This window comes from Pseudoalteromonas sp. MB41 (genome assembly GCF_020966275.1).
Taxonomy (GTDB): Bacteria; Pseudomonadota; Gammaproteobacteria; order Enterobacterales; family Alteromonadaceae; genus Pseudoalteromonas; species Pseudoalteromonas lipolytica.
Window position 1 is genome coordinate 1 of record NZ_JAJJZF010000023.1, and the last position, 57,671, is coordinate 57,671.

At 42.5% G+C, this 57,671-nt stretch carries 49 protein-coding genes and 6 tRNA genes; 14 read left to right on the top strand and 41 right to left on the bottom strand.

Features of this window, described 5'->3' with window-relative positions; all coding sequences use genetic code 11:
* The 3 genes from LPA49_RS17530 to pbp4b form a co-directional block, all read right to left on the bottom strand.
* The coding region (locus LPA49_RS17530; RefSeq protein WP_218640583.1) for a helix-turn-helix domain-containing protein at nt 1-249 on the bottom strand (249 nt) is incomplete at its 3' end.
* A gap of 88 nt (nt 250-337) precedes the next feature.
* Nucleotides 338-1,714, bottom strand: a complete 1,377-nt coding sequence (locus LPA49_RS17535) for a Na+/H+ antiporter NhaC family protein (protein ID WP_036970533.1) — start codon at nt 1,712-1,714, stop codon at nt 338-340.
* Nucleotides 1,715-1,808: 94 nt separating this feature from the next.
* The gene (gene pbp4b, locus LPA49_RS17540; protein WP_230237365.1) at nt 1,809-4,256 is read right to left on the bottom strand and encodes a penicillin binding protein PBP4B; all 2,448 of its coding nucleotides are present in this window, start codon (nt 4,254-4,256) and stop codon (nt 1,809-1,811) included.
* Between the two features lie 340 nt (nt 4,257-4,596).
* On the opposite strand from pbp4b, the gene LPA49_RS17545 reads away from it, so the two are divergent.
* Both LPA49_RS17545 and LPA49_RS17550 read left to right on the top strand, forming a co-directional pair.
* On the top strand, nt 4,597-5,442 hold the full coding sequence (locus LPA49_RS17545) for a MurR/RpiR family transcriptional regulator (RefSeq protein ID WP_036970537.1): 846 nt from the start codon (nt 4,597-4,599) through the stop codon (nt 5,440-5,442).
* A gap of 374 nt (nt 5,443-5,816) precedes the next feature.
* A complete protein-coding gene (locus LPA49_RS17550; RefSeq protein ID WP_230237367.1) occupies nt 5,817-8,858 on the top strand; it encodes a TonB-dependent receptor in 3,042 nt (1,013 codons plus the stop codon).
* A gap of 318 nt (nt 8,859-9,176) precedes the next feature.
* Here LPA49_RS17550 and LPA49_RS17555 read toward each other — a convergent pair whose 3' ends face one another.
* The 10 genes from LPA49_RS17555 to LPA49_RS17600 all read right to left on the bottom strand — a co-directional run bounded on the left by LPA49_RS17555 (nt 9,177) and on the right by LPA49_RS17600 (nt 18,883).
* A complete protein-coding gene (locus LPA49_RS17555) occupies nt 9,177-9,449 on the bottom strand; it encodes an energy transducer TonB (protein ID WP_319633316.1) in 273 nt (90 codons plus the stop codon).
* Nucleotides 9,403-9,543 (bottom strand): hypothetical protein, encoded by a 141-nt coding sequence (locus tag LPA49_RS17560; RefSeq protein ID WP_155950841.1) that lies wholly within the window; start codon nt 9,541-9,543, stop codon nt 9,403-9,405. Before LPA49_RS17560 ends, LPA49_RS17555 begins: the two co-directional genes overlap by 47 nt.
* A gap of 99 nt (nt 9,544-9,642) precedes the next feature.
* Entirely contained in the window at nt 9,643-10,821 is a 1,179-nt protein-coding gene (locus LPA49_RS17565; protein WP_036970543.1) for an exo-beta-N-acetylmuramidase NamZ domain-containing protein, read from the bottom strand.
* Complete coding sequence (murQ, locus tag LPA49_RS17570; RefSeq protein WP_036970545.1) at nt 10,821-11,756, bottom strand: N-acetylmuramic acid 6-phosphate etherase; 936 nt, start codon at nt 11,754-11,756, stop codon at nt 10,821-10,823. Before murQ ends, LPA49_RS17565 begins: the two co-directional genes overlap by 1 nt.
* Nucleotides 11,746-12,657, bottom strand: coding sequence for a BadF/BadG/BcrA/BcrD ATPase family protein (locus LPA49_RS17575; RefSeq protein WP_051501818.1), 912 nt, complete (start codon nt 12,655-12,657; stop codon nt 11,746-11,748). Before LPA49_RS17575 ends, murQ begins: the two co-directional genes overlap by 11 nt.
* Entirely contained in the window at nt 12,658-14,232 is a 1,575-nt protein-coding gene (locus LPA49_RS17580; protein WP_065978428.1) for a sodium:solute symporter, read from the bottom strand. It abuts the gene before it with no gap.
* An 80-nt stretch (nt 14,233-14,312) separates the two neighbouring features.
* Entirely contained in the window at nt 14,313-15,062 is a 750-nt protein-coding gene (locus LPA49_RS17585) for a L,D-transpeptidase (protein WP_065978429.1), read from the bottom strand.
* On the bottom strand, nt 15,059-16,171 hold the full coding sequence (locus LPA49_RS17590; RefSeq protein WP_196857624.1) for a mandelate racemase/muconate lactonizing enzyme family protein: 1,113 nt from the start codon (nt 16,169-16,171) through the stop codon (nt 15,059-15,061). Before LPA49_RS17590 ends, LPA49_RS17585 begins: the two co-directional genes overlap by 4 nt.
* An 8-nt stretch (nt 16,172-16,179) precedes the next feature.
* Nucleotides 16,180-17,556 carry an SH3 domain-containing protein gene (locus LPA49_RS17595; RefSeq protein WP_230237368.1) on the bottom strand — a complete coding sequence of 459 codons (1,377 nt, stop codon included), beginning with the start codon at nt 17,554-17,556 and terminating at the stop codon, nt 16,180-16,182.
* A 16-nt stretch (nt 17,557-17,572) separates the two neighbouring features.
* A complete protein-coding gene (locus LPA49_RS17600) occupies nt 17,573-18,883 on the bottom strand; it encodes a hypothetical protein (protein WP_230237370.1) in 1,311 nt (436 codons plus the stop codon).
* 168 nt (nt 18,884-19,051) lie between these two features.
* On the opposite strand from LPA49_RS17600, the gene LPA49_RS17605 reads away from it, so the two are divergent.
* Nucleotides 19,052-21,067, top strand: a complete 2,016-nt coding sequence (locus LPA49_RS17605) for a TonB-dependent receptor (protein WP_230237372.1) — start codon at nt 19,052-19,054, stop codon at nt 21,065-21,067.
* Nucleotides 21,068-21,533: 466 nt separating this feature from the next.
* Here the strand turns inward: LPA49_RS17605 and LPA49_RS17610 are convergent.
* The 11 genes from LPA49_RS17610 to xerD all read right to left on the bottom strand — a co-directional run bounded on the left by LPA49_RS17610 (nt 21,534) and on the right by xerD (nt 29,041).
* A tRNA-Arg gene (locus LPA49_RS17610) sits at nt 21,534-21,610 on the bottom strand.
* Between the two features lie 111 nt (nt 21,611-21,721).
* A tRNA-Arg gene (locus tag LPA49_RS17615) sits at nt 21,722-21,798 on the bottom strand.
* Between the two features lie 46 nt (nt 21,799-21,844).
* A tRNA-Arg gene (locus LPA49_RS17620) sits at nt 21,845-21,921 on the bottom strand.
* 22 nt (nt 21,922-21,943) lie between these two features.
* A tRNA-Arg gene (locus LPA49_RS17625) sits at nt 21,944-22,020 on the bottom strand.
* Nucleotides 22,021-22,053: 33 nt separating this feature from the next.
* A tRNA-Ser gene (locus tag LPA49_RS17630) sits at nt 22,054-22,146 on the bottom strand.
* A gap of 112 nt (nt 22,147-22,258) precedes the next feature.
* Nucleotides 22,259-22,456 (bottom strand): hypothetical protein, encoded by a 198-nt coding sequence (locus tag LPA49_RS17635; RefSeq protein ID WP_118844781.1) that lies wholly within the window; start codon nt 22,454-22,456, stop codon nt 22,259-22,261.
* A gap of 257 nt (nt 22,457-22,713) precedes the next feature.
* The gene (lysS, locus tag LPA49_RS17640; RefSeq protein ID WP_036970557.1) at nt 22,714-24,249 is read right to left on the bottom strand and encodes a lysine--tRNA ligase; all 1,536 of its coding nucleotides are present in this window, start codon (nt 24,247-24,249) and stop codon (nt 22,714-22,716) included.
* A gap of 26 nt (nt 24,250-24,275) precedes the next feature.
* Nucleotides 24,276-25,374 (bottom strand): peptide chain release factor 2 gene (gene prfB / locus LPA49_RS17645; RefSeq protein ID WP_230237374.1). Its coding sequence is split into 2 segments (ribosomal slippage): nt 24,276-25,298 and nt 25,300-25,374, totalling 1,098 coding nucleotides; the frame shifts between segments, so codons are not numbered across the junction.
* A gap of 143 nt (nt 25,375-25,517) precedes the next feature.
* Nucleotides 25,518-27,239: a single-stranded-DNA-specific exonuclease RecJ gene (gene recJ / locus LPA49_RS17650; protein WP_036970559.1), complete on the bottom strand. Its 1,722-nt coding sequence runs from the start codon at nt 27,237-27,239 to the stop codon at nt 25,518-25,520.
* Nucleotides 27,240-27,311: 72 nt separating this feature from the next.
* Nucleotides 27,312-28,046, bottom strand: coding sequence for a bifunctional protein-disulfide isomerase/oxidoreductase DsbC (dsbC, locus tag LPA49_RS17655; protein ID WP_036970561.1), 735 nt, complete (start codon nt 28,044-28,046; stop codon nt 27,312-27,314).
* Nucleotides 28,047-28,105: 59 nt separating this feature from the next.
* Nucleotides 28,106-29,041, bottom strand: a complete 936-nt coding sequence (xerD, locus tag LPA49_RS17660) for a site-specific tyrosine recombinase XerD (protein WP_036970563.1) — start codon at nt 29,039-29,041, stop codon at nt 28,106-28,108.
* Nucleotides 29,042-29,161: 120 nt separating this feature from the next.
* Between xerD and fldB the strand changes: the two genes are divergently transcribed.
* Nucleotides 29,162-29,683 (top strand): flavodoxin FldB, encoded by a 522-nt coding sequence (fldB, locus tag LPA49_RS17665; RefSeq protein WP_036970565.1) that lies wholly within the window; start codon nt 29,162-29,164, stop codon nt 29,681-29,683.
* Between the two features lie 84 nt (nt 29,684-29,767).
* Here the strand turns inward: fldB and LPA49_RS17670 are convergent, their stop codons facing one another.
* Entirely contained in the window at nt 29,768-30,136 is a 369-nt protein-coding gene (locus tag LPA49_RS17670) for a DUF2147 domain-containing protein (protein ID WP_227006850.1), read from the bottom strand.
* A 164-nt stretch (nt 30,137-30,300) separates the two neighbouring features.
* Here LPA49_RS17670 and LPA49_RS17675 point away from each other — a divergent pair, with 164 nt between their 5' ends.
* Together LPA49_RS17675 and LPA49_RS17680 are read left to right on the top strand one after the other, a co-directional pair.
* A complete protein-coding gene (locus LPA49_RS17675; protein ID WP_065978437.1) occupies nt 30,301-30,735 on the top strand; it encodes a hypothetical protein in 435 nt (144 codons plus the stop codon).
* 262 nt (nt 30,736-30,997) lie between these two features.
* On the top strand, nt 30,998-31,678 hold the full coding sequence (locus LPA49_RS17680) for a hypothetical protein (protein ID WP_074989444.1): 681 nt from the start codon (nt 30,998-31,000) through the stop codon (nt 31,676-31,678).
* A gap of 54 nt (nt 31,679-31,732) precedes the next feature.
* Here the strand turns inward: LPA49_RS17680 and LPA49_RS17685 are convergent, their stop codons facing one another.
* Complete coding sequence (locus tag LPA49_RS17685) at nt 31,733-32,431, bottom strand: tRNA1(Val) (adenine(37)-N6)-methyltransferase (RefSeq protein WP_065978439.1); 699 nt, start codon at nt 32,429-32,431, stop codon at nt 31,733-31,735.
* Nucleotides 32,432-32,507: 76 nt separating this feature from the next.
* Here LPA49_RS17685 and srmB point away from each other — a divergent pair, with 76 nt between their 5' ends.
* Together srmB and LPA49_RS17695 are read left to right on the top strand one after the other, a co-directional pair.
* Nucleotides 32,508-33,734, top strand: coding sequence for an ATP-dependent RNA helicase SrmB (gene srmB, locus LPA49_RS17690; protein ID WP_036970576.1), 1,227 nt, complete (start codon nt 32,508-32,510; stop codon nt 33,732-33,734).
* A gap of 217 nt (nt 33,735-33,951) precedes the next feature.
* Nucleotides 33,952-34,281 carry a BON domain-containing protein gene (locus LPA49_RS17695; RefSeq protein ID WP_074989443.1) on the top strand — a complete coding sequence of 110 codons (330 nt, stop codon included), beginning with the start codon at nt 33,952-33,954 and terminating at the stop codon, nt 34,279-34,281.
* A gap of 45 nt (nt 34,282-34,326) precedes the next feature.
* Here the strand turns inward: LPA49_RS17695 and LPA49_RS17700 are convergent, their stop codons facing one another.
* Together LPA49_RS17700 and radA are read right to left on the bottom strand one after the other, a co-directional pair.
* Entirely contained in the window at nt 34,327-35,259 is a 933-nt protein-coding gene (locus LPA49_RS17700; RefSeq protein ID WP_074989442.1) for a hypothetical protein, read from the bottom strand.
* A gap of 45 nt (nt 35,260-35,304) precedes the next feature.
* A complete protein-coding gene (gene radA, locus LPA49_RS17705; RefSeq protein ID WP_036970582.1) occupies nt 35,305-36,690 on the bottom strand; it encodes a DNA repair protein RadA in 1,386 nt (461 codons plus the stop codon).
* A 339-nt stretch (nt 36,691-37,029) separates the two neighbouring features.
* Here radA and LPA49_RS17710 point away from each other — a divergent pair, with 339 nt between their 5' ends.
* On the top strand, nt 37,030-39,510 hold the full coding sequence (locus LPA49_RS17710) for a PilZ domain-containing protein (protein ID WP_075593820.1): 2,481 nt from the start codon (nt 37,030-37,032) through the stop codon (nt 39,508-39,510).
* Here LPA49_RS17710 and serB read toward each other — a convergent pair.
* The gene (gene serB, locus LPA49_RS17715; RefSeq protein ID WP_036970584.1) at nt 39,493-40,512 is read right to left on the bottom strand and encodes a phosphoserine phosphatase SerB; all 1,020 of its coding nucleotides are present in this window, start codon (nt 40,510-40,512) and stop codon (nt 39,493-39,495) included. The genes LPA49_RS17710 and serB overlap by 18 nt on opposite strands.
* A 134-nt stretch (nt 40,513-40,646) precedes the next feature.
* Between serB and LPA49_RS17720 the strand changes: the two genes are divergently transcribed.
* Nucleotides 40,647-41,267, top strand: a complete 621-nt coding sequence (locus LPA49_RS17720) for an AhpA/YtjB family protein (protein WP_230237376.1) — start codon at nt 40,647-40,649, stop codon at nt 41,265-41,267.
* On the opposite strand, the gene LPA49_RS17725 is transcribed toward LPA49_RS17720, so the two are convergent.
* From LPA49_RS17725 to prfC, 4 genes are all read right to left on the bottom strand, one after another.
* A complete protein-coding gene (locus LPA49_RS17725; RefSeq protein WP_230237377.1) occupies nt 41,234-42,007 on the bottom strand; it encodes a TatD family hydrolase in 774 nt (257 codons plus the stop codon). The genes LPA49_RS17720 and LPA49_RS17725 overlap by 34 nt on opposite strands.
* On the bottom strand, nt 42,008-42,646 hold the full coding sequence (gene pdxH, locus LPA49_RS17730; RefSeq protein ID WP_065978444.1) for a pyridoxamine 5'-phosphate oxidase: 639 nt from the start codon (nt 42,644-42,646) through the stop codon (nt 42,008-42,010).
* 435 nt (nt 42,647-43,081) lie between these two features.
* Nucleotides 43,082-44,824: an arginine--tRNA ligase gene (gene argS, locus LPA49_RS17735; protein WP_230237378.1), complete on the bottom strand. Its 1,743-nt coding sequence runs from the start codon at nt 44,822-44,824 to the stop codon at nt 43,082-43,084.
* Between the two features lie 59 nt (nt 44,825-44,883).
* Nucleotides 44,884-46,467, bottom strand: coding sequence for a peptide chain release factor 3 (prfC, locus tag LPA49_RS17740; protein WP_036970600.1), 1,584 nt, complete (start codon nt 46,465-46,467; stop codon nt 44,884-44,886).
* 249 nt (nt 46,468-46,716) lie between these two features.
* Between prfC and LPA49_RS17745 the strand changes: the two genes are divergently transcribed.
* Nucleotides 46,717-49,371 carry a hybrid sensor histidine kinase/response regulator gene (locus LPA49_RS17745; RefSeq protein WP_036970603.1) on the top strand — a complete coding sequence of 885 codons (2,655 nt, stop codon included), beginning with the start codon at nt 46,717-46,719 and terminating at the stop codon, nt 49,369-49,371.
* 3 nt (nt 49,372-49,374) lie between these two features.
* On the opposite strand, the gene rimI is transcribed toward LPA49_RS17745, so the two are convergent.
* From rimI to guaB, 5 genes are all read right to left on the bottom strand, one after another.
* Complete coding sequence (rimI, locus tag LPA49_RS17750; protein ID WP_065978446.1) at nt 49,375-49,821, bottom strand: ribosomal protein S18-alanine N-acetyltransferase; 447 nt, start codon at nt 49,819-49,821, stop codon at nt 49,375-49,377.
* A complete protein-coding gene (locus tag LPA49_RS17755) occupies nt 49,808-50,110 on the bottom strand; it encodes a hypothetical protein (protein WP_036970608.1) in 303 nt (100 codons plus the stop codon). Before LPA49_RS17755 ends, rimI begins: the two co-directional genes overlap by 14 nt.
* A gap of 68 nt (nt 50,111-50,178) precedes the next feature.
* Nucleotides 50,179-50,255, bottom strand: a tRNA-Trp gene (locus tag LPA49_RS17760).
* A 146-nt stretch (nt 50,256-50,401) separates the two neighbouring features.
* Nucleotides 50,402-51,979 (bottom strand): glutamine-hydrolyzing GMP synthase, encoded by a 1,578-nt coding sequence (gene guaA, locus LPA49_RS17765; protein WP_065978447.1) that lies wholly within the window; start codon nt 51,977-51,979, stop codon nt 50,402-50,404.
* A gap of 101 nt (nt 51,980-52,080) precedes the next feature.
* Entirely contained in the window at nt 52,081-53,550 is a 1,470-nt protein-coding gene (gene guaB / locus LPA49_RS17770; protein ID WP_036970614.1) for an IMP dehydrogenase, read from the bottom strand.
* A 135-nt stretch (nt 53,551-53,685) separates the two neighbouring features.
* On the opposite strand from guaB, the gene xseA reads away from it, so the two are divergent.
* Nucleotides 53,686-55,020, top strand: a complete 1,335-nt coding sequence (xseA, locus tag LPA49_RS17775; protein ID WP_036970617.1) for an exodeoxyribonuclease VII large subunit — start codon at nt 53,686-53,688, stop codon at nt 55,018-55,020.
* A gap of 11 nt (nt 55,021-55,031) precedes the next feature.
* Here the strand turns inward: xseA and LPA49_RS17780 are convergent, their stop codons facing one another.
* The 3 genes from LPA49_RS17780 to LPA49_RS17790 form a co-directional block, all read right to left on the bottom strand.
* Entirely contained in the window at nt 55,032-55,691 is a 660-nt protein-coding gene (locus LPA49_RS17780) for a hypothetical protein (protein ID WP_230237380.1), read from the bottom strand.
* Between the two features lie 34 nt (nt 55,692-55,725).
* A complete protein-coding gene (gene cysE, locus LPA49_RS17785; protein WP_036970620.1) occupies nt 55,726-56,550 on the bottom strand; it encodes a serine O-acetyltransferase in 825 nt (274 codons plus the stop codon).
* A 132-nt stretch (nt 56,551-56,682) separates the two neighbouring features.
* Nucleotides 56,683-56,856 carry a hypothetical protein gene (locus LPA49_RS17790; protein ID WP_155950843.1) on the bottom strand — a complete coding sequence of 58 codons (174 nt, stop codon included), beginning with the start codon at nt 56,854-56,856 and terminating at the stop codon, nt 56,683-56,685.
* A gap of 32 nt (nt 56,857-56,888) precedes the next feature.
* On the opposite strand from LPA49_RS17790, the gene LPA49_RS17795 reads away from it, so the two are divergent.
* Nucleotides 56,889-57,293, top strand: coding sequence for a hypothetical protein (locus tag LPA49_RS17795; RefSeq protein ID WP_036970622.1), 405 nt, complete (start codon nt 56,889-56,891; stop codon nt 57,291-57,293).
* Between the two features lie 3 nt (nt 57,294-57,296).
* Entirely contained in the window at nt 57,297-57,614 is a 318-nt protein-coding gene (locus tag LPA49_RS17800; RefSeq protein WP_036970624.1) for a helix-turn-helix transcriptional regulator, read from the top strand.
* Nucleotides 57,615-57,671 lie beyond the last annotated feature (57 nt).

Below are 57,671 nucleotides of genomic sequence, written 5' to 3' on the forward strand. Positions count from 1 at the left end.
GAAGAAAGCACTGGTATAACCGAGTGACCAACTGTTTGCTGTCATCGTTTTTAACACTTCTACCTTAAATGCTTGAGAATAAGGTTTGTGAACAGACCTGAAGCTTTCAGCGCCATGAATTCGATAAATAGCGGTCCAATATCGGACCTGCCTATCTGTAACATTAAATCTGTTACTTACTGTCGAAGAGCTTTCAGACAAAGCGAGCTCTGCTATTTTGAGCTTAAAAGCTCGATGATGTTTGGACATAAAAAGACCCCCAGTAATTGGAATGTCCAACTATTGGGGGTCACTTCATTTCTCTGTGGTTTTTTATTGTTTGCTTAAGGGCTTAAAGTTACAAAACCAAAATACTGGTTACCAAATAAGCGATAAAGGTTAATGCGCCGCCGAATAAGGCGTAAGGCATTTGAGTTTTAACGTGGGTTAATAAGTCACACCCAGAGGCAATCGCCGATACCGCACTGGTATCTGATATTGGCGAGCAGTGATCGCCAAACACACCGCCACCTAGAATGGCAGCAATAACCAGTGAAGGCGGTAAACCTAGCGCTTGAATAAGCGGCACACCAATTGGAATAAGAATGGCAAATGTGCCCCACGAGGTACCCGTAGTGAATGAAATAACCGCTCCGGTTAAAAATAGCACTGGCACAACAAGGTAAATAGGTAAGAAATCACCCACAAGCCCCGCTACAAATACACCGGTGCCTAAGTCTTTTAAGCTCGCACCAAGTGTGAGTGATAACAAGACAATTGCAACCAGCGGTAATAATTCACCCATGCCTTTAAACCCAATATCAACAAGCTTATGGTGAGTAAAATCACGAGAGCTAATCATTAAAAAGTAAGCGACTACACAGGCTAAAATGGTTGCATACAACACTGATTTTGAGCCACTGCCACTAGCAATATCGCCATCGCCAGTCCAGAACATAAAGCCAACCATGCTGCCAATTAAGGTAATAAGTGGAATAAGCATGTAACGCGCTTTTGAGCCTTTAACTTCTTCTGCTAATTCGGTTTCTTGCTGCTCAAAGTTCTCTTCGGCTTGTTTTAATGGCCCATGTACTTTGTCGAAAGTAATGGTATAAAACACGATGAGCAAGGTGATAATCGCATAAAAATTATAACCAATACTGCCCCACAGTACCGAAACAGCAGACTCTTCCATCTCGTAGTTACCAAGTAGGCCAAGCACATACGCACCCCAGCCGTTAAGTAAAATTAAAATACACACGGGTGCACTGGTACTATCAATAATATAGGCAAGACGCGCCCGGCTCATTTTAAATTTATCAAATAAACCACGCGATAAAATACCCGAAGTTAATACGCTCAAGTTCGATTCAATAAACACCGCAATGCCCGAGAACATGGTTAAATAACCCACTTGGCGCTTACTCTTAGCAACACCTTTGTTCATTAATAGGTTTACGGTTGCTGCCACACCGCCAGATTCACGAATATAGGCAAGCAGTGCACCAATCAAAATACTAAAAATAAGAATACGGCTGTTACCCGCTGAGCTCGCGACTTCGATTACCCGTTCAATGGTATTGATAAAAGTGTAAAACACACTATTGCCTTCACCATTGAGGGCTAGCAAAAACTCAGACGACGCAACGGCGACCAATAAAGCCATGATCACTTCTTTGCGCCAAAACACAATTAAGATAGCAATCAAGGGTGGTAAAATTGAATACCAAGACATAAAAACCCTTTTAAATTAAGACCAATATTTTATTTTTATTATGCAAAAACTCGCTAAGCTTAATGGCTTTGCCGCTAAACTCAACTTAAATCGACTAGTGATTTAATATACTCTCATAAATCAGTGAGATAATTGAACCATACTTACCTGTTTCAAAACGCTTTCCGACAAATTCATAATTTTTATCGTTGCCCTCAATAGGTGTGTGACGGGCATTGGTAAGTAACACGATGGCAAGGTCATACTCGGGGTCAATCACAGTAACGGTGCCGGTCCAGCCAGTATGACCATAGGCTCTTGGGCTGGCATACGGGCCAAAATGCCATGTGCGTGCTTGGTGCCCTGCTCTTCGCCAGCCTAAGCCATAGGTTTCGTCGCTGGCTTGAGGCTGAGTAAATTGCGCGAGTACTTGTGGGGTAAATAACTGTTTATTGTCGTAGCCACCGCCGTTAAGCAGCACCTGCATCAATACCATTATATCGCCAGCCGTACTAAAGAGGCCTGCATGCCCTGCTACGCCCCCTAAAGCATAAAAGGCTTTTTCGTCATGTACTTCACCTTGCAATACATCGGTACGAATATTGTCAAACTCAATACGCCCGCCACGGGTGTTGCCATTTATTTCAGTTGCAGCAATCTGCGACGCTAAAAATCCCTTTTGCAAAGGGTTGTACACTGTGTGTGTTAACCCTAGCGGCTGATAGAGTTGGCTTTCGACATAGCTGTCGAGAGGCATACCGCTAATGCGCTCAATCAATACGCCTAGCAACATGTAATCAATATCTGAATAGAGGTGCTTTACATTACGCCCCGCCACAAAAGGCACTCCTGTAAGCAGTAAATTTTTGGTACGTAAACTGTTTTGCGAGAAAAACCGTTCGCCAAATTTATTATCTTTACGGTGAAAATCAACCACTGCAGGGTAACCTGCGCTATGCGTGAGCAAATCCTTTACTAAACGCTGCTCTCGACCGCTGCCTCTAAATTCTGGCAGGTAATAAAACAATGGTTTTTCTACATCTAACTTACCTTCGCTTGCAAGTTTCATTAACGCAAAGTTAGTAGCAAACATTTTTGAATTCGAGGCAATGTCGAATAAGGTATCGTTTTTCATCGCTTCAGGCGATGCGAGCAACGTGCCATCTGCATGGTACTTTTTAGCAGCGCCATAGTGGCTTAATTTAATTAACTCACCCTCTTTAATAACGCCAAGCACAGCGCCAGGAAATCCTGCGGCGACTTCTTGATTTATCAGCTCATCAACAGCTTTAAAACGGTCTTTATGTGTGTTTTTAATCAATGTTGGGTAAGGAAACCGCAATGTTAAGCTCGCCCCCTCTGGTTGAACATTGTCAACTTTAAAGGTGTTAATACCGTTATGAGTGCGTTTCGCTAAGCTGTATTGATATACTTTTTCAGCTGTTAATGGTGATGCGATATTAATTTTTTCACCATTAATATAAATATCAGCACTGCGGGCATCGTGGTTTTCAATGATTATTTCACCACGTCCCTTATACGCTTGAAACGTGCCTCGGTTATTTACTAACTCACGGCTGCTGGGGTCGAGCGATGGAATACGTACGACAACTTGTGCATTCGCAAGCACCGTTGTCTCAGGCTCCGTTGCCAGTTGCTGTTGCTGATACTCTTTAAACAGTCTCTCGCACTTTTTAGGAAAATACTTTTCTAATAAAGCAAACAGTACAGCTGCACTTCTGGCATCGTTATTACCGCTAACATGCCAAGGTAAAAAGTGCATTTGAAAGGCGCTCAACGCATCTAATGTTTGTGAATCAAGTTGCCCCGTTGCAATCACCTCGTAACCGTAGCTGCGCATGGCTTTTTGCATTAACTCTGTCGAAGGTTTCGATGCGCTAAATAACTGCCAATACTTATCGACCGTGTCGCTGTCGTACCACGCGCCAATACCCGCTTTATATAATTGATACCAAGGAAAACGCGGGCCAGGATCATTTTTACGACTTGGCGCAATGTCTGAATGCCCTACAATTTGAGTTGGCCCAATATCTGGATTGCGTTTAAGAATATCTTTGCTTAACGTAATTAATAATTCAATTTGCTTGGCATCATAATCAGGATAAATACACAGCTTGCTTGCATCATTTTGCATTGCAGGCGAACTATGCTCAGGAATATGACATGTAGGCACATTCACTATTTCAATGCCAATGGAGTGATCGTTTAAATCTTCACGTCCTTGCCAGTAACTTCGTCCAGCATGCCATGCGCGATCGTTCTCATCAACAAGTTGAATAATTTCTAATTTATCGTGCGGATAACTTGAATCGCCCGACTCCGGTAATAAATAATGTGAGCTTAAGCCCCCTTCATCCACTAAAGCTCGCATCGACTTTTCGTAATCAATCGCGGTGTAGTGCATTACTAAAAACTTAACGCGATGACTGTAGTTAGCTGACTGGGTAAACGTATATTGATTACTGGCACAACTGACTAAAAGCGCAGCGCCACTGAGATAACACAGCTGTTTAAGTAATGTTTTTAAAGAGGAAAAACTCATAACAGTTTCATACCTGAAGTTTTAAGCATTGACGATTCACTGCAATACAGTAGCAACACCCACTTAACATGTAAAATATTTTATTTTAAGATCCAAGAATAAAAAGCATACATTATCGCTACCTCACTAAAAATGGTGCTATCTCAACAAATAATGTTGTATCTATTATGGAATAAAACTATATTATTCCATCTAAATTAAGAAAAATATTCCAAAGTTAATTCGAGTAAAACAAAAATAATTCGTCGTTTGTACTTAATTTTGCGTCTTGGCGCTTAATATTCTCGATTGAAAGGTTTGTATTACACAAAGAATAAGTTAACTAACAAAGTGAGCCCGAATGTCTACTTTTGTAAAAATTAAAGCCTTACGCCAGTCTTTGTCGAGCAGCGAAGCAAAACTAGCAGATTTCACATTAAACTCGGCCAATGCGATTCGTAATTTATCCTCTGTTGAATTAGCAAAAGTGGTTGGTGTAAGCCAATCAAGCGTGGTTAAGTTTTCACAAAAATTAGGTTACAAAGGGTTTCCTGCTTTTAAGCTAGCCGTTATCGATGCCCTAAACGATGAAAGCAGCGAGCCCAAGTTACACGGTAAAATTACCTTAAACGACTCTCTTGAACAAATTGCCGAAAAATTACTCAGCAGTAAACTGGCCGTTTTAACTGAAACCAAAAACCTTAACGAAGCGCCTGCAATCGAAAAAGCGGTTGAATTATTAAAATCAGCTAAACGTATTCTTATTTGCGGTTTAGGTGGCTCGGCGCTGGTTGCCAAAGATTTCTCTTATAAATTACAAAAGCTAGGAATGCCAGCTATCGCTGAACCAGACGGCCACGCCCAACTTGCCTACGTTGCTACGTTTTCAAAAGGTGACTTGGTTATTGCGATTAGTGAATCGGGGATGACCCGTGAAATTGCTGAGGTCGTTAAACAAGCTAAGAAAAACGACAGCGCAGTGATCTCAGTCACTAAGTTTGGTAGTAGCCCCGTCGCAGACTCAGCAGATGTAAAACTCTACTCTGTTGCTGAAGGTGAATCAGTAAGGCTGTCATCAATTTTAGCCCGAACTGCACAAGATTTTGTCATTGATATTCTGTTCATTGCACTGACTCAATCGAGTCGACAAGGCAGAAAATTACTAGAACATTCTAATGAAGTTGTAGGCGAATTTAAGAATAACTAATTTTTAAATACAGACTATAAACCTAAAAAAGCAGCGAAAGCTGCTTTTTTTATGCCTTTATTTAGCAACTAAATTTGCACCTCACCTTTCTTGTTATGTATTGATTTTTATAAGCTAATAAAAAATAAAGCGTTCATAATTTCTTACAAAAAAGACCCCTCACATTCCGTATGCTCTTAAAAGCAAATGAACACAAACAATTACCCAATAAAGGTAATATATTTTATTCCACAAATAACCGTAAGTAACAAAAAAATATTCTTGACCGATTCTTCTAACAGCTGTTTAATGTATAGGCAACATAATTTTAAAGTTCATAAGTCTCAATTGGGTAAGCAGTCCAACAAAGCATATAAATATAAGGACGGGAAACAATGAAACAACATGCATCCTCACTCGTAATAAGCTCCATAGCTAAAGCGACACATAATGCACTTCGCGCAAAGAAAACAGCTCTAACAGGTGTTGTAATGGCCGCGGCTTTAGCCAGCGCACCAGCCTTTGCTAATTTAACCGGTGGAATCAAGGGTAAAGTATCAACACCAGAGGCACAGCAGTCTCTGGCGGGGATCACGGTAACGGCAAAAAGTAACGTAATGCCGAAACCACGCACTGTTGTGACTCGTGAAGACGGAAGCTACGACTTACCCCAACTAAAACCAGGGACTTATGAACTCACTTTCACCGATAAAAACGGGGTCACTCAAACGATGACCGTTGATGTTTTGCTTGAGCAAACATCGAGCCTTAACGTTACCGTCGGTGGCGCAAATGAAAATGTTGAGGTCATCACCATTACTGGTAGTAAATTATACCGTCAGGGTAAGTCAGCTCTGACCAACTCACTAGGCGAAGAGGCAATCAACAACGTGCCAGTGGGTCAAGACTACCGAGACCTATTAAAACTTGTACCAGGTGTGGAGCTTTCGGCGAACACAGTTTTAGGTCCGTCAGCAGGTGGTTCAGGGGTTGATAACTCATACGGTTTTGATGGCGTAAATGTTTCTATGCCAATGTTTGGTAATTTAGCGTCAGAGCCTTCGACCCATGACGTGGCGTATGTCACCATGGACCGCGGTGGTGCTAAAGCGGTAGGCTTTAACCGTTCAGGTGGCTTCTCAATCAATACAGTATCAAAATCTGGTACTGATGAATTTCACGGTAACGTTGAATACAAAGCACAACCGAAGAGTTTTGTTGCGACCCCTATAGGCGAAGAAAGTTATGAGATGGATAAAAGCTGGTTAACTGCAAGCCTAGGTGGACCGCTGATTGAAGATACACTGTACTTTTATACCTCGTATTATCGCCCTGAAGAAACGAAGGCTAACAAGAATACAGCTTATGGCGAAGTAAAAGACTATGAAAGTATCCGTGACGAATACTTCGGTAAGCTTACATGGGCACCGACCGACGATATTTTAATTAATATTTCACAACGTACCTCTGATAAAGAGGTAAAAGGCGATTCAATAGGCGCTTACGAAACTGACAGTGTATCTGTTGGTAGCAAAGCCGACCAAGATATCTTTACGTTAGATGGCTCTTGGATTTTAGGCTCTGCAACCACCCTGTCATTCCAATACAGCAAGTTTGAATTAGAAACAGGTTCTAAACCAGATACTGAGTTGAGTGTCGTACCTTCGTTAAATAGTCAGCTTGATGTTAACAACCTTACTCAGATGGGCTATTTTTCGGTGCCAAAACCAAGAGAATATGTCTCTAAAGAAGGTTTCACAGAAGAGCAAATCGCTATTTATAATGCCGGAGCTACCGCATTAATTAATACTTATGGCTATCTTGAAGATGGTGTAATGAAAGGCAGCGGTGGTGTTGGCGCTTATTCACAATATGACAATATAAACTTCTATCGTGATTCATTTGAACTCAACTTAGAACATGAATTTGATTGGGGTGACACGTACCATACACTCCACTTTGGTGCCAAATGGGAAGAAAGTGAAGAACAACTTACCCGTTTATCAAATGGCTGGGGGCGCATCTCTTACCTTGGCGGTTTAGTTGATGCTGATGCAGATACGGCAGGCTTTGACCCTGCAGATGCTATATATCGTGCACATGTGCAACAAATGAGTCTGGCAACTGAAGATGGTACAACTGTTTCTGGCATAAACTCAGAAATGCGTAGTATCAATTTTGAAATAAACGATACCATAGAACATGGTGACTGGACTTATAATATCGGTTTACTCGTAAGCCAAGATACGTGGTACGGGCAAGGTTTAAAAGCGAAGTCAGGCACCGTTTCAGGTTATGAGTTGGCTCCAGGACAGAAGTACGAAATGTATAAAACAGACTGGAGTGATATGCTGCAACCTCGTTTAGGTGCAACTTGGACGTACTCAGATGAAGACTCAGTCTTTGCAAATTTCGCAATTTATAATCCTGAAGCGAGTTCACTCGCTCGTGCAGCCTCGTGGGACCGTAATACGCGCTCAGAAATTGAGCTACTTCTAGATGAGTCTGGCAACATTCTTTCTGCATCACCTCGACGTGGTTCATCAGGTAAAGCATTCCAAGAAGGCATGAAACCTCGTCGTATCAATGAATTCACGCTTGGCACAACGAAATATGTGGGCTCTGATTTAGTATTACGTGCTCACGTACGTCACCGTAAAGGTATGCATTTTTGGGAAGATATGCCTAACAATGCACGCTTAACTGATTACTCAGGCGTTGATGCCGAAGGTGTGCCACAACATATCGCAGATAAAGGCCTTTATGTTGAAAACCTTGCCGATATTATCGATGAAATCGGTGGCTCATCGTATGTAATCGCTGAGGTTGATGGCGGCGAAACGAAATACTGGGAAGCCAGTATCGAAGCTGAATACCTAGGTGAAAACAGCTATATCAATGCTTCTTATGTGTGGAGCCATTACTACGGTAATTTCGACCAAGACAATACCACGACAAGTAACGATGCAAATAACTTTATTGGCTCATCATACTATGGTGATGGCCGCGGCCGTTACTCATGGGATAACCGTTACGGCACACTTTCAGGAGATAAGCCGCATAAGGTTAAAGTCTATGGTTACTACACTGTGCCTTGGGAAGCAAACATTGGTGCGTACTTTGTATTCCAGTCTGGTCAAGCTTGGGAAAACTGGGATGGAACTATGTATGGTTATCCGACAAGCCATGTTAGTCGTTATGCAGAACCTGCTGGTTCTCGTAGAACAGCAAGCCACTGGCAACTTGACTTGAACTACACGCAAGACTTTACGTTCTCAGGTGACATGGAACTACAATTCCGTGCTGACTTATTTAATGTCTTTAACCGTCAAACTGGTTACAACAAAAACCCGTATGTACTTGATGAAAACTATGGTGAATCACGCAGTTACTATAATCCACGTAGTTTACAGCTTTCAGTTAACTTCAAGTTCTAAACCAATCAATCCTGTTGGGGGCCGCATATGCGGCCCTTTTTCATCCCTTTTAATCTAAATTGTACAAAACGTTCTTGCTTCATCTAAATGAATGGCCTGCTTCATCAAATAATCAATCTGTACCGTACGTTTAATACCATTCCGCTTAATTAAGTGGCCTATTTTGAGGCAATAAAACCGCGTTGATAACAAGGCAAAAATTTAGTTATTTAGTTGTTCTCGGCAATTGCTCCTGCATTGCTCTACCTCCTGCATCCATGCAGTCGTAAATCAGAAATTTTTAACGCAGGTAGCGACTGGTTTGATCACTCAAAATGATTAAGTATTTTTGCGGATTGGTATAATAGCGTGTTGCTGGCTGTTTTTTGATGTTGCTTGCCAGTGCCAGTCACTAAGTGCTTCACGCGATTCACTAATAAACATGCCTGCGGGGAAACTTTCTAGAAAGGTAATATCTTTGCTATTCCCGTGTTGATCAATCGTAATAATGAAGCGTGCACTGCCCGCTTTTTTGGTCATCTGTGCCACTTTAGGATAACTAGGTTTAGTTACGCGTTTTAATGCCCATAGCTCGATCTGCAGCGCTTTTATCGGCGCTTAAGTCAAGTATACGTGCAGCCTTGCTAGGGACCTGTGAGCAGCCAGAGAGTAAGGCAAATACTGCCGCACAAAAATAGACCTTCATAATACATCCTTTTAATTATTCAGGGCCTAAATTTACCACAGCCGTCAAAAAGTGATAATAAAAAAAAGAGGCAAGTGCCTCTTTTTGAAATATATTTTGTTATTGATACAGTAAATAGGGCTGTCGCTTACGTTTAAATGCCGCAAGCTCAGTTTGCCAACTCTGTTTTATTTGTTGCTCGGTTTGTCCCGCCTCAATCGCTAAACGAAGCTTATCTGTGCCCGCTAACTTATCCATAAACTCAGCACGTTCAAAAAATAACTGCTGTGAATCGGTTAGTTGTTGATAAGCAGCAATAAATAAACTTAAATCTAAGCCATGCATGTTTGAATCACGTAAATCTTGACCAAAAACCTCAACGTCTTTGAATTTAGGGTTCATTGATGCCCCTTTAATCGCACGTGGCGTAAAACTAAACTCTCCTAGTTTTACAGGTGAATAGCCGACGACTTGGAACGGAAAATCAGTTCCACGACCAATGGTTATGGGTGTCGCTTCAAAGAAGCATAATGATGGATAAAGCTGAATAGATTGAGCATTTGGCAAATTAGGGCTTGGTTTTACTGGCAAGTCGTAAGTAATGGTGCGCTTATAATTCGCCACCGGTACCACTGATAGCTGAAGTTCAGCTGCGTTATTTATCCACCCTTCGCCTTTAATCATCTGTGCAAGCTCAGCAACCGTCATACCATGTAAAACGGGAATTTCATGCATCCCCACGAACGAACGGAATTTGGGATCTAAAATTGGCCCATCGACATAAGCAATGTTCGGATTGGGTCTATCAAGAACAATAAATGCTTTACCGTTTTCAGCAGCCGCTTCCATCATATAATGCATTGAACTGATGTATGTATAAAAGCGCACACCGACATCTTGGATATCAAAAATAATAACATCCAGATCAGCCAGTGCTTCTGGGTTCGGTTTTTTATTGCTGCCGTATATAGAAACAACATCGATACCCGTTTTGGCATCTACAGTACTTTTTACATGGGCACCCGCATCATGATCGCCTCGAAAACCATGTTCCGGGGCAAATATTTTACGCACCACAACCCCTTTTTCGAGTAAAAAGTCGACTAAATGTTGACCATTAATTTCTGACGTTTGATTGACAACTAAACCAACGCGCTTGCCTTTAAGTTCTGGCACATAGGCTTGATAGTTAACAGCCCCCACTTGTAATGGTTGTGCTTTTTCTGGCACATTAACTGGCGTTTCCTTACAACCAAGTAATGCTAAACAGCTCACAATTAAAATGGCTAAAAAACGCATTATTCCTCCACCGCTTTACGTAAAAACCCATTCGCTTGGCAAAGCAGCTGTTTTGCCTCATCTGCAGGCTTACCCGTTAATACAATCAAAATAGCTAATTTGGCACTTTGCTCGGCTTGCTTTAAAGCATCGACAGCTTGCTGCTGTGAGCAACTAGTTGCCTGCATCACTATACGAATAGCACGTGCATGGAGCTTTTCGTTACTTGCATTTACATCAACCATCAGGTTTTTATACACTTTACCGGTGCGGATCATACTGGCAGTGCTTAACATATTAAGTACAAGCTTTTGTGCCGTACCCGACTTCATTCGTGTTGAGCCTGTCACAGCTTCTGCCCCTACCACAGGGCAAATACCAATTTGCGGTAAACGCATCACCGCTGAATCGGGGTTACACGTAATGCCCACCGTGACACACCCTAACGACTTAGCATACTCAATTGCAGCACACACGTATGGAGTACGTCCACTGGCAGCGATACCCACAACGATATCTTTTCCTGTAAGGTTCGCATTTTTTAAATCTTCCACACCAAGTGTGGTGCTATCTTCGGCACCCTCAACAGCTTTTTTAAACGCGGTGTCACCGCCAGCAATAATGCCTAAAACCTGCTGTTCGCTCACACTGTAGGTCGGGGCACACTCAACAGCATCAAGAATACCTAAACGGCCGCTAGTGCCTGCGCCTATATAAATAAGTCTGCCACCTTGTTGAAATGCTTCAACAATATGATCTACTGCTAAGCTTATTTGCGGGATAACCAGCTTAACGGCTGCTGCAACCTTGTGATCTTCATTATTGATTTTTGTGAGGATCTCAGTGGTGCTGAGCAGATCGATATCCAAAGTGTCAGGGTTTTGTCCTTCAGAGACAATACCGTTTAATTCTTCAAGTAACTCACTTTGATGCTTAAAGACGTGCTCAGGGCTCATTACGTTGTCCTTTTTCAATAATGTCATGGTAATGCTTTACCGCTAGTATAGCGGCACCAGTTAATGAATCCCCTTTACAAGGAGATAATTCGTTTTGCAATGTAAGTGGCAATAAGTCTTGGCTCACCTTAGCAAGCCCCCCAATTAAAATTACGGGTAACGGCGATGTACCGCGACTTTTATTAATTAACTCAACCACTGACGTCGTGTGCTCAGTTAATACCTTATTGGCTACTTTACATTCGTTTTGTAAGCTAAACACAAGCGGACTAAAACGTGCATAATCCGCGGGTTTGGCTTGTTTAAGCCAATGACTAATTGCTTGACGAGTGCATCCTAGCTGCTCACTCAAGCGAATCGTTAATCGGCTTTTTGGTAAATCGTAACAATCTATATCGTTTAATAAATACTGTACAGCCATTAGACCAATACGCGCGCCGCCACCAAAGTCATCCACAGTAAAACCCCAACCACCGACTAATTTAGCTTGGTTGTTTGATTGTAAACGCGCACCGACAGCACCTGTACCAAGGGCAACAACAACACAAGGTTCCCCCAAATTTGCACCATAAAGCGATGTAATGGCATCACTCTCTATGCGAAGACTTGCAAACTCAATCTCGTAAATTAGCTTGAGCATTACTTTAACTTGCTCAGCTAATGTGGTTGATGCACCTCCGGCGAGGCCCATTACAGCAACGATATCACTGGCCTTTGCACCACTTTGTTCGCAAACGTCTCGAACAACCTTCACAATATTCTCAACTGCTAAATCAAGATCATTCGAAATAGACGCGGGCCCGCCTTGTGAGCGAAACGTCAATTGTGAGGATTGCTCTGTCAGTTCAGCTAAAACTTTAGTACCGCCACCATCAATGGCTAGAACATAACGCACTGTCATTTATGCAAATGCCTCATTACTTGCTTTGGGTTTGCCAACACAACACACTAATGTTGATAACAAGGTGCCAATACATAACTGCCAAGTAAAACCTAAATAAAAGCGCATCGACTCAGGCAATAACCAATCAATCATATAGGGTTGCATTAATAGCGTAACAACAAAACCAACAATTAATGCAGCGAGCACAGAACCTTCACTGCCGCGTTTTGTAAATAACGTTGTGAAATAAACACCCAATAAACCGCTGTACGAAAACACCATAACGCTTAAGGCAAACTTTAATAACGGCATATCACTGTATTGCTGCCAGAAATAGCAAAGTATTGCCATCAACGCCAACGCTAAACTAACTACTGCCATCCCCACTCTACCAGCTTTAACAAAGTGGTGGTCACTCACGTGTTTATTGGCTTTTTCTAGATACGGGCGATATAAATCTTGCACTATCACTGATGACATTGAGCTCAGCCCCGAATTTAATGTTGATATCGCCGCAGCGATTATGCCCACACTAACCAAGCCTTTAATTCCTGCAGGTACTTCATTTAATACGTAATACATAAAAATAGTAATTTTTTCGCCATTAAACTCTTGTACAACCGCCTCTCCAGCCTGATTATTCATAAGTGTTGGTTGCTGATAAACAATATAAAGCAGCATGCCAATGAAGATAAAAATAGCCATAACCGGTATTACCATCAGCACCGATAGCAATAATGCCTTACTGCCTTCTTTTGGACTCTTACAGGTTAATAAACGCTGTGTCATGTCTTGATCAAGGCCAAATGCTGCAATATTTAACAATACAAACCCGGTTAATACAGAGGCCATATTGAATACCCCTGATGGCGTAAAGTCTAAATCAAACTTAAACAAAGCAAGTTTCGAGTCAGCACCAGGAGCGGGTTCATTTAAGGTGGCTATAATGGTCGAGAAATCGGCAGGAATAATATTCAGCAAACACCAAATAACCGCGATCGCTGCACTAACATAAACAACACTCTGTAAAACATCAGAATAGATAACGCTGCGGATCCCGCCTAAAAAGGTATAAAGTAACCCCGCCAGCGCCAGTACTAAGGTCGCTATCACCACACTGTCGGCATGTATATTGCCATATAAAATCATAGCCACCGCGATGGCTGCCATATAAAGACGCGCACCACTGGCAAACACACGACCAAATAAATACATTAAACCGCTACGGCGTTTAGCTTTTGGGCCTATACGCTTTTCTAACAGCTCATACACTGTGTACACTTTTTGTTGGTAAAACTTAGGAATTAAAAATGCCGACACCACAAATGCCGCAATAAACGCCCCTATATTTGTTGCGATATAAGAAAAATCACCTTGATAACCTTGATCAGGGCCACCAATAAAGGTTGCCGCAGATTGCGACGTCGCCAAAACAGAAATAGCCACCATCCAGGTCGGCATGCTATTTCCACCCAAGAAAAAATCTTGGCTTGAGTTGGCACGTTTGCGATTAAACCACCAGCCACTGAGCAATAAAATTGCGCCATAACTTGCGAATACTAACCAATCGAGTAATGCGTAATTTGCACTCATTTATTATCCTAACTCAAACCTTAATGGAATATATTATTCCACTATTACGACAAAAATAAAATACTTTTATTTTATTATTTTTAATTTTCCAGTACCGGCAATTGCCACTGACTTTGTTTTTGCTGATATTGCTGCTTAGTTAAACTCACCAATAATGGTTTTTTACGCTCATCAAGCCAAGCTAATAAGGTATCCATATCGGTTTCGGTCATCGCTGTACATCCTGCTGTTGGTTTACTGGGCGCACGCCATAAATGCATAAAAATACAACTGCCCGCCCCATCGACATTGTAAGGATTGTGCTTTACCACGATCCCCTTTTTATATAAGTCGTCTTGGCTGTAAATATCACGGCGCATCCATTCAGATGAGTTTTTTACCGCAGCGTCTCCCACTTCTGACTTATCAACGAGTTGGTTGTAAAAAGGAGACCCTTTTACATCAATGCAGTAATCGTTAGCAGTCATAGCTTGATAGCTAAGATTCGTTTGTAATGTGTCTAAGTAACCAAATGCAGTACCTAGTTCAAAGATACCCGCTGGCGCTTTGCCATCCCCCTCTTGTTTTTGCAAACCAGCTTGCGCTGGATGTAAGCCAACACCCCAAGCAAGCCCAGTACGCCCAAGCACAACAGCGTGTTGATCACCTTGTTGTTGCCATTGTCGCCCTTTTTTTTCAAAGCGATAAAGCGTCGCATCAATTGCGTCACTGTCATTGGCTACAACCACAACTAATTGTTGATGTGTATTATCAATCACAGGCGTGTACTGCTGCGAGCTTGCACAGGCGGTTAAACTCATTGCTGCAACAAAACTAAAGATTTTTTTCATTCTGGCCACACTCCATTTGTTATCAGTTCAAGACCGTTGATTAATTCAATACCAAGACCTGGGGCATCCGAAAGCGTGATCTGTGGGCCATTAAATTCAACCCCACCTTGCACCGGATCATACTGGCCAAGGGCTGGACCATCTAAATCAATTTTACTAATTTGTTGGGCTTTTGCGGATGCTAAATGTGCAGCACCCGCCACAGCAATACTGCCCTCAAGCATACAACCAATCATACACTGCGCTTGATACTGCGCAGTGATATTGGCTATTTCAATCGCACGGCTCAACCCACCGGTTTTCATCAGCTTAATATTAATAATATCAACGGCGCCAAGCTCTAAAAGCTGAATAACCTGCTGAGGAGAAAAAGCACTCTCGTCGGCCATAATCGGTGTATTAACACGATCAGTAATGTATTTTAGTCCTTGGATGTCGTTACTTTTAACAGGCTGCTCTACAAGCTCAAGCACGACTCCGGCGTGTTCTAGTTGCTGTAAGGCCTGCACTGTTTGCTTAGCACTCCAGCCTTGATTAACATCAAGACGCAAGAGTGCTTTGCTTGCAAAGCCCGCATAAATTGCTTTAACACGCTCAATGTCTTGATTCAGGTTATTGCCGATTTTAACTTTTAATACATCGAAACCTTGATCAACTGCGAGCTGGCAGTCGCTGAGCATCTTATCGATATTATCAACACTGATAGTGATATCTGTTTTAAGCTTTGATTGCCCGCCACCGAGTAATTTATACAATGGCGCTTTATAAAGCTTGCCCCATAAATCATAAACAGCAATTTCTAGCGCCGCTTTTGCGCTACTATTACCGACTACTGTCGTTTGTATAATATGGGTGAGCTGATTAATATTTTCTATTTCGAGGCCCAATAATTTCGGCGCAATAAACTGCTTAATAACGCTTATCATGCCTTGGTGAGTATCCCCTGTAATAACTGGGGTTGATGCTGCTGAACCATAACCAATCTGGCCGCAGTGAGTCTCGATGATCACCACTAAATCTTCTATAAAACTAACTTCTCTCAACGCCGTTTTGAATGGGGTCACTAATGGCACTTTGAGCTTTGCAAAACGAATTGCTTTAATTTTCATACAGGCCTCTAGCGAATACGTTTAATGTTGTACACACGGTCTAAATAGCTGGTTTCTTGCGAGAGTCTTAACGGCAATAATGGAGTAACCGATACCCCATTTAGAGCACTGCTGTAAAAACTACCATCGCCTTTGTTGTAGCCAAGCCCTTTCACGTCGTGAATTACGTACGGCTCACCTTGGTGTTCACCTAAATACATCATCACATGACCTGGAATATAAATTAAATCACCAATTGCCATATTCTTAACAACGGATAATTTAGACGCTTCATTGGCATTTTTATCAAAGCGGCTATTTTTACCGTACTCACTGCTCCCTTGCTGACCGGAGTTACGTGGCATGAGTAAACCAAAACTTTTATAAATTTCACCCACAAAACCAGTGCAATCTCGGCCATTGTAATCGTGCCCCCATCCATACCGCTCACCTAAAAACTTAAAGCCTTGCTTAATCAGGTTTTGTTCGGTGTAGGCGAGGTAACCGATATTTACATCTGCGGTTTTACTGATCATTGCTGGCTTTATGGCTAATTGGCCATTTTCATCGCGCGTTGGTAATTGCACAATATGGCTGGCATAGGTATTTTGCCCATTCAGTAAGTAAGGAACTTGCTCGTTATCAACAAGGGGTAAACGCACCCCCATATCAAGCTGAACTTCTGAGCGTGCATCATCATTAGGCACATAAGCAGTGTGCACTTTAGCGCCAGTGATGACTAAAAAGTTTTCTTGGTCACGGTACGCTTTAATTTTATCAGCATCGGCAAAAGCAATATCCTCAGCGGGCGTCCACGCTAAATAGTTATAAGCACGCACTAAAAGCCACTTTTTATCCGCGCTTTGATGCAAGACAGCGACACTCTCTCCCGGAAACATGCCACTTTCTTGAAAGCGATCTAGGTCGTGATCTAAGCCACTGTTGAGCACCCGTTCCCACGTTGGAAAGGTCCGTAATGACGTACGCTTCACCACCACACCAAAGCGAACTAAGTTAGTACTCGCAACCTTATTAATATTTAAATTTGCCTGATATTTAGCAAAATCTTTCGCTGTTAATTGACGTCCGTCAGTAAAAAAGCGCGGGCTTTTTGGCACTGAGCTGGCTTGATTAATTAAACTGGTGAGCTCAGTTTTAGACAACGACTTTTGAAATGAAAGTGGGTCAACAATGTATTTATTATCTTTAATAAGTTTTTCATTAAAAGCCTGAATTTGCGCATTACTCATGATCATTTTTGCCGATGCGCCTTGCTGCAACCAATAACTAGGTGACAACTGTGACTGAGTGACGGCTATCACATCTGACTGCCACCCTTCGGCATGCATAGGTGAGCTAAAGGCAACACCTAGGCTAATTGATAAAGCGATAATTGAACGACGCATATGTGTTCCTTAATACTTATTGAGCGCGTGAATCTAATAGTTTTGTAAAAGCTGCCTGCAAATTTTGCTGCATTAGCTTGCCTACTTTTGGCAAGTGGGCTTCCTCTGCACCAGGGGTTGCTTGCTGAATACTCAAGGTAAACTCGCGACCGCCATTAATTTGCCCCAAGCAAACATGAGCGAGCATAACCGTTTCGGTCGCAGAGCGAGTTTCACTTGGGCCCCAGCCGATTTTTTGCCACACTCGCCACTGCCCATTTGTCGCGGTATCAAGTACTTCTTTTGCCGAGCGTGTATCATTGGGTGCAATCGCTTTTGCAAGTGCATTAGTCACAAGATGACTGATGCCAATCATCATACCACCTCCGCCAGCCTGTTGTTCGCTATGACCTGTGCCATTAAGGAGTACATCTACATCGCTACTTTGCAAATACGGCATACGGGTACTGGGTTCACGGTCGTGACTAACAAGGCGTTTTAACCATTCAGCTTGTGCCAAGGTAGTCATTGCCTTATTACCCGTTAAACCGCAGTTATCACAACGGTAACTTAAATAACCAGGATCATCACGATTTGCTTTGTAATGGCTGATCTTTGCATCATGTTCTGGGTGTGCAGGGTCATGCCAATATTCATCAGATGGCATAAACTGCTCACCGCCATAGGCACCATTAAATAATAAACCAGGGGTTTCGAGCTTTAACCAGTCATTATAAAAGAAGCTTTGTAATGTATTGCGCCCAGCAACATTAATAAAATAACTCGCGATTGCATTTGAATTGCCATCCGCTTTTCCAAATGGCTCATAGCTATTTACGCTACTAATTAAATCAGCCAAGGGAGTATCACCAGCCAGTGCGTGCGCACCTAATTTAGGCTGCTCTTTTCTCACGGTAGCGACAGCACCTGTGAAGGCTTGAATCTTTGATGAGCTCCACGGCTCATAAAGCTCATTGTGCGTGCCATCGCTTAAGTAACGGTAAGCAAGTGCCCCACCTCTTACCTGATAATCAATAACAAGCAATTTTCCTTGCTGTTGAGACGGAGAAAAATATTGCCAATCCGCGGCAATTCGAGACTGCCAATCAGGTTGCTGATAAGCCACTTGGTCAGCACTTTTATAGCCTTTTCCAGCCCCATTATTAGTGAGACTTAAACAACCGGTATTATTTAAATCACGTGGCATGATTGCAGGTGCCATCATCACTTCGGCAAAAAACTGCTCGTCAGTCATTGTGTCCACGGGGTTATTCGCGTGACAGCCAACTAACAGAAAAAGGCTACTACACAGCGTAAAATTGAGAGAGCGTAAACGCATGGTGTGCATAAAATAAAATTCCCACTTATTTTTATTTTTGGAATATTTTATTAAATTTAACACAAATTTCCCATGAAGCAAATTAACTCAGCTTTATTACGATTCATCTATTCTGCATCCAAAAAAATGACTTACGCGTATATACTTTTAATACCAAATAGAAAAGGGATTTATAAAATGAAAAAGTTATGCTTTATTGCGGGCTGTCTAAGCTGTTCTGGTGGCGCATTTGCTAATATTGAAAAAATTACCGTATATGGCCACCGCACTGGCTTAATCGGTGAATCAATCAGCGCCTCAAGTGGCATTATTGGCCAAGGTGAGATTGAAAATAGACCCATGCTCAGAAGCACAGAGCTACTTGAGTTAATCCCTGGTATGGCCGTTACTCAACACAGTGGTTCAGGTAAAGCAAATCAATACTTTATTCGTGGTTTTAACCTTGACCATGGTACAGACTTTTCAACCAATATTGATGGTATGCCAATCAATATGCGCAGCCATGGACATGGTCAAGGCTATACAGACTTGAACTTTATTATTCCCGAAACGATTGCCACAGTCAGTTATCAAAAAGGCAGTTACGATGCCAAGCAAGGTGACTTTTCAACTGCGGGCAGCGCCTACTTTCACCTGACAGATAACCCAAAGCATCAACAGTTAGATTTCACTATTGGTGAGGATAACTATTTACGCGCGGTTGCTTTAGGCAGCATTCCACTTGGTAATAGTAAACTTATTGGCGCCACAGAATGGCAAGGTTACGACGGGCCATGGCAAGACATTAAAGAAAGTGTAAATAAAAAGAACGCCCTCCTTCGTTTAGTTAATGAGTCTAAGCACGGTAACCTATCCATCAGTGCTATGGCATATGATAATACGTGGAATTCGGCTGACCAAATTCCGCAACGCGCCGTTGATCAAGGTATCATTTCATCGCTGGGCTCTTTGGACACCACATTAGGTGGCAGCTCTAGTCGCTATAGCTTATCGGCTAATTGGCAAAACGAACACCTCACAGCTAATGCCTATGTAATTGATTACAAACTGAACTTGTATTCTAATTTCTCGTATTTTCTTAATGATCCTGTTAATGGCGACCAATTTAATCAACGTGATAATCGTACGGTGTCTGGCGGGGCAATCAGTTATCAATTTTCGGATGTTTTAGGCTCTATTTTACTGAATCATGATGTAGGTGTTGAACTTCGTAACGATAACATTGATAACGTAGGACTGTATAACACACAGTCGAGAAATTACTTATCAACCGTACGTGAAGACCGTGTTGACGAAACAAGTTATGCTGCTTATTGGCAAACCCAACTTACTATGAGCCCTCAATTAGAGGCCACTGTAGGCGTACGCTATGACTATATTGATGCGAGCGTTAACAGCGATAATCACTTAAATTCAGGCGATGCAAATGACGATTTACTCGGTTTCAAAGCAAGCCTAACTTATTTATTCAACGAGAACGTAGCGGGTTATGCCAACTGGGGGCAATCGTTTCATTCTAACGATGCACGCGGCGCAACAATTCAACAAGACCCTTTAACCCTTGCAGCCACGGATACCGTTGATTTGCTGGTTAAAAGTAATGGTGCTGAGTTGGGCATGCGCTACTTTGATGAAAAGCACTTTAACTTTTCAGCGGCACTGTGGTGGCTTTCACTTGACTCAGAACTCCTCTTTGTTGGTGATGCAGGCAATACTGAAGCCAGTGATGCATCAACACGTTACGGATTAGAACTAAGCGCTTACTATTGGCTAGCCGAGACACTTAGCCTTGATGCTGAAGCATCGTTTACACATTCACGCCTAGACATAGATAGCCAGAACGACCGCATTGAAGGGGCTGTGCCAGTAGTTGCCAGTGCTGGGGTAAACTGGCACATAACAGAGCAATGGCAAACATCGTTGCGTCTTCGCCATATAGGTAAACGCATGCTCAATGATGATGGCAGTCAACGTTCAGAGCCTTTGACCGTCGTTAACGGTTTAGTTAGTTACCAACATACTCACTGGAAAGTCGGCTTAGAGCTACTTAATCTATTCGATAGCAGTGATCATGATATCGATTACTATTATGCATCACGCTTACCGACTGAGCCCGCAGGGGGAATAGAAGATAATCACTACCACCCCATAGAGCCACGTACGCTTAGATTCAACGTCAGTTTACTCTTTTAGAGAACCTGGTCTGTGTACTTTTGCAAGTTAGTGATTAGGTCACGGTAAAGCGATACACTGTTATCTTTGATGCGGTCGAGGAAAAAGTCGTCAGTAATGCGAGTTATTTGCTGGCGCTTGTTCTTATCACTTAACTTACTGCCAACAATTCCTATTAGTTCAGAAATTTTTAACGCAGGTAGCGACTGGTTTAATCACTCAAAATGATTAAGTATTTTTGCAAAATGGTATAATACCATTCCGCTTAATTAAGTGGTCTATTTTGAGGCAATAAAACCGCGTTGATAACAAGGCAAAAATTTAGTTATTTAGTTGTTCTAAATCAGAAATTTTTAACGCAGGTAGCGACTGGTTTGATCACTCAAAATGATTAAGTATTTTTGCGGATTGGTATAATACCGCGGCTGCGGATTTCGGGCACAAAAAAACCGACTTTCGTCGGTTTATGTCACTTTCAGAGTGAAAGTGGCGGACGCGGGAGGATTCGAACCTCCGACCGCCTGGTTCGTAGCCAGGTACTCTATCCAGCTGAGCTACGCGTCCGCAATAGTTCTGCTTATTTACGTCTTGCAATGACGGTGTCGTTTAAACACAAAAAAACCGACAGTTTGTCGGTTTATGCTTTCTTACATTGCTGTATGAATGTATAGAAAGTGGTGGGCGCAGGAGGATTCGAACCTCCGACCGCCTGGTTCGTAGCCAGGTACTCTATCCAGCTGAGCTATGCGCCCACATTCTATTCTAGTTAGTTTAAGTCTCACTAAGACTTTTCAAAAGTGGTGGGCGCAGGAGGATTCGAACCTCCGACCGCCTGGTTCGTAGCCAGGTACTCTATCCAGCTGAGCTATGCGCCCACATTTTGATGTTAGTAAAGGATGGTGGGCGCAGGAGGATTCGAACCTCCGACCGCCTGGTTCGTAGCCAGGTACTCTATCCAGCTGAGCTATGCGCCCATTCTTTACTTTACAAGATAACCATTTAAAAAATGGTGGAGAAGGAGGGATTCGAACCCTCGATAGAGCTACAAACCCTATACTCCCTTAGCAGGGGAGCGCCTTCGGCCACTCGGCCACCTCTCCGTCTTGTGGGGCGTATAATAAAGATTTCAGAAAATATGTCAAACACTTTTCAAGGAAAATCGCACAGATGGTTATAGATTGTCCACTACGGGTAAAAACAACAAACTTTTGCTCAGCCTTTGACCGGTTTTGCTTTTTGTCTGAACGAATCGATGCCCGTTAATGGGATATGCTCATCGGTTATTTCTGCTAAATATTGATCCTGATAGCCTAGTTGTTGAAACTCGGCGATGCAGGCACGATAAAAAGCTTCACGTTGCTCATCGCTTTTACTGGTGTCTGTCTGCAACTGCACAGGCTTTTTTGTCATTATAATTAAGTCCACTAATACGTTGAACGACATTTGTACAATGTTCTCATACTCGTATTAAAAAAACACCACTGTAATTACGAACAAAAGGCGATGTTTAACACTTTTACTACAACAACAACGCAGACTTAATCAGTATTTCTTTTTTTATCAATTAATTATAAATCAGTAGTCACAGAGCTCAACGTTTAAAATCAGAAATTTCCGATAATAAAAACGCCGCTAAAAAGCGGCGTTTATTAGAGTCTTAGTACTGATTAATCAGCTTGCGGACGCATATGAGGGAATAAAATAACGTCTTTAATCGTTGATGAGTCTGTAAATAGCATCACCAAACGGTCAATACCAATGCCCTCGCCTGCTGTTGGCGGTAAGCCGTACTCTAATGCACGAATGTAGTCTTCGTCGTAGTGCATTGCTTCATCATCACCCGCGTCTTTCTCTTCAACTTGACGAGAGAAACGTTCTGCTTGGTCTTGTGCATCATTTAGCTCAGAGAAACCATTTGCAAGCTCACGACCCCCTACAAAGAACTCAAAACGGTCAGTAACAAATGGGTTTTCATCGTTACGACGAGCCAGTGGCGACACTTCCCAAGGGTATGCCGTAATAAATGTAGGTTGAATTAACTTATGCTCTGCAGTCTCTTCGAAGATTTCACACAAGAACTTACCTGGGCCCCATACACAGTTTTCAGGTACTTTAACGTGAACTTGCTTCGCATACGCTTTAAGCTCTTCAAAATGATTTTCTGGGTCATTAAATACAGCCGCATCAAAGTCAGGGTTGTACTTAAGGATAGCTTCGCTCATTGTTAAACGTGCGAAAGGCTTACCAAAGTCATACTCTACAGAGTCAACTACGTCGCCATGCTCGTTTTTCGTTGTGTTAACAACGATTGGTGAACCCAGTACGTCTGTTGCAACTGTACGTAGCATATCTTCAGTGATGTTCATTAAGTCGATGTAATCAGCGTATGCTTGGTAGAACTCAATCATCGTGAATTCTGGATTATGACGCGTCGATAAACCTTCGTTACGGAAGTTACGGTTGATTTCGAATACACGCTCAAAGCCACCCACAACTAAACGTTTTAAGTAAAGCTCTGGCGCAATACGTAAATACATATCGATATCAAGTGCATTGTGATGCGTTACGAATGGGCGTGCAGACGCACCACCAGGGATAACCTGTAGCATAGGCGTTTCAACTTCCATGAAATCACGGTCTGCTAAGAAACGACGAATACCTTCTACCACTTTTGAACGAATACGGAATGTCTCACGCGTCGCTTCATTGGTGATTAAATCAACATAACGTTGACGGTATTTTGTTTCTTGGTCTGATAGACCATGAAATTTCTCTGGTAATGGACGCAGTGACTTAGTCAGTAGCTCATACTCAGTCATTTCGACGTATAAATCGCCTTTGCCTGATTTATTTAGCGCACCTTTAACACCGATGATGTCACCGATATCAAGTTGGCCGTATTTTGCTTTTAATTCTTTTTGTACGTCTTTTGATGCGTATGCTTGAATTTGACCTTTCATGTCTTGTAACGCAAGGAAAGGACCACGTTTAGCAAGGATACGACCTGCTACTGAAACTACATGTTGCTCAGCAACTAATTCTTCTTTCGATTTATCACCAAACTCAGCTTGCAAATCAGCCGTGTAATGTTCACGACGGAATTGGTTTGGATGACCGTTGGCTGGGCAATTTTCGCGAATAGCGTCTAATTTGCCGCGACGCTCAGCGATTAACTTATTTTCGTCTTGGATTTGATCAGTCATTTTTTAGCTCTTTTTTAGCTTGGTGGTTATAGGCCAGATTTAAGGCTGGCTTCAATAAATTTATCTAAATCGCCGTCAAGAACCGCTTGAGTATTGCGGTTTTCAACGCCCGTTCGTAAGTCTTTAATGCGCGAGTCATCAAGCACGTATGAACGAATTTGACTTCCCCAGCCAATGTCTGATTTTGCATCTTCTTGGCTTTGCTTCTCGGCATTTTGTTTTTGCAACTCAAGCTCAAACAATTTCGCTTTTAACTGCTTCATTGCTTGGTCTTTATTTTTATGCTGCGAACGCTCATTTTGGCACTGCACAACCGTATTGGTTGGTAAATGCGTAATACGTACTGCTGATTCGGTGGTATTTACGTGCTGACCACCCGCACCCGACGCGCGATATACGTCAATACGTAAGTCGGCGGGGTTAATAGCAATTTCAATATTATCGTCAATTTCTGGGTACACGAAAGCAGACGCAAACGAGGTATGACGACGACCGCTTGAATCAAACGGGCTTTTACGCACTAAACGGTGCACACCCGTTTCAGTTCGTAACCAGCCATATGCATATTCGCCAACAAAGCGAACTGTCGCCCCTTTAATACCAGCCACATCACCGTCGGTTGCTTCAACAAGCTCAACTTTAAAGCCTTTCGCTTCACCCCAACGTAAATACATGCGCAGTAGCATATTACACCAGTCTTGCGCTTCAGTACCGCCAGAACCCGATTGTAAATCTAAGTACGCGTCGTTTTGGTCATGGGCACCTGAGAACATACGACGGAACTCAAGCTTTTCTAGTTGCGCATTTAAATCGGCTAATTCAGCCTCGGCTTCAGCAAAGGTTTCCTCATCTTCGGCTTCAACAGCAAGTTCAACTAAGCCTTCAACATCTTCAGTACCGGCCACTAAATTATCAATGGTCTCAACGATAGCTTCTAATGCCGACTTTTCACGGCCAAGGGCTTGAGCACGCTCAGGCTCATTCCACACTGCTGAATCTTCAAGTTCTGCGTTAACTTCTTCTAACCGCTCTTTTTTAAGAGGGTAGTCAAAGGTACCCCCGAAGCAGTTCAGTACGTTCGCGAATTTCCTTGATTTGATTAATCACAGGATTCACTTCAAACATGTACATTACTCCAAAATGGCTGATTTACCGCGCACAGCTCTCAAGATGAATTACGGTAAAATATCTACAAATATTAAAAACGCCCGATTTTAACAAAAAACCGAGCGTTTTATTAGCCTTTTATGTCGATTATAGCGATATTTTTATGTCGCTTTTTGTAGCTCTCGAATAATCAGTTGTAACGAGAATTTGCCACGGAATTCATTTATATCGAGTTGGTAGGCAGCTTTAACATAGCGTGCTTCGGTATCGGGCCAGGCACGCACATCGACACCAAATGCAATACCATCAACCAAACGTCCAGATTGATGCTTTAACACGAGTTTTAAGTGCTTTTCACCTACAATACGTTGTTGAATAATCTCGAATAGGTGCTCGAATACCGGCTCGGGAAATTGCTGTCCCCATGGCCCTGCATTTTTTAACAGGTTGGCAAACTCCATCGAAAAACACTCATTTGGCAACTCGCCGTCGGTCAACAAAATACTTTGTTTATGCTCATCGGTCAGTGTGTCGGTGACCATACGCTCAAACACAGCTTTAAACTCGGGAAAACTCTGCTCATTAATGCTCAAGCCGGCTGCCATTGCATGCCCCCCAAACTTACTGATTAAGTGTGGGTGTAGAGTATTCACTCGTTCAAGTAAGTCACGCATATGCAGACCTTCAATTGAACGACATGAGCCTTTTATTTCACCGTTATCGCCCGCGGCAAAAATAATCGTAGGCCGGTGATATTTCTCTTTTAAACGCCCCGCTAATATACCAATTACCCCTTGATGCCAGTCAGCTTGATACAAGCAAATCGCATCGGGGATAGCGTCGGTTTTAAAGGCAAGGCGATCGAGCACGGCCTGCGCCTCAACCTGCATGCCCTGCTCTATTTCGCGGCGCTCATGATTAAGGCTGTCGAGTTCACTGGCAATACGGCGAGCTTGATTTATGTCGTTTGATAACAAGCACGCGATGCCTAAGCTCATGTCATCTAAACGCCCTGCAGCGTTTAAGCGAGGAGCCAATGAAAAGCCAAAGTCACTGGCACTTAAACGTGCCGCATTTCGATTAGCCACTTCAATTAAAGCGCTTATTCCCGGACGAGTTTTACCACTGCGAATACGTGCTAATCCTTGGTGAACCAACGTACGATTATTAGCATCAAGCGCAACGACATCAGCCACCGTACCAAGGGCGACAATATCAAGTAACTCAGCAAGGTTTGGCATTGGACTATGCTCAAAGGCCCCTTGTTCGCGTAAGTGGCTGCGCAGCGCAATTAATAAATAAAATGCCACGCCTACACCGGCAATCGATTTAGATGGGAACTGACAATCATGGCGGTTAGGGTTCACGATAGCATCTGCATTAGGCAGCGTATCCCCTTGTAAATGATGATCTGTAACCAGTACCTTAATACCGGCGCGCTTCACAATCGCAATGCCATCAATGCACGAAATACCATTATCCACTGTAATAACCAGCTCAGGCTTCATTTCAACAATTTGCGCCGCCAGTGCGGGGCTTAAGCCATAACCAAGGCTAAACCTATCAGGCACTAAATAGTCAAGGTTGTTAAACCCAAACATGGCCAAGCCTTGCATTAAAGTGGCCGTACTGGTTGCACCATCGGCGTCGAAGTCACCGACAATTAATACTCGCTGTTGTTCTGCGAGTGCCTGTTGCAGTAATAATACGGCTTTGTCTATGTCTTTAAATAATTTAAAGTCATGCAGGGTCGCTGCACTGTTATCTAATTCATTGGCATCTTTTACCTGGCGCGAGGCATAAATTTGCTTAATAACGGGATGTAAGTGTTGAGGAAGGTATGAGTCATCGACACGGGGACGAACTTGGATTATTTTTTCCATGTTGGAAGTATTACTTTAGTTAGCTTAAAGCGAATAAAAGGCCTACCTAAGGTAGGCCTATTTATAAAAAGATTATGAAGATGTTTTTGGTAAGGCATCAAGCGCTTGGCTAATTTGTGCTGCTGATTGATAACCTGGGATCATCGTTCCATCTTCTAAAATAATTGCAGGTGTACCCGACATACCAAAGCTTTGGCCTAATTGATAATGCTCAGCAATAGGGGCACTGCATCCTTCTACCTTGGCAACCTCTGCACCGGCTTTGGCTTCAGTTAGTGCTTCTGCTGGGTCTTTTGCACACCACACATTCATTAAGTCTTCGTAACCTTTACCGCGTAAACCGCCACGAGGGAAAGCTAGGTATTTTACGGTGATGCCCGCTTCTAAGAAATCGTCTAATTCGCGGTGTAATTTACGACAGTAACCGCATGTAATATCGGTGAATACAGTAATTGAATGTTTTTCATTTTTTGCTTTATAAACAATCATTGAATCTTCGTATTCAGCCACACCCGCCTTACGTACATCACTTAATGCGTGCTCAGTGAGATTGACGCGATTTTGAAGATCAATCAGCGTACCTTGCATTAAAAATTGACCGTCAGGGCTTGCGTAAAGTACCCCCTTGTCAGTAATTAGCTCTTTAAGGCCAGCAACAGGGCTTGGGTTTACTTTTTTAACCGTAACACCTAACTCAGCAAATTTAGCAATAATTGGCGCATCTGCAGCGTCGGTGGTCGACACACCATTTGCAAACACACTTAAACTCGTACCAAGCAGTGCCGTGGCTAAAACTAACTTTTTCATAACTATCCTATATCCTGATCATTTATTATATAGACCGGTACATCTTTAAAAATCTTGCACTAAGCACGTGGATGATGTTGCTCGTGTACCGACTTCAATCTCTCATTCGCTACATGGGTATAAATCTGTGTTGTTGATAAGTCACTGTGACCTAACATCATTTGCACGACACGAAGATCAGCCCCATGATTCAGCAAATGCGTTGCAAACGCATGTCGAAGCGTATGCGGTGATAACGGCGATTCAACTGATGCCAAAATAGCATAGTGTTTGATACGATGCCAAAAAGTTTGTCGCGTCATGCCAATCCCTCTCTTAGATGGGAACACAAAGTCAGTTGCATGCTTGATCATCTGCGCGCGGCCAACTTTTAAAAAGCGCTCAAGCCAATACATCGCTTCTTCACCAAGCGGCACTAAACGCTCTTTATTTCCCTTACCTTTGACGAACACAACTGCTTGGCGCAAGTTAATTTGCTCCATCCTAAGCCCTACCAGCTCAGTGACGCGCAGACCCGTTGCGTATAAAAGCTCCAACATCGCTTTATCGCGCAGCCCCATAGGCTCTTCAATATTAGGCGCAGCGAGTAGTGCTTCAACCTCAGCCTCAGACAGAGTTTTGGGTAATGACTGCCCTGCTTTTGGCTGTGCAATATTCAGCATTGGCGAATCAGCAATGGCTTTTTCACGTACAAAGTATTGGTAAAAACGTTTAAGCGCACTGATGCTGCGCGCAGTGCTGCGTGATTTAAGCCCTAAATCAACTCGGTATGCCAAGTATGCTTCAATATCTTCACTGCTGACAGCCAGTAGATCTTTGTCTTTTAAAAACTGACAAAACTTATCAAGATCGCTGCGATATGCCATCAATGTGTTTTCACTGACCCCTTGCTCAAGGTACAAAATATCTAAAAACAGCTCTAAATGTTCGGCATTGTTTGACGTTATTGCTACTTTTTCAGCTGTGAAATTATTTTCAGCCACGCGTATTGTCATCCTTATCAAGGTATCAATTAAAAAAGCCTTACGGTAAAATAGTATCAAACTACAGGAAGATAGATACTAAAAGCAGCTTGAGTAACTATCATATCAAGCAAATAGACGGTGATAAATACGATGCAGATTGGTTTATTTTATGGTTCTACTACTTGCTATACAGAAATAGCGGCAGAGAAAATTCGCGATATTATCGGGCAAGATGTTGTCAGCTTACACAATATCAAAGATGAGCCATTAAAAAATGCAGAACAATTCGATTTCGTTATCTTCGGCATTTCAACGTGGGATTTTGGTGAGTTACAAGAAGATTGGGAATCTATTTGGGACGACATCAAAGAGGTGAATCTAAACGGTAAAACCGTGGCCCTTTTTGGCATGGGCGATCAGCAAGGTTATGGCCAGTGGTTTCAAGATGCTTTGGGTATGCTACACGACGAAATTTGCCATCAAGATATTACCTTCTTAGGTCTATGGCCTAACGATGAAAGCTATGAATTTGAAGCGTCAAAAGCTCTCACAAATGAGGGTAAACACTTTGTTGGATTGGCACTTGATGAAGACAGCCAATATGAACTCAGCGATGAACGTATTGCTAATTGGGTTGAGCAGGTGATGACTGAATACAGCGAGACCCTGTAATATTCACTCCCTAATTAAGTGAATTGCTGCATAACCCATTTATTTATTAAAACGCCAAGCATTGCTTGGCGTTTTAATGTCAGGCTATTCAACACGCTGCCAGTATTGGTTGCGGTAGAAAAAGGCGATATAACCGCGTACTTCAAGCACTTTTCCCTGTTCTTTAGGGGTGAGCTTTAAGGTGTAGGTTTTGCCATTATTAGGGTCAAGAATTTCACCGTCTTGCCAACTGCCATCGCCCGCTTCTTTCGCGCCATCGATAATGGCCATTCCCAAAATTGGCTTATTTTTTTTATCGCCTTTACATGCATCACATATTGCATCTTGTTTGGCTGGGTTAAGAATTTTTTCAACTTCACCAATAAGTACACCGTTTTGCTCACGAATGCGTACCAAAGATTTAGCTTCATTGGTTTCTTCGTCAATGGTTTTCCAAAGCCCGACAGGGCTCATTGCAGCGACGCTTAATTGAGAAAATAAAAGGGCTGATAAAGCGATTGTGAGTCGTAACATAAAATACTCGCATAAAATTTAAGGCCTTATTACTATATCAGGGCTTGGTAAAACACACCATTTTGCTATGATCAGAAAAAGACAACACATTGCGAGGGAACACAATGAGTCAATATACGTTACTTACCGGAGATATTGTCAGCTTCGACAATAATCAAGTCACCCCAATTAAAGCAGATGGCGAGATTAAAACAAACCGCTTTGGTGAGTCATTATTTATTCCGCATAGCGCTAAAACCGCCGTAGAGCTTGGTAAACTCGACGATAATTTATTTAACTTAAACAAATTAATGCGCTCTGGGTATGCCGACCCCTGCCCTGCCACACGCGTGCTAATAGAAACCAAAGATCCTTTACCTGATATCGATGGCTTATTGATAAAACGCCGTTTTAGTATCATTGATTTTTGCAGTGCTGAAATAGAAAAACAGCACACAAAAGCAGTCTTAGATGCCTTGCTTGAGCTTGAGCATGTTCAACAAATTCAACTTGATGAAGTAATGCAGCTGCAACCTCCCGTGCAATTAAGTGCAAAATAGAGGTACAATCAACGCATCAATATGCCATACCAATTCGCTTAATTAAGTGCGCTATTTTGGGGCGATAAAACCTCGTTGAAAACAAGGCAAAGGTTTCGTTATTTAGTTGTTCTCGGCAATTGCTCCTGCATTGCTCTGCATCCATGCAGTCGTAAATCAGCAATCTTTAAAACAGGTCGCAACCGGTTTAATCCCTCAAAATAATTAAGCATTTTTTGCGAATTGGAACCATACGGCAGCTTCATTAGTAAAAGGATAAACAATGAAAAATGCGCTATTTTTACTCTTTGCAACAACGCTGCTTGTAGGGTGTGAGGAATTAGAAGTCGAGGAAAGTCATGATTTTGGCAACCAGATGTATGAGAACAAGTATACATTGATAAACACCACCGCCTTAGAGGTTGACTACTCCATGGCAAATACCGACCTGTTTGGTAACGCAAGAGAAGTCAGTGATGCGCAATATTATGTAGACACGCTCGCATCAGATTCATTACCTGTTGATATAACACACCTTCACAATGAACGACGCCGTATTTCATTTTATGTAGAAGATCACAGTGAAGCGAGCAACTTCGCAGAGCAAATGTATCAAGTGGACAACGACCAGCCTTACCATTTTGTCGCCTGGCAAAGTGGAGAAAAGCTGCGTTTAACGCTCATAAAACAGACTCAAAGTAACAAAGAGGGCTTTTTTGCCGTCCGCTTTCTTGCCACCGAAAACATTCGCTTAAAAATAGAGAATCAAATAGTTAACCTATATCAAAATCAATTAAGTACGTGGTATCACACTGATGACTGCGCAGATGATATTAAAGTCTCTCGACTGAATGATGAAGGTAAGCGTGTTGATGAATCAGTTGCCATTTGTCATGCCTCATATGGACATTCTTATACATTATTAGTAAGCGAAGATGGCCTACAATCGAGCATCAGTGAATAGCAAATACGACCTTTTAGAGTAAAGTGATGACGGACTATTAATGGCTGGTATGCGTCACATTTTCAAATAAAAGTCCTTGCATAGCGCACTATATTCAGCACTATACGCGCCACTGTTTGCATGAATCGTTAAATGTGTTGTCGTTAAAGGGGCTGCAACCTGACTAAATAACATTAAACTGCGACTGGGTGCTTTTTTCTCGGTTGTTTTAACTAAACACAGGTGGTTTAAATACCAGCCTTCTTGCTCTGCAATGGCAATAAATTGCTCGGCCTCAGGACAAGGCAGTATCACATTGAGCAGAGTATGTGCATGACTCAGCGCACTACACGCTTTGATTAATTCGCTAAAACTCAATCCATCGGTGTGGCGCGCTGTATTGCGTGCTGCATTATCGCCTTTAAGGCTGGCATTGAAATAAGGTGGATTAGTGATAATTGCATCAAAGGGGGTTGCTGCTTTAAAAGACTGCACAGCCCCTTGATAAAGCATAATGTCAGGCCAAGGGCTATTAGCAAAATTAGCGCGAGCATCAATACACGCGTTAGCCTCTATTTCGATAGCGTTAACAACCGCCTTCGGCGCACGTTGTTTTGCCATTAAAGCAAGCAACCCGGTGCCTGTGCCAATATCAACAATTCGTGCAGCATCGCTTACATGTGCCCATGCACCCAACAAAATCCCATCTGTTGAAACTTTCATTGCAGTGTGAGTTTGCCCTATCGAAAACTGTTTAAACACAAAACCTGACATTTTTTCACCTTTTCATTCACCAACAGCTGGATAGCGCGTATAATTAACGCCAATTGTCCTCTATTTATGTCACTCTATGCAATTTTCTGAATTTGATATCGATAACAAGCTGTTAAATGCCATTAATAAAATGGGTTTTGATACGCCAACCAGCATTCAACAACAAGCGATCCCTGAAGCATTACAAGGGCGCGATATTTTGGCATCTGCACCCACAGGTACCGGTAAAACAGCCGCGTTTTTGATCCCAGCTATTCAATACTTGCTTGATTTCCCTCGTCGTGACCCTGGTTTTGCCCGCGTACTTATCATGACTCCTACTCGCGAGCTTGCTTATCAAATCCATGAGCATTGTGAACAGCTTGCTGAGCAAACACACCTTAAAATAGGTGTCGTGACGGGCGGCATTAACTATGGAACGCACAAAGAAATTTTTGAGAACAATAACGACATTCTTATCGCGACACCTGGGCGCTTAATGGAATACCTCGAAACCGAGAACTTCCATGCTGAAAATGTCGAAATGCTTATTTTAGACGAAGCCGACCGCATGCTCGATATGGGCTTTCGTAAAGAAATGCTGCGTATTTGTGATGAAGCCAGAAATCGTCGTCAATGTTTTCTATTTTCAGCCACACTTGAAGGTGACAGTGTTGAGCTTTTCGCTGAGCGTATTTTAAATGATCCTGCGCTACTAGAAGCAGAATCGTCGCGTAAAGAAAAAGCAAAGATCCACCAGTGGGTTCACTTAGCCGACGACTACAACCACAAGCTTAAAATGTTAGTCGATATCTTAAACGGCGATGATATCCATAAAGCGATAGTGTTCGTTAAGACCCGTGAACGCCTAGAATCATTAATTGGTGCGTTAAATAACGAAGGACTGCGCGTTGCTTGGTTACGTGGTGAAATGCCACAAGATAAACGCATGAAAGCAATGGAGAACTTCCATTCTGGCCGCAATAAAATATTGGTAGCAACCGATGTGGCTGCCCGTGGTATTGACGTGGCAGATATCAGCCATGTGATTAACTTTGATATGCCTCGCACCGCAGATATATACGTTCACCGTATTGGACGTACTGGTCGTGCAGGCAAAAAAGGAATCGCGATTTCATTTATCGAAGCGCATGACGTTGCCATTTTAGGCAAAGTTGAGCGTTACATCGAACAAAAACTAAAGCGTCGAGTAATCAAAGGGATAGAGCCGCAACACAAAGAAGCAAAAATCCCTTCTAAAAAGAAAAAAGATCCAGCAAAGATCAAAGCGAAGAAAAAGGCAAAACCAAAAAAGAAAAAGTAGTGCGTGCTTAATAAGCCTTGTTAATAAAAATGCCGAGCCTGTCTCGGCATTTTTATCGCTGTTATTTGCCGTGTCTTTTTTACTGAACTATGTGTAATTACTTCACATACAGTTTCTTCAAAAAAATAAAACCTATAAAAATCAACAAACTAAAATTGGAACAGAATTTGTAATTGTTCATACAGAGTTCAATCTGTCATTATTGCGAGGGAATTGTATGAGCCGTTTCAAATTATCTGTTGTCGTAACCTTATTTAGCTGTCTTTTTTTATTGGCTTGCGCCACACAAGTCAGTGCCAACACCCATGTTTTAACAACCAGTACTTCGGCGCAACCGCGATTACAGCAAGTGGCTTTAAAGAAACTAACGAATAACCGCAATTTTAAAATTGAAAACTTACAGGTTATTGTAAATGGCGATACGATTGAATTATTAGGTTCAACGGAAACGGGGTTTCAACGTGCGCTGGCACAAAAGTTCTTAGAACACAGTCAGGGTGTAAGGCATGTAAAAAATAACCTTAAAGTGAGCAAACTAGAGAGTTGAACACTTTAAGGTTATTGAAGCTAACGCACGGCTGCGGTCAGCGGGTTATTCACCACTCGCTTTTAAATTAATAAATTTCGCAAGCTCTTCAGGCTGACCAACCAGCATCATGATTTGCTGGTTGATTTGCATCATCGACTTGCCTTCAGGTAGGCGTGCCGATAAAGACAATTTTGATAAACCACTGGCAAAGTTTTTAATCGCAGTGTCTAACTCCGCACTTACAGGAGCTTGTTGTAATTGCATTGCCACAACTTGCTCAAGGTCATCAAGTGTCATGCCTTGCGCTTTTAAGAAGCTTTCGACAACAGTTTTAAGTTCACCGTCGTCGTTGATTTCAAGCTCGATACTGCGCGGCTCTAATTGGCTCATTGCCGCCATCATTTTTGATTGTTGCTGTAGTTGTTGCTCTAAAGTGAGCTCAGCCCCATTCGCAGCATTTTGTGCTTGGCTGATTGATAAAGATGCTTCCATCAACGCCGTTGAATTTGCTAAACCAAGATTAAAACGTACATCAGCCACTTCGCTTGCCTTCACGTTAAGCGCAAACTTGCTATCACCTGACTCTTTGTTGTAATCAAGCGATGAATTCACGTTGTAACTCGTTGCGGCAAGCTTATTATTCGCACTGTCTGGAAGTTGCGATAAAAACTCATCACTAAAGCGGAAATTTGTCATCACGAAGCCCGTGTGGGGTGGGATCGCATCAACTTCGTAACCCGTCACTTCAATATTGTCGATAGTGGCAATGGTTTCATCGCCTTCAATGCTTTGCACATTTATACCAGACAACTGCATGCTGCTACTGAACACGCTTGCTGAAATATCGCTGTAAGTGATATCTACACCACTTTGGCTTGATAAAGCGCTTAGTTGCTTATCAACAACCTTTTTCACTTCCTGTGTTGCTGTATAGTTTGCGTAAACGACGCCACCTACAGCTGCAGCAACAACGGCTGCAATTACTAACTTTTTCATTTTATTTCCTTTGATTGGTGTTTTTTATAGTCTATCAAATTACAACTAGTTTATTAAAGACAGTAACTCATGCACTGTTTTAACAGGTGTAATTTTTGCGCCCAATCCTTCCATTGATTTATGGTAGTTACGATATGGAATAAAAATTTCAGTGAAACCATGCTGAGCGGCTTCTTTTACTCGCGGCACCCCACTGTCGATGGGCCTAACGTCACCATTTAAGCTTAATTCGCCCATAATACAGGTGGTTCTTGGCACAACAAATTCATTCAAACTACTCAACAATGCCGTAACTAATGCTAAGTCGATACAGGTTTCAGACTCATCAATTTTTAGGCCACCGACAATATTAAAAAACGTGTCATGAAAAATTTTAGTCTTGGTGTGTTTACGCAAAATCCCTGTGAGCATTTTGATACGATTCATATTTAAACCAACACACACTCGCTGCGGAAACTCAGCCTCGGTTTCTGTGGTTAAGCACTGAATCTCTAACAATAAATTACGATTACCTTTACGAATACATGTAATAGCCGATCCCGGCGATTCGGTGCTTGATCCCGATAAAAATATTTCGCTTGGGTTGTCAACACTGAGCATACCGCGCTCACACATTCTAAAAATACCGACGGTATCAATATCGCCAAAACGGTTTTTATTGGCACGTAAGGTACGAATTTGCCCATCGTTGGTATCAATATGCAGCAGCGCATCAACAATATGCACTAAGGTTTGCGGGCCTGCGATTTCGTTGTTTTTATTTACGTGAGCAATAATGAACATGGTGACGTCATTTTGCTTACAATATTGAGTGAGTGCTTGTGCTGCACTTTTAACTTGTGAAGGAGAGCCTGGGCTGCCATTAGCGGCTTCTGTCACAACCGCTTGAATTGAATCGATCACCGCAAACTTAATCTTGTTCTTATCAAGCTCTTCAATAATTGCTTCAACGCTGGTTTCTGACAGTAAATAAAGCTCATCAGGGTTATAATCTAAACGCAGTCGGTTTACACGGTTTTTAAACTGCGATAATGACTCTTCTGCCGTACAATAAAGTGACGGCATCACTTTCGACATGCGAGCAATTAAATCTGACAATAATGTCGTTTTTCCAGCCCCTGGATCGCCCGAAATAATATTTACGGAACCGGTGGTCACACCGCCACTTAATACACGGTCTAACTCACCAATGTCGGTTAAGCGTTTTTCTGCTTCGGCGGTTTCGACTTCATTAATTTTTTTTGAGCCGCCGCCAACACCGCCTGCGTAGCCTGCAACCACGGCACGGCTTGCCGCTTGTTTTGACTGTCCGGCTGAGGGCTTAAATTCTGCTAGCGTGTTCCATGCACCGCACTTACACTGTCCTTGCCAGCGCTGATAGTTCATGCCGCACTCTGTGCAGACAAATTCGATTTTTGCTGATTTTGCCATTCGGCCTTACCTATTTAGGTCGCTAATTTGTGACTAACTTGTTATTAAAAACTGACACTTAACACAATTAATGTATAGTAAGTTTATAATCACAAAAAGATAACTCGTTGTAACTAAAACCTCTTACTCCAGCTCTTTATTCAACACACTGTTAAATAAAGAACCGCTTTAGGGCATAGTTTTTGCTTACAAATAAAACTTAACAGTGCTTGCCATTTATTTGGCAAATACTTATAACAATAATTAATAAAATAAAAAAGTGACTACTGTTTGTGTTTTTACTGCGTAATTGCCGACTAGTATACCTACTTTTTTTAATAGACGTTGATGGTTTTATAAATGGCTGAAGACATTCTGCTTAAATATGAAAGCCTAGTTGAAGAGCTAAAGGCGTATTTAGGCACCCCAAAATTCGACAAACTGTTTAAATCAAAAACAGCGGGCTTAACTAAGCCTGAGCAGTTTTTGATCAAAATGGAGATGTCGCGTTTATCTCAGCCTGTTGCACGGTTTATTGATTTACGTGGGCAAGTAACGGGTCAAGTAAAACCATACGAATACGAAGGTAAACAACACTTTATGGACGATACTGCCATCGAAGTGTTTGAACAGGCTATTAAACGCCATGGCGGTTACACCCTTGCTGTCTATGAAGCGGTGATGAACACTGAAAACAACCATCGTGTCATGCAAAAGAAAGCGGCCGAACAAGCTCTTACTGAAGACGATAACGACAGTCAGTTATCAGCCAAAGTGATAAAATTTGCCTCCTACGAAAGCCGTCGTGAAGAGCGGATGAATTACTCTATCAAAATCACTGTTGAGTTTGATAAAGACAGCAAAGTAGCCGCAACAACATCTGATATCTCACTCAGTGGTGCAAAGATAAAGCTCGCGCCACGCTACAAGTTAAAAAAAGGTCAACTTATAGGCCTGCGCCTAGTCGGCCTTGAACAAGATTTTGAGTTAGGTTTAAAAAACGGAATTCAGTACGAAGTCGTCGCGATTGAAAAAGTATCACGCGAATACAATCATGTTCGCCTAAAACGCACCTTTATTGAAAACAACGAAAAGTTTGATGAGTTTTTAGAAAGCTTTATCCACGGCAATAAGCGTCGTTATAAAGTTAACCTAGACAATACGCTCGATGCGGTTGTGTCAAAAGGCTATGAACAATATTACATTCCGCGTGTGACCTCTCTTTATACCTTTTTAAGCTTACAAGGTGACAAGCTATACCCAAGCCTTGCCTTAACAACTGAAAATAATATTTTTATTCAGCGTTATTTTTGTGACGAGCGCAAGCTGTCTTGCTTATACAGTATTATTAACCAACAACGTATAGGCCACTTATTAAGCTCACCAGAGGCAGTAAAAGAAGAGTACCTTTATACTTTCACGCATGTTGTTGCTGGTAAAGTGTATTACTACTCTGCCACGCGTAGTGAGCTTGAAAGCCAGCCTCAGCTTAAAAATTTATTTTTAGGGTTTGGTAGTCAAAAAGACAGCTGGCAATGTTTTAAGTTGCAATTGATGCCAAGTCACCCTGAAGATTCGTATATTCCGTTGTCACTGCCCAGTAGTGCAGGGAAAGACATTGAAAAGTTGAACAAACCGCCCTCACCTCGCGTGCAAGGGTTGATCAAAGACGTTAAATATTTACTGATCTTAACGGCCATTGGTACGCCCTATGAGCAGCACTCTTATAAACAATTAACATTTGATAAAAACGCGATTAATCAACTAAAACAATTTGGCCATAGCAAACATAAAACACCGCCACACCTAGAGCCCGTAGCCCTTGAATATGTAAATTTAAGAGCGCACAAGCGCTATTTGTACAAGACAGCTATCGCCATAAATCATCACGAGCAGATTATCACAGGCCATACCCGCGACTTGTCAGTTATGGGATTACAAATCGAGTGTGATAAACCTGTTGAGTTTAAAAAAGGCGACATAATTAATATTAGCTTGCCTGATTTACAAAAAATTACCAAAAAACATGATTTATCGAGCCTTGCTTACGAAGTCATGGCGATTAGTAAGTCACTCACCACGGTTAATCTAAAAGTTCACCGTATTACAGACTTACCACATATGGCGATTAAGTTCTTTACGGTACTGATTGAAAACAATAAAGATAAGTTAAGGGTGTGTGAAGAGTCGCCTAAAATACCGGGTCTTTCAACGGCACTCAGAAATATGGTAACCAAAAGTGTTTGCCAATTTCCGTTCTATTTACACAAAGAAGCAGCGCATTTTAAAGCCGGTGCAATTGGTCAGGGTTTATATCCGAGCCCATTACATGTATTACTGCAAAACTTTGCGCTCTTAAACGAAAACACCAGTATTGAAGGGATTTTATCAACGCAGCAAATCACCGAAGTCATTACACCACTCATAAAAGATCGTAGCCGCCAAGACCCGCCGCTTGCTTTTACCTTATTTATTCGTTTTGACCCTCGCCAACCTTCAATCAGCGACGCGATTACGAGTCGGTGCATTAGTGAAGATGACTACAAACCCCAGACTTTGTTTGTAAAAAAAGCGCTGAGAAATGACCTCATGTTTGTGTTTCGTTTATATGTATCACGTACAGGGCGCCCTGATATTGATTATTTATCAAACGAACTCAAATATATAAGTCAGTATGCCTTACATAAAGCGAAAGATCTTGAAGAAGCGCTGTGGGCCGTGGCAGGTGTGGGTGATTTAATTGATATTAGTGATGAAGCGCTTACGCATTTTGATATTGATGAAACACTCAAAATCGAAATGAATAAGCGCAAGAAAACGTGGTTAAAGCGTGTAATCTAATGGAATTGTGAGCAAGTAACTGACTTGAAGTAACGAGCCTTCATTAATGGCTGTTTGTGCTTGCTCAACAACTTTCGGTTTTCCATGAACAGCCACGCCAAGCCCTGCTGCAGCCATCATTTTTAAGTCATTAGCCCCATCACCCATGGCAACAGTTTGACGGGTATTAAGCGCCAGTTTTTCTGCGATTCGCTTAAGCACTCGCGCTTTTTCTTCTGCATCAACAATCGTGCCTATGACCTTACCCGTTAGCCGGTTATCTTTAAACTCAAGTGTATTAGCATGTACTTCATCTAAACCAATAAGCGATTGTACTTGCTCAGCAAATGGCACAAAACCACCCGAGGCAATGGCAAGATGCCAGTCATACTTTTTAAGGTATTGGCAGAGCTCATTCACACCAGGCATCAAGGGTAAACGCGATTTTAAATCATCGATTAAATCAACATCAATGCCTTCAAGCTTTGCAACACGCTGTTTTAAGCTTTGTGCAAAATCAAGCTGCCCAGCCATGGCTTGCGCAGTGACAGCAGCCACTTCATCATACACATCGGCTAAACGTGCAATTTCATCAATACATTCAATCGTAATCGCTGTTGAATCCATGTCCATGAGTAATAAACCAGGCTCATTCACGGTGGGTGGATTCGTTAACTGCACCAATTGCAAGCCATGCTGATTGGCAAAGGCGGTTAATACGGATGGACTGAGTGGTGATGTTGAGTCGCTATGAACACACCACGCTGAGGGCATAGATTCAATAGGCTGATAACAACACACGGTTAAATTTGTGAAGCCGTGCGAGCTTAAAAATGCTGTCAGAGCAAGTAAATGGTCAGCACTGAGTTCACCGCCAAACGCCACGCTCAGTACGCCTTGATGTGCTTTGGGTAAAATATCTGTCGCAATTAGGTGTTTATTTTCAATTTTATACCAGCAATTTAGTGTTATTTGACCTGTTAAATTTGCTGTAGGTGTAGCAGCTAAGCTAAGCTGTGACATAGTGGCTCCACGTTAGACTTATGTCTGTTGTTGTGCGTGTATTTGCTACTCGCAATCAATGAACTAATAAGGTTATTATACTGGTTTAGTTGTACCATCAATTGTAAAAGCTGTCAGCAGCGTATACGGTGACTATGAAAAATAACCAACTTAAAACTCCATTTTCGGCTACTTATCGCCAACGCATCGTGCGATTAAGCCTAGCTGCGGCCTGTTTTGTGTTGCTTAGTTGGGTTGCCGTTAATAGTAGCTTTCAAAGCCATCAACTACTTTATGACAGTGCAAACAGTACCGCGACAAGCCTAACAAAATTTATGGCGCTTAATGCGCAGACCCCGCTCGAAGAAAAAAATAAGCCCGCATTAAATGCACTGTGTAATAACATAGCAGAAGACGAGTATGTTTTAGCAGCCATCGTTTATGACCAACAAGGGATCCAAATTGCCACCAGTGATAACTGGCAAAGCCACCACACATTTGGACTTTTACCAGACTCGACTCCGGGAATAAGTAAACTCAAAACCCCCTTTGTAGAGCCTGTAATAAGCGATGATGAGCGTCCGATAGGCTTTGTAACCATCACTTATTTAACACAAGCGTCAATTGCAACCAGTCACAGCAGTTTTCATGATTTAGGCAGACAAGTCTTACTCATGTTGGTTATTACCTGTATTTTTACATGGCAACTAGGTCGAGGATTAAAGCGCTGGCAGGTAAATCGTTATATCAAAAAAAGTGCTGAGCAAGAGTCATAAAGCGCATCAGCTAACAATTGCTTTTCAGTACCCGAGACACCTTTTAGCTCACATAGGTGAGTAAACACCTCTCGTATTTTTAGTGGCGTATTGATTTGCCCTTGAGACCCTGCAAGTGGCATTGAGGGCGCATCGGTCTCAAGCACTAAATGCTGGGGAGCAATATTACTTATCACTTGGCGTGTTTTTTCAGCTCGAGGGTAACTTATCACCCCACCCACCCCGAGTTTAAAACCTTGCTTAATATAGCTGTTTGCTTGTTGCTGCGACCCGGAAAATGCATGAATTACCCCGCCATATTTAGGCTTACATCGCTTGAATGAACGCGCAATGAGATCATGGCTTTGTCGGTGGTGAACTATCAGCGGGAGTGCCAATTGGTTAGCAAGCTCAATCTGCCCTTCAAATAACGCAATTTGTTTATCAAGATTATCAATACTGCGATCAAGCCCGCATTCACCAATCGCAACAAGTTCATTCGCATGGATTTTAGCAAGCTGCTCTAGCTCGCTTAGATGATGGGGTTGATGCTGTGATAAAAAATAAGGGTGTAAGCCTAGTGCAATTGATACGCTTGGATACGATTTTGAAAAGCAAAGCAATTGGGTCGATTGTGCCAAGCTAATACCCGGCACAACAAAGTGTGCGATCCCTGCGTTCTGACACGCGTCGATAAGCGCGTCGCGATTCTCATCAAACTCGCTAAAGTCGAGGTGGCAATGGGAATCAATAAAACGCATTTATGGATTTAAACGACCGAATTGCCAACTGCCGTCAGCGTTGCGCTGATACATAAAGCGGTCATGCAAACGGTGTGCACCGCCTTGCCAAAATTCAACTTTAGTCGGCTCTACACAATACCCTCCCCAAAAATCAGGGAGAGGAATTTCACCATCAGAAAACTTTTGCTTCATTTTAGCAAAGGTTTCCATTAGCACTTTACGAGACGAGACAGGGCGACTTTGCGCAGACGCCCAAGCTGCAAGCTGGCTTTCCTTAGGACGCGATAAAAAGTACTTTGCCACTGCTGTCGTTGGTAATGGTTTTGCTTCGCCATACACAATTACTTGACGCTCCATATGGTGCCAAGGAAAGTGTAAGGAAATTTTGTTGTTCCCTTTAAGCTCTTGCGCTTTGCGTGAGCCCGTGTTGGTAAAAAACACGAAGCCGTTTTCATCAAGGTGCTTTAGCAAAACAATGCGCTGCGAAGGCTGACCATGCTCATCAACCGTTGCCACCACCATTGCCGTCGGATCTGGCAAGTTAGTTGCCACAGCCTGCTCAAGCCATTTTTCAAACTGCTTGATAGGCGATGCATCAAGCATGTCTTCAGATAAACCATCCTGTAAATATTCACGGCGAATATCTTCAAGTTTCATTTAAAAATTCCTTCTATCACAGTAAGCTATCAGCTAAAAATTAAGCAACATTTATATCTTGTCAATTTTTGTTGGGTGTCGCTGCGCTCTACCCAACCTACGAAGGCGGTAACATACGTTATCTGCAAGTGTAGGAGTGCTAGCAAGGCAATGAGCTTATTTATGCCAAGGAGCATACGTGTTTTGTATGTGACTTAGGCTAAATAAACTCATTAACGCAGCTAAAGCGAACTACACGAAGCAGCGTTCACCTAAGTAGTTTAGCCTAAGACAAAACAGAAAACCGACTTACCCCTATGAGCACTCAAACTCTCTGCAAGTGTAGGAGTGCTAGCAAGGCAATGAGCTTATTTATACCAAGGAGCATACGTTTTTGTATGTGACTTAGGTTAAATAAACTCATTAACGCAGCTAAAGCGAACTACACGAAGCAGATTACATTTGCTCCATAACTTCGATACCTAAAAGATCCAACCCTTTTTCAAGCGTCTTCGCAACCAAATTACACAGTACTAAACGGCTATCACGTACACTTGGTTCTACACCGTCTTTAAGTACTGGGCACGCTTCGTAGAACGTCATGTATAGGCTTGCAAGTTCGTATAGGTATCCACATAGTACGTGTGGTGTTGCTTCGCTGATCATCAGGTCGAGTACTTCTTCTAATTGGAGAAGTTTTAGCGCAAGTGCTTTTTCTTGCGGCTCGTTGATAGCAACGTCTGCTGTTAATGAAGCGGCATCGATACCTGACTTGCGGAAAATACTGCGAACACGCGTATACGCATATTGAAGATAAGGAGCAGTTGCGCCTTCGAAACTCAGCATCGTATCCCAATTGAAGATATAGTCGCTGGTGCGGTGCTTTGAAAGATCCGCATATTTTACTGCGCCAATCCCTACTTTACGGGCAATTTCACTACGCTCTTCGTCGCTAAGTTCAGACTCACGCTCTGCAAGTTTTGCTGCTGCACGCGTGATTGACTCTTCAAGTAAGTCAGCTAGTTTAACGGTGCCACCCGTACGTGTTTTGAATGGCTTGCCATCTTCACCCATCATGGTGCCGAATGGGCAAAACTCGTAACTAGTTTCATCACGTAACAAACCAGCTTTACGTGCAGTTAGCTCAACTTGGTTAAAGTGTAAGCTTTGACGAGCATCAACAAAAATTAAGATACGGTCAGCACCTAGTTTGTTTGAGCGGTAATCACACGCTGCTAAGTCAGTTGTCGCGTATAAGAAACCGCCGCCTGATTTTTGCACGATAAACACTGAAGGTTCACCGTCTTTATTAGCAAGCTCGTCTAGAAACACAACTTGTGCGCCATTAGACTCAACAGCAATGTGCTTGTCTTTTAATAAAGCGATGATATTAGCAAGCTCACTGTTGTAAGCACTTTCAGCCATGATATCGTCTTGTTTAAGCGTAACATTTAAGCGCTTATACACTTCTTCAGAGTGCTTCACTGACGTGGCAATGAATAGCTTCCACAGCTTTTCACAGTGCGCATCGCCACCTTGTAATTTAACCACGTAGTCACGGGCTTTATCGGCAAAGCCTTCTTCATCATCAAACCGTTTTTTCGCATCACGGTAGAAGGTTTCTAAGTCTGCCAGAGCCACTTTGTCTAAGTCGACACCTTGGCTAATTTGGTCTTCTAAATGCGCAATCAACATACCAAACTGCGTACCCCAGTCTCCCATGTGGTTTTGACGAATAACATCATCACCACGGAATTCAAGCGCACGAACAACGGCATCGCCAATGATCGTAGAACGTAAATGGCCAACGTGCATTTCTTTCGCAAGGTTGGGTGATGAGTAATCAACCACAACTTTTTGCGCGGTTGCATGCGGTGAAACCGCGAGCTTTTCATCTTCATTCGCTGCTTTTAAGCTTGTTGATAAAAATTCAGGCTTTAAGTGAATGTTGATGAAACCTGGGCCTGCAATTTCTGTTTTTTCTGCGATATCAGCAAGGTCTAGGTTATCGATAATTTTTTGTGCCAGTTCGCGTGGGTTTGATTTTAGCTTTTTAGCCGCTCCCATCGCGCCATTGATTTGGTAATCACCAAACTGCGGGCGTGTACTTTGTGTTACCGCGGGGTTCGTGTCTTCGGGTAGTCCTGCTGCAACCATGGCTGCAACGGCTTTTTCAATTAAAAGAGTACGGATATTCATTGTAATTTTTACCTTTATTGCCCGCCATGCGGGCACTTAAAATATGTGCCTGTGTAAGCTTAGTTTTCGCGTGTATGGTTAAACTTAATATCAGGATAACGTTCCATTGATAAGTTTAGGTTTACACGACTTGGCGCGATGTAAGTAAGGTTATCCCCCCCATCTAGCGCTAAGTTGCTTTCGCACTTGCGTTTAAACTCTTCAAACTTTTTAGTATCGTCTGAACTTACCCAGCGTGCAGTATTAACACTGACCCCTTCATAAATAGCATCCACGTTGTATTCTGCTTTTAAGCGTGCAACAACCACATCAAACTGTAGTACACCAACAGCGCCAACGATAAGGTCGTTGTTAATAAGTGGTCTAAATACTTGCACCGCCCCTTCTTCTGATAACTGCACTAAGCCTTTTAATAACTGCTTTTGCTTGAGAGGATCTTTTAGACGAATACGGCGGAATAATTCAGGCGCGAAGTTAGGAATACCGCTAAACTTCAACTTTTCACCTTGGGTAAAAGTATCACCAATTTGAATCGTACCGTGGTTATGTAAACCAATAATATCGCCCGCATAAGCATCCTGCGCACGTTCGCGGTCGCCGGCCATAAAGGTTACCGCATCAGAAATGCTCACTTGCTTGCCAATACGAACGTGATTCATCTTCATACCTTGGCTGTATTTGCCTGATACGATACGCATGAAAGCAATACGGTCACGGTGTTTAGGGTCCATATTCGCTTGAATTTTGAATACGAAACCAGTGAAGTTTTCTTCTGTTGCAAGCACTTGGCGATCTTCTGTTTCGCGTGGTAATGGTGACGGAGCCCACTCAGTTAAGCCATCAAGTACATGGTCAACACCAAAGTTACCTAGCGCCGTACCGAAGTAAACAGGTGAGAGTTCGCCCGCTAAAAAGAGGTCTAAGTCAAACTCGTGCGATGCACCCATTACCAGCTCAAGTTCTTCACGTAATTGCTCTGCTAGTTCGCTGCCGATGGTTGCATCTAGCTCAGGGTTATCTAAGCCCTTAATTGTACGAACTTCCTGAATAGTGTGGCCTTGGCCGGTGCTATATAAAATCGTTTCTTCGCGGTGAATATGGTAAACACCTTTGAATTCTTTACCACAGCCAATCGGCCATGTTACTGGTGCACATGCAATGTTTAGTTCGGTTTCTACTTCGTCTAATAACTCCATAGGATCACGAATATCACGGTCACACTTATTCATAAAGGTAACGATTGGCGTGGTACGTAAGCGCGTTACTTCCATTAATTTACGTGTGCGATCCTCAACACCTTTTGCCGCATCGATAACCATTAAACACGAGTCAACTGCGGTCAAGGTACGGTATGTATCTTCAGAGAAATCTTCGTGTCCTGGTGTATCAAGAAGGTTTACCAAACGCTGGTTATAGGGAAACTGCATTACTGACGTAGTTACCGAGATACCACGTTCTTTTTCCATTTCCATCCAGTCAGATTTAGCGTGCTGGTTTGAGCCACGACCTTTTACGGTACCTGCTTTTTGGATTGCTTGTCCGAATAACAGCACTTTTTCTGTAATGGTGGTTTTACCCGCATCCGGGTGCGAGATAATCGCAAAGGTGCGTCGTTTATTAATTTCGGTAGTTAAATTAGACATGTAAGCTGCTTTTAGTCATAACAAAGCACACCTAGCGGCTCTAAAAACGAGAGGCCTCGGTGCGCACTGAAAAATAAAATAGAATTGCGGGCATTATACCCTGTTTGTCTTAGCCAAAAAAGCAGCGATTGTAAGTAATTATTCCCCCTTGATAAGCAATTTTCGTTGTTCACTTTTTTGCTAAGCTTGTGTAATCAAGTTGTAACGCATACTATTGACAAATTGCACGGAGGGATATCAATTTAGGTCATGAAAACCAGTAAGCTCAGTATTCGATTATTATGGTATATCACGCCATTAGTGATCTTACCTTTGTTGTTTTTAGGTGGCTTTACGTTAACCAATGTGACCAATTCAACAAAAAAACAAGCAGAGCTTATTGTGAGTCGCTTTGTTGAGCAGCAACAGCATAAAATTTTCAACTATATTGACTCATTTCATTCCATCACTCGCCTTTTATCAACCTCTCCGGTACTTGCCGATTTTTTAGCACGCGAGCCTAATTCGAAAAATCAGTATATAGAACACCTCGGCGAGTTAATGAATGTATTTGCCAGTTACTCAGAAGCGTACCCCGATATTGTCAGCATTAACTATGTTGACTCGCAAGGTAAAAGTGATGCGTTTTATTCGAGCCAATTAACTCCTGCACCTAAAAGTTACCCGTTTTTTGATCAAGTTCTACAGTCTAATTTGCGTCAACAACAATTTATGATCCCCAAAGAAGACGGCTCAACCAGTCTTTATTTTGTGCACCCTATCTACAATATCGACTATTACTTAAAACGACCCCAAGAGTTAGGCTTTATCGTTGTTCATGTTGAACCATCAATTTTGAACACCAGTATTTTAGAAGCCCCTTTTAATAACACCTTAAACCTATTTTTGACCAGTAAAGGGCAAATACTCTTTAGCTCCGACTACGATTTACGGGGCAACTATTTAAGTGAGTATGAATTAGAACAAATTAAAGGCTTGGCCGATTATGGCAAGCTGTCTAGCATTGAACTGTCGAGTATCGATAAAGAAGAGCGTATTATTTATGCGGTACAAATGACCGATGGCGATTATTACGTATCGACCACACCCAAAGATTTACTTTACCAATCTGGTAAAGCCATTAGTTTAATCACCGCGCTGATTGTGATCATCTCGGTTATTTCGTTACCCATTTTAATTTATATTGTGGTACGCAATTTACTACTCACCCCTGTTGAGTTATTGGGTGCGGCCAGCCATCGCGTTGGAGATGGTGACTTATCGGTGTATTTACCCGCCCACACCAATGATGAAGTCGGTGTATTATTTAACGACTTTAACCACATGGTGAACCAGATTCGTCATTATCAAGATGAGTTAAAAGAGTATAAACACCACCTAGAAGATAAAGTTGAAAGCCGTACAAAAGCACTTGAAGCAATGAACAACAAGCTTGAAATAGCCATTGCACAAGCTGAACAAGCGAATCAACTTAAAAGTCGTTTTTTAGCGAATATGAGTCATGAAATTCGCACGCCTCTTACTGCCATTATGGGGTTTACCGAACAGCTACTACACAATAAAGATGCCGTGAATGACGACCAGCATTTAAGCACTATTTTAAGAAACTCAAAACACCTGCTTGAGCTCATTAATAACATTCTCGACTTATCAAAGATTGAAGCTGAGAAGCTTGCTGTAGAGTGTGGGCCATGCTCAGTCGTCCAATTAATTCATGATCTTGATTCGATTATTCGTCCACTGGCAAACGAAAAACGATTAGAGTTTACAATTAACTACAGCCTGCCAATTCCTAAAAGTATTAACAGTGATACGACCCGTTTAAAGCAAATATTAATCAACATAGCTAGTAATGCAGTGAAATTTACCGAACAAGGGCATATCTCCATTGATATTCGCTACAACAGTGCAAAACAATATCTAGAATTTGCGATTCAAGATACAGGTATTGGTATGTCAGAGCGCGAAGTTGAACGGGTGTTTAAACCGTTTGAACAAGCCGATGCCACAACAACTCGCCGCTTTGGCGGTACTGGGTTAGGACTTTGTATTTCGAAAAACTTGGCTCAGCTATTAGGAGGGGATGTTTACCTTAAGAGCGAGCCCGGTATAGGCAGCTGTTTTACAGTGCAAATTGCGTGTCACCTAAAACCAGAGCAACAACAAAATGACGCCTTTATTCATAACTTAGAGCAATTGTCACCCAGTAAAGATCTACAGCTTTCTTTTGCCTCAAATAGTTTTGATGCAAATATATTGGTCGCCGAAGATAACCCTGATAACCAATTGCTTATCAAACTGTTATTACAGACCTGGGGACTTGAGCCAGACATCGCGAAAAACGGCGCAGAAGCCGTTGAAATGGCACTCGTCAATGACTACCAACTCATTATTATGGACATGCAAATGCCTGTTATGGGTGGTTTAGAGGCGACGCAAATGCTGCGCCATGCAGCCTACGATGGCCCAATCATCGCGCTTACGGCAAATGTAATGAAAACCGATGTTGACACCTATCTCGAAGCAGGCTGCGATGAAGCACTTGCAAAACCGATTGATAAAAATGCCCTTGAGCAAGTGCTGGTTAGTTATTTAAATATTGAAAAAGACAGTCAAAACAAGTGGGAAAATTTACTCAAGAGTGAGAAGTTCCAGCAAATTAACGACAACTACCGTTCTAAATTACCTGACTACCTCAACCAAGTCGTGCAGTTGTACCGAACTAAAGAGTGGGAAGCATTACGCTCGCTGGCACACAGTCTAAAAGGCAGTGCGGGTTGCTTTAGCTTTGAGGAAATCCATGAGACTGCGGGGCAACTCGAAACGGCACTACGCAGTAACCAAGCCCAGCAAATAGAACAAAGTTACGAAATGCTTATCAGTGCGTTAAAAAAGGCTTCTTAAACGCTAGAAGCGTAAAGTTAAGCCCATTAAAATGGCATCTTCGTTACCTGTTGCTGTCGGATAATAATTTTTTCGCACCGACATATGAGAAAAACCTGCACGCTCGTATAGTGCAATGGCACGCGTGTTTGACTCTCGCACTTCTAAAAATAGATTCTCAGCGTGCTGTTGCTCACCATGATGAATAAAAGCATCTAAAAGCTGCTTTGCAATGCCCTGCCCCTGATGACTTGGCGCCACACAAATATCCATTAACGTGTAGTCAGGCCCAGCTTGCTCACCAATGTAAAAACCAAGCATCTCATCACCTTTAAAAGCGGCAAGATTAAAGTAACGTCCAGCTAAACACGACAACATGGTTTTTTCGGTCCATGGGTGACTGTGACAGGCATTTTCGATTGTCATTAGCTGAGTTATATAATTTGCATCAACAGGCTTAAAGCTTATCAAGTTGTTCACCAATTAAAGACCACAATTGTTTTTTTTGCTCACTGTTAAGTTTCTCACTTGGTAAGGCTAAACAGCCATCCTGCCAGCTTATATTTGGCGCTTTGACAACGTGTGTAATCACCAAAGGAGCACATGCTTTTTCAAGATCATGATGAAACTGTAACGAGAGTGTAAGCGGCGTTTGCTCAGACATTGGCGCATGTTCTACTTGAACATCAGGCACTGTTCGATAGTGTTGGTTTAACTCTAAAGATTGTACAGAAAATATCGCAGCGTAACTTGGATTCATAACAACTCAATCATGATTAAGAGCAAGTAATATAGGGAGATTTGCGATTAAAGTAAAGCGGGAAGAAATGGCAGGGGCGGAGAGATTCGAACTCCCAACCGTCGGTTTTGGAGACCGCTGTTCTACCAATTGGAACTACGCCCCTGCAATGACGATGAATTATATAGAGCTTTTTATAAAGGTAAAGTAAAAAAACACAGTTTGTGGTTCAACTGCTTTCAAAATAAACAAAACGGCGAATTAGCAAGCTAATCCGCCGTTTTTTATACGGTAGTTACAGAAATAAAAGGATTATTCCCACTCGATAGTTGCAGGTGGCTTACCTGAAATATCGTAAACAACGCGTGAGATACCATCAATTTCATTAATGATACGGTTAGACACCACCCCCAAGAACTCATAAGGTAAGTGTGACCAACGTGCTGTCATAAAGTCGATTGTTTCTACACAACGCAGTGATACAACCCAATCATACTTACGCGCATCACCCATTACACCGACTGATTTAACAGGTAGGAATACCGTAAACGCTTGGCTTACTTTGTGGTAAAGCTCAGCTTTGTGTAGCTCTTCGATAAAGATAGCGTCTGCACGGCGAAGTAAATCACAGTATTCTTTCTTGATTTCGCCCAGTACACGTACACCTAAACCTGGCCCTGGGAATGGGTGACGGTAAAGCATGTCGTACGGTAAACCTAACTCAAGACCGATTTTACGTACTTCGTCTTTGAATAGCTCACGTAAAGGCTCAACAAGACCCATTTCCATGTCGTCTGGTAAACCACCTACGTTGTGGTGAGACTTGATTACGTGTGCTTTACCTGTTGCTGATGCAGCAGATTCGATCACGTCTGGGTAGATAGTACCTTGACCTAACCAACGTGCATTCTTCAGTTTCTTCGCTTCTGAATCAAATACTTTGATAAATGTATGACCAATTGCTTTACGCTTGTCTTCTGGGTCTGATTTACCGGCAAGATCTGCAAGGAATTGATCTTCAGCATCTACTTTGATGATGTTTAGGCCAAACTTGTTACCAAACATATCCATGACTTGTTGGCCTTCGTTTAAACGAAGTAAACCGTTATCAACAAATACACAAGTCAGCTTGTCGCCAATCGCACGGTGAATAAGCATCGCAACAACCGATGAATCAACACCACCTGAAAGACCTAAGATAACTTCATCGTCACCGACTGTTTCTTTAATTCGCTCAATCGCATCGTCGATGATTTTTGCAGGTGTCCAAAGCTTTTCACAGCCACAGATATCAATCGCAAAACGCTCAAGAAGACGAAGACCTTGGTGAGTATGTGTCACTTCTGGGTGGAATTGTACGCCGTAAAAACGCTTTTCTTCCCATGACATAGCAGCATGTGGACACGTTGATGTTTTAGCAGTCGTTTTGAAAGTATCAGGTACTTCCATTACTTTATCGCCGTGGCTCATCCATACATCAAGTACGCCTGCGCCGCCATCTGTAATGTGATCTTCAATAGCATCGAATAACGCACAGTTGCCTACTTTTTCAACTTGCGCATAACCAAACTCTTTCTTATCTGAGCTGTGTACACTTCCGCCAAGTTGCATTGCCATTGTTTGCATGCCGTAACAAATACCAAGTACAGGCACGCCTGCATTAAATACATACTCTGGAGCACGTGGGCTGTTATCAAGCGTTGTTGACTCAGGGCCACCCGACAAGATAATACCTTGTGGGTTAAACTCGCGGATTTGCTCTTCTGTTACATCCCAAGCCCACAGCTCACAGTAAACACCAATTTCACGTATACGACGTGCGATTAATTGCGTGTATTGCGAACCAAAATCTAAAATGAGAATTCGTGAATCGTGAATGTCTTTGCTCATGGAGTATCTCGTTAGTCAGGAACTGCTCTCCCACAGGGGAGATGAAAAATAAATAAGGGCTAGCATATGCTAGCCCATGTAATTTCAATACGTTACGGTTATTAACCTAAACGGTAGTTTGGCGCTTCTTTGGTGATTTGCACATCGTGAACATGTGATTCACCCATACCAGCCGACGTTACACGGACAAACTGAGGTTTAGTATTTAACTCTTCAATTGTCGCACAGCCAGTTAAGCCCATTGCACTGCGAAGACCACCCACTTGTTGGTGAATGATTGTCGCAATAGGTCCTTTATAAGCAACACGGCCTTCGATACCTTCAGGAACAAGCTTGTCTGCTTCGTTCGATTTCTGGAAGTAACGGTCTGATGAACCTTCTTTTTGGTTCATCGCACCAAGGCTACCCATACCACGGTATGACTTGTAGTAACGGCCTTGATATAGCTCAACTTCACCTGGTGCTTCTTCTGTACCCGCGAGCATTGAACCCACCATGACACATGATGCACCCGCAACCAGTGCTTTTACGATATCGCCAGAGAAACGAATACCACCGTCAGCAATAACAGGAATGTCACGGCCTTTTAAGCCTTCAACTGCATCTGAAATAGCGGTGATTTGTGGTACACCACATCCTGTAACGATACGTGTAGTACAGATAGAGCCTGGGCCAATGCCCACTTTAACGGCATCAACACCCGCATCAGCAAGGGCAATTGCACCTTCAGCTGTCGCAACGTTACCCGCTACGATTTGTAAATCTGGGTATGTTTGACGAGTTTGTGCAACACGGTCGATAACACCTTGTGAGTGACCATGAGAAGTATCGATAAGTAATACGTCAACACCGGCTTCAACAAGGGCAGCGATACGCTCATCAGTACCTGGGCCAACACCTACAGCAGCGCCTACACGTAAACGACCTTGCTCGTCTTTACATGCGTGAGGTTTGTCTTGTGCTTTTTGATAATCTTTTACAGTGATCATGCCTTTCAGTTTAAATGCATCATCAACTACAAGAATTTTTTCGATACGGTGCTCGTGCATGAGACCTAAAATTTCATCGCGGTCTGCACCTTCTTTTACAGTCACTAACGATTCTTTTTTCGTCATCACTGTAGAAACAGGCTGCTCAAGTTTAGTTTCAAAACGCATATCACGGCTTGTAACAATACCTACAAGGTTATTGTCAGCGTCGGTTACAGGGAAACCTGAAAAACCTTTTTCTTCTGAAAGCGCGATAGCATCAGCAATTGTTAGATCCGCAGTCACAGTAACAGGGAAAGAAACAATACCTGCCTCGTACGTTTTTACTTTACGTACGTTTTTAGCTTGCTCTTCGATTGTCATGTTTTTGTGGATAAAACCTAAACCGCCTTCTTGCGCTAGCGCAATCGCCAAGCGAGCTTCTGTTACAGTATCCATAGATGCTGAAACTAGCGGCAAGTTAAGTTTGATACCACGCGTTAAGCGAGTTGAAATATTTGCCGTGTGTGGCAAAACAGTAGAATGACCTGGTACTAAAAGTACGTCGTCAAAGGTAAGAGCTTCTTTAGCAATTCTAAGCATTTTGGCAACTTCTCACATGTGGATCTGAGTATAAGGAATTGCGGCCAAATTTTATCAGCGTTATGCGCATGAGTAAATAAAATTCCGCATTTATTTATGATAAAGTAGACGCAGTTTATTTTATTGGGGTTTTAAATGGCTTTAACGCACTCAACACAGCCTATTTATACGGTCTCGCGCCTAAATAAGGAAATTCGCCATGTTTTAGAGCAAGGCTTTTCATCACTTGTGTTAACAGGCGAGATTTCTAATTTTATTGCCCCGGCTTCAGGCCATTGGTATTTCACTTTAAAAGACGACAGAGCTCAAGTGAAAGCGGCTATGTGGCGAGGCAATAACCGTGGACAGACTTTTCGCCCAACAAATGGCGCGCAAGTCACAGTGCGTGCTCGGGTTTCATTGTACGAACCGCGCGGTGATTATCAACTCATTGTTGAGCATATGGCGCCGGCTGGTGAAGGGTTACTAAAACAAGAATTCGATGCACTGAAAATGCGCCTTGCCGCTGAAGGCCTTTTTAGTTCTGCACATAAAAAGCCCCTCCCCACTACGATAAACCGCGTTGGTGTCATTACCTCTGCGACCGGGGCTGCCATCCGCGATATTTTAACCGTTTTAAAGCGTCGCGCACCGCAGCTTGAAGTTGTGATTTACCCTGCCATGGTTCAAGGGGCTGATGCCCACAGCCAACTTATTGAAAAAATTAATATTGCTAACCAACGACATGAAGTTGATGTATTAATACTCGGTCGTGGCGGTGGCTCATTAGAAGATCTATGGTGCTTTAACAATGAACAACTCGCCCGCGCTATATTTGCCAGTGAATTACCTATTGTCAGCGCAGTTGGGCATGAGGTCGACACCACAATCAGTGATTATGTAGCCGATATACGTGCCGCTACACCTTCTGCCGCTGCCGAGCTTGTTAGCCCTAACACTCAGGAGCTACACAATAAAGTCAGTCAGTTAGTGAAGCATTTACACCATGCATTTAAACATACACTGTCTGTTAAACGCAGCACTGCGACACAGTTTGAACATCGTTTGCAGCTGTGTCATCCGCGTAACCAATTAAACCAGCAAACTCAAAAATTAGATGAGTTAACCCTCGCATTGCACAGCGCTATTAACGGTAAAATTCAGCATTATGAGCGCGTTCTTGCAAACTTAACACCGCGTTTAATGCAGCGTTCACCTGAAAAGCAGCTGGCCAGAAGCGAACATCAATTAGTGCAATTACATGGCCGTTTAACGCAAGCTATGCAACAACAGCTCTCAATCTCTCGTAACACCCTTTCACTGCAAGCAAGCCGTTTAGACTCGGTGAGTCCGCTAAGCGTGCTAGCACGTGGCTACAGCATCACTAAAAATGAGCACGGTCACGTTGTGAAGTCAGTGGCTGATATCAAATCAGGGGAATTATTGATAACTGAACTAGCGGACGGCCAATTAAAATCAAACGTGATCTAGCTGTGCGTTATTTACTGTTCAGTACTAACAATGATGCTCAGAGTATCGTCGCTTGATGTGGAAGAAGAGTATTTAAACTGCTTCCACCAGCCTTGCTCCATCAACTTATCGCTGATATTTCGCCAATAATGTGCAGGAAGTGAATCAACCCCTTCAGGCTGTTGCAATTTAAATTCACAGACGGAGGTTTTACAGTTGGCAACAGTCATATCTGGCTGTACAGGTAAATCGGCCATGATAAGAAAGTCTGCCATGGCCGTTTCTGTTTGATACGCCCATGCTTCATCACGCGCCTGCTCTTCTAATAAACTGTACAATGCCTTGGTACGCGAATTAATCTGTTGCGGTGAGACAACCGCCGCTTTGTAACTGGCTATAATTGTTTGTTGATTTGCCACTTGCTGCTGTAACTCTTCAATTTGTTGCACAAGCTCAGTTGCCGTAGCGGATTCTATAGGCGCCTTGTTGAGTGGCTCATTTTGAGCGCTCATGGTTTCAGGTTTTTTAATGCTCACAGATGAAGTTTCATGCGGTTCATAACCAGCAACACTCGGCGCTGCTGGCTCAATGTCAGACGTTGTTGTAGCAGAAAAAGATTGATAGAACGACATCGCAGCAGCGCCACATAAAAAAGACGCTGCACCGACTAACCCTAAAGATAATTTAGACACTTCCGTTGCCCTTTAAATAACAATGTAATTGAAATTACAACATAGCACTCGTATGCGATTCATTGCTAGGGGTGGCTGCACTGTCATCTAAAAAGTTTTGATTCATACTTTCTGCGGGGCATGGGCAGTTTGGTTTACCAACCACCTTAGCAGGCACCCCAACCACCGTTGTATGGGCAGGAACAGGACTCAATACCACAGAGTTTGCGCCGATACGCGCACCCTCACCGACTTCTATATTACCAAGTACTTTTGCACCCGCGCCAATTAAAACGCCTGCGCGAATTTTAGGATGGCGATCGCCTTGCTCATTACCCGTACCGCCTAATGTCACAGACTGTAGAATCGATACGTTATCTTCGATAACCGCGGTTTCACCAATTACAATCCCAGTTGCATGGTCAAACATAATACCATGACCGACTTTACAAGCAGGATGGATATCAACGCCAAATACTTCTGAGGTTCTACTTTGAATAAAGCGAGCAAGCTCTTTTCTGTTTTGCAGCCATAAACAATGTGCGAGTCGGTGTGCTTGTATTGCATGGAAGCCCTTTAAGTTAAGTATCACAGTTAAATAACTATCGGCTGCGGGGTCACGATCTTTAACAGCTTTTATGTCGTGGGCCACATGCGTTAGCATTAAGTCACATTTTACAAAGGCTTGGTCAAATAATTCACGAATAGTAAATGCTGACACGACGGCATCTGCCAGCTTATTAGCAACAATAAAACTCAGCGCCGACCCCAAACACTCATGATTTAACACACACGAGTAAACATGACTTGCTAATAATGGTTCGCGAGTAACGACTTCGTTTGCTTCTTCGCGAAGCTGTTGCCAAATTTCATGACGCATATTTTTGCCTTTCTGGTTGTACCTAACTGCTATGCCTTAAGTTTAACGGATTTGTAGCAAGATGTACTAACCCGTTGTTTATTTGTTCTGGTTATATCTAATAACCAGAGTGTCATCGCTACTTTTTTGTTATCAAACGGTTATTTTAGTGCAAGCCAATACGACAGTGACCGATACAACATCAATCGAACCACTTAAAATAATTCGCTTATATTTCAATAACAAAACCAATATGACATCTTGGCTGTCATATGCCAAAATAGGGACTGGCGTATCGCTGACGGCGTAAAAAACAAAAATAATCATTAAATTTACATCATCAACTTAACAAGGAAACGATGATGAAAAACGACGTACTAAACTCACATAAACTAGGTTATAAACTTTACTTTCAAGATGGTGATAACCAAATCGCATGCTTTGGTCACATCATGAGCGGCAAAGAAGAAATATATGTAAACGATGAATTGGTTAGTGAGAAGCGCAGCTTCGGCTTTAAAAGTCGTCACGACTTTAACTACCAAGATAATGCGTATGCAGTCGAATTTAAGATGCAAAATATGCTAACAGGCAAGCTTGAATGTTCGTTTTTTAAAGCTGGCAAATTGGTAAAGCAAAGCACGCAAACCGCACTGACTGATAACCCAAAACAAGTTGTTATGGTTACCTTAGGTTGCTTTATTGGGGGGGCAATTTTTGGTTTTGCCTTTATCACACTTATCGAGCCGTTTATTGGGAAGTAAGTGATGCAATTAAACCCTAATACAATTAAAACATTAAGGCTTAAGTTCGACTGGACACAGCAGCAGTTGGCCGACGCCTGTGATGTGAGCCTACGAACCATTCAACGTGTTGAAAAAGAAGGTGCGGCATCAAAAGAAACCACCATGAGCCTATGTGCGGTATTTGAAGTACGCCAAGGTGAGCTTATCAAACTAGACGATGAACCAGCCATTGAAAGCGAAGCAAAAGCAGTATCGAAGCAAAACTTGGCCGCAATTGTTGCAGCTTCATCGTGTGTTAGTTTTGCACTGGGTATGGCAACAGTATTTGTTATTTTTTAGGAGTGAACGATGAAAAAAGAACAGCGTGGTCACGCAGTACTCATCGCCTTTGTTGCA

Excerpts from the sequence above, each read along its gene's own strand:
- LPA49_RS17535 (WP_036970533.1), bottom strand. The coding sequence starts at position 1,714 with ATGTCTTGGTATTCAATTTTACCACCCTTGATTGCTATCTTAATTGTG.
- pbp4b (WP_230237365.1), bottom strand. The coding sequence starts at position 4,256 with ATGAGTTTTTCCTCTTTAAAAACATTACTTAAACAGCTGTGTTATCTC.
- LPA49_RS17545 (WP_036970537.1), top strand. The coding sequence starts at position 4,597 with ATGTCTACTTTTGTAAAAATTAAAGCCTTACGCCAGTCTTTGTCGAGC.
- LPA49_RS17550 (WP_230237367.1), top strand. The coding sequence starts at position 5,817 with ATGAAACAACATGCATCCTCACTCGTAATAAGCTCCATAGCTAAAGCG.
- LPA49_RS17560 (WP_155950841.1), bottom strand. The coding sequence starts at position 9,543 with ATGAAGGTCTATTTTTGTGCGGCAGTATTTGCCTTACTCTCTGGCTGC.
- LPA49_RS17565 (WP_036970543.1), bottom strand. The coding sequence starts at position 10,821 with ATGCGTTTTTTAGCCATTTTAATTGTGAGCTGTTTAGCATTACTTGGT.
- murQ (WP_036970545.1), bottom strand. The coding sequence starts at position 11,756 with ATGAGCCCTGAGCACGTCTTTAAGCATCAAAGTGAGTTACTTGAAGAA.
- LPA49_RS17575 (WP_051501818.1), bottom strand. The coding sequence starts at position 12,657 with ATGACAGTGCGTTATGTTCTAGCCATTGATGGTGGCGGTACTAAAGTT.
- LPA49_RS17580 (WP_065978428.1), bottom strand. The coding sequence starts at position 14,232 with ATGAGTGCAAATTACGCATTACTCGATTGGTTAGTATTCGCAAGTTAT.
- LPA49_RS17585 (WP_065978429.1), bottom strand. The coding sequence starts at position 15,062 with ATGAAAAAAATCTTTAGTTTTGTTGCAGCAATGAGTTTAACCGCCTGT.
- LPA49_RS17590 (WP_196857624.1), bottom strand. The coding sequence starts at position 16,171 with ATGAAAATTAAAGCAATTCGTTTTGCAAAGCTCAAAGTGCCATTAGTG.
- LPA49_RS17595 (WP_230237368.1), bottom strand. The coding sequence starts at position 17,556 with ATGCGTCGTTCAATTATCGCTTTATCAATTAGCCTAGGTGTTGCCTTT.
- LPA49_RS17600 (WP_230237370.1), bottom strand. The coding sequence starts at position 18,883 with ATGCACACCATGCGTTTACGCTCTCTCAATTTTACGCTGTGTAGTAGC.
- LPA49_RS17605 (WP_230237372.1), top strand. The coding sequence starts at position 19,052 with ATGAAAAAGTTATGCTTTATTGCGGGCTGTCTAAGCTGTTCTGGTGGC.
- LPA49_RS17635 (WP_118844781.1), bottom strand. The coding sequence starts at position 22,456 with ATGACAAAAAAGCCTGTGCAGTTGCAGACAGACACCAGTAAAAGCGAT.
- lysS (WP_036970557.1), bottom strand. The coding sequence starts at position 24,249 with ATGACTGATCAAATCCAAGACGAAAATAAGTTAATCGCTGAGCGTCGC.
- recJ (WP_036970559.1), bottom strand. The coding sequence starts at position 27,239 with ATGGAAAAAATAATCCAAGTTCGTCCCCGTGTCGATGACTCATACCTT.
- dsbC (WP_036970561.1), bottom strand. The coding sequence starts at position 28,046 with ATGAAAAAGTTAGTTTTAGCCACGGCACTGCTTGGTACGAGTTTAAGT.
- xerD (WP_036970563.1), bottom strand. The coding sequence starts at position 29,041 with ATGACAATACGCGTGGCTGAAAATAATTTCACAGCTGAAAAAGTAGCA.
- fldB (WP_036970565.1), top strand. The coding sequence starts at position 29,162 with ATGCAGATTGGTTTATTTTATGGTTCTACTACTTGCTATACAGAAATA.
- LPA49_RS17670 (WP_227006850.1), bottom strand. The coding sequence starts at position 30,136 with ATGAGCCCTGTCGGGCTTTGGAAAACCATTGACGAAGAAACCAATGAA.
- LPA49_RS17675 (WP_065978437.1), top strand. The coding sequence starts at position 30,301 with ATGAGTCAATATACGTTACTTACCGGAGATATTGTCAGCTTCGACAAT.
- LPA49_RS17680 (WP_074989444.1), top strand. The coding sequence starts at position 30,998 with ATGAAAAATGCGCTATTTTTACTCTTTGCAACAACGCTGCTTGTAGGG.
- LPA49_RS17685 (WP_065978439.1), bottom strand. The coding sequence starts at position 32,431 with ATGTCAGGTTTTGTGTTTAAACAGTTTTCGATAGGGCAAACTCACACT.
- srmB (WP_036970576.1), top strand. The coding sequence starts at position 32,508 with ATGCAATTTTCTGAATTTGATATCGATAACAAGCTGTTAAATGCCATT.
- LPA49_RS17695 (WP_074989443.1), top strand. The coding sequence starts at position 33,952 with ATGAGCCGTTTCAAATTATCTGTTGTCGTAACCTTATTTAGCTGTCTT.
- LPA49_RS17700 (WP_074989442.1), bottom strand. The coding sequence starts at position 35,259 with ATGAAAAAGTTAGTAATTGCAGCCGTTGTTGCTGCAGCTGTAGGTGGC.
- radA (WP_036970582.1), bottom strand. The coding sequence starts at position 36,690 with ATGGCAAAATCAGCAAAAATCGAATTTGTCTGCACAGAGTGCGGCATG.
- LPA49_RS17710 (WP_075593820.1), top strand. The coding sequence starts at position 37,030 with ATGGCTGAAGACATTCTGCTTAAATATGAAAGCCTAGTTGAAGAGCTA.
- serB (WP_036970584.1), bottom strand. The coding sequence starts at position 40,512 with ATGTCACAGCTTAGCTTAGCTGCTACACCTACAGCAAATTTAACAGGT.
- LPA49_RS17720 (WP_230237376.1), top strand. The coding sequence starts at position 40,647 with ATGAAAAATAACCAACTTAAAACTCCATTTTCGGCTACTTATCGCCAA.
- LPA49_RS17725 (WP_230237377.1), bottom strand. The coding sequence starts at position 42,007 with ATGCGTTTTATTGATTCCCATTGCCACCTCGACTTTAGCGAGTTTGAT.
- pdxH (WP_065978444.1), bottom strand. The coding sequence starts at position 42,646 with ATGAAACTTGAAGATATTCGCCGTGAATATTTACAGGATGGTTTATCT.
- argS (WP_230237378.1), bottom strand. The coding sequence starts at position 44,824 with ATGAATATCCGTACTCTTTTAATTGAAAAAGCCGTTGCAGCCATGGTT.
- prfC (WP_036970600.1), bottom strand. The coding sequence starts at position 46,467 with ATGTCTAATTTAACTACCGAAATTAATAAACGACGCACCTTTGCGATT.
- LPA49_RS17745 (WP_036970603.1), top strand. The coding sequence starts at position 46,717 with ATGAAAACCAGTAAGCTCAGTATTCGATTATTATGGTATATCACGCCA.
- LPA49_RS17755 (WP_036970608.1), bottom strand. The coding sequence starts at position 50,110 with ATGAATCCAAGTTACGCTGCGATATTTTCTGTACAATCTTTAGAGTTA.
- guaA (WP_065978447.1), bottom strand. The coding sequence starts at position 51,979 with ATGAGCAAAGACATTCACGATTCACGAATTCTCATTTTAGATTTTGGT.
- guaB (WP_036970614.1), bottom strand. The coding sequence starts at position 53,550 with ATGCTTAGAATTGCTAAAGAAGCTCTTACCTTTGACGACGTACTTTTA.
- xseA (WP_036970617.1), top strand. The coding sequence starts at position 53,686 with ATGGCTTTAACGCACTCAACACAGCCTATTTATACGGTCTCGCGCCTA.
- cysE (WP_036970620.1), bottom strand. The coding sequence starts at position 56,550 with ATGCGTCATGAAATTTGGCAACAGCTTCGCGAAGAAGCAAACGAAGTC.
- LPA49_RS17790 (WP_155950843.1), bottom strand. The coding sequence starts at position 56,856 with ATGATTATTTTTGTTTTTTACGCCGTCAGCGATACGCCAGTCCCTATT.
- LPA49_RS17795 (WP_036970622.1), top strand. The coding sequence starts at position 56,889 with ATGATGAAAAACGACGTACTAAACTCACATAAACTAGGTTATAAACTT.
- LPA49_RS17800 (WP_036970624.1), top strand. The coding sequence starts at position 57,297 with ATGCAATTAAACCCTAATACAATTAAAACATTAAGGCTTAAGTTCGAC.